This window comes from Lentibacillus salicampi (assembly GCF_004565465.1).
In the GTDB taxonomy this organism is placed as follows: domain Bacteria; phylum Bacillota; class Bacilli; order Bacillales; family Amphibacillaceae; genus Lentibacillus; species Lentibacillus salicampi.
Map to the genome: position 1 here is coordinate 1 of NZ_SRHY01000001.1, position 57671 is coordinate 57671.

At 42.9% G+C, this 57671-nt stretch carries 55 protein-coding genes, 1 pseudogene and 1 riboswitch (1 of these 57 running past the window's edge); of the genes and pseudogenes, 42 read left to right on the forward strand and 14 right to left on the reverse strand.

Features of this window, described 5'->3' with window-relative positions; genetic code table 11:
• Nucleotides 1-245 precede the first annotated feature (245 nt).
• Entirely contained in the window at nucleotides 246-947 is a 702-nt protein-coding gene (locus E4U82_RS00005) for a DUF3862 domain-containing protein (protein WP_135107987.1), read from the reverse strand.
• Nucleotides 948-1140: 193 nt separating this feature from the next.
• On the opposite strand from E4U82_RS00005, the gene E4U82_RS00010 reads away from it, so the two are divergent.
• The 4 genes from E4U82_RS00010 to E4U82_RS00025 all read left to right on the forward strand — a co-directional run bounded on the left by E4U82_RS00010 (nucleotide 1141) and on the right by E4U82_RS00025 (nucleotide 3366).
• Nucleotides 1141-1362, forward strand: a complete 222-nt coding sequence (locus E4U82_RS00010) for a DUF6361 family protein (protein WP_135107988.1) — start codon at nucleotides 1141-1143, stop codon at nucleotides 1360-1362.
• A 222-nt stretch (nucleotides 1363-1584) separates the two neighbouring features.
• A complete protein-coding gene (locus E4U82_RS00015) occupies nucleotides 1585-1764 on the forward strand; it encodes a hypothetical protein (RefSeq protein WP_135107989.1) in 180 nt (59 codons plus the stop codon).
• Nucleotides 1765-1797: 33 nt separating this feature from the next.
• A complete protein-coding gene (locus tag E4U82_RS00020) occupies nucleotides 1798-2700 on the forward strand; it encodes an RpnC/YadD family protein (RefSeq protein ID WP_135107990.1) in 903 nt (300 codons plus the stop codon).
• A 276-nt stretch (nucleotides 2701-2976) separates the two neighbouring features.
• Nucleotides 2977-3366, forward strand: coding sequence for a hypothetical protein (locus tag E4U82_RS00025; RefSeq protein WP_135107991.1), 390 nt, complete (start codon nucleotides 2977-2979; stop codon nucleotides 3364-3366).
• Between the two features lie 46 nt (nucleotides 3367-3412).
• On the opposite strand, the gene E4U82_RS00030 is transcribed toward E4U82_RS00025, so the two are convergent.
• Nucleotides 3413-3919: a GNAT family N-acetyltransferase gene (locus E4U82_RS00030; protein ID WP_135108416.1), complete on the reverse strand. Its 507-nt coding sequence runs from the start codon at nucleotides 3917-3919 to the stop codon at nucleotides 3413-3415.
• Nucleotides 3920-4351: 432 nt separating this feature from the next.
• Between E4U82_RS00030 and E4U82_RS00035 the strand changes: the two genes are divergently transcribed.
• From E4U82_RS00035 to E4U82_RS00060, 6 genes are all read left to right on the forward strand, one after another.
• On the forward strand, nucleotides 4352-5938 hold the full coding sequence (locus E4U82_RS00035; protein ID WP_135107992.1) for an L-lactate permease: 1587 nt from the start codon (nucleotides 4352-4354) through the stop codon (nucleotides 5936-5938).
• 100 nt (nucleotides 5939-6038) lie between these two features.
• The gene (locus E4U82_RS00040; RefSeq protein ID WP_135107993.1) at nucleotides 6039-6746 is read left to right on the forward strand and encodes a FadR/GntR family transcriptional regulator; all 708 of its coding nucleotides are present in this window, start codon (nucleotides 6039-6041) and stop codon (nucleotides 6744-6746) included.
• Between the two features lie 409 nt (nucleotides 6747-7155).
• A complete protein-coding gene (gene mqo, locus E4U82_RS00045; protein ID WP_135107994.1) occupies nucleotides 7156-8646 on the forward strand; it encodes a malate dehydrogenase (quinone) in 1491 nt (496 codons plus the stop codon).
• A 336-nt stretch (nucleotides 8647-8982) separates the two neighbouring features.
• The gene (locus E4U82_RS00050; RefSeq protein ID WP_135107995.1) at nucleotides 8983-10176 is read left to right on the forward strand and encodes a DUF4317 domain-containing protein; all 1194 of its coding nucleotides are present in this window, start codon (nucleotides 8983-8985) and stop codon (nucleotides 10174-10176) included.
• Nucleotides 10177-10333: 157 nt separating this feature from the next.
• On the forward strand, nucleotides 10334-10789 hold the full coding sequence (locus E4U82_RS00055; protein ID WP_135107996.1) for a PTS sugar transporter subunit IIA: 456 nt from the start codon (nucleotides 10334-10336) through the stop codon (nucleotides 10787-10789).
• An 89-nt stretch (nucleotides 10790-10878) separates the two neighbouring features.
• On the forward strand, nucleotides 10879-11478 hold the full coding sequence (locus E4U82_RS00060; RefSeq protein ID WP_209300516.1) for a DNA-3-methyladenine glycosylase: 600 nt from the start codon (nucleotides 10879-10881) through the stop codon (nucleotides 11476-11478).
• Between the two features lie 224 nt (nucleotides 11479-11702).
• Here E4U82_RS00060 and E4U82_RS00065 read toward each other — a convergent pair whose 3' ends face one another.
• Entirely contained in the window at nucleotides 11703-12500 is a 798-nt protein-coding gene (locus E4U82_RS00065; RefSeq protein WP_135107998.1) for an N-acetylmuramoyl-L-alanine amidase, read from the reverse strand.
• 396 nt (nucleotides 12501-12896) lie between these two features.
• On the opposite strand from E4U82_RS00065, the gene E4U82_RS00070 reads away from it, so the two are divergent.
• The 7 genes from E4U82_RS00070 (at nucleotide 12897) to E4U82_RS00100 (ending at nucleotide 19656) form a co-directional block, all read left to right on the forward strand.
• Nucleotides 12897-13139: a nucleoside hydrolase gene (locus E4U82_RS00070; protein WP_245183471.1), complete on the forward strand. Its 243-nt coding sequence runs from the start codon at nucleotides 12897-12899 to the stop codon at nucleotides 13137-13139.
• 65 nt (nucleotides 13140-13204) lie between these two features.
• Nucleotides 13205-15028: a MotA/TolQ/ExbB proton channel family protein gene (locus tag E4U82_RS00075; protein ID WP_135107999.1), complete on the forward strand. Its 1824-nt coding sequence runs from the start codon at nucleotides 13205-13207 to the stop codon at nucleotides 15026-15028.
• Entirely contained in the window at nucleotides 15018-15710 is a 693-nt protein-coding gene (locus E4U82_RS00080; protein WP_135108000.1) for an OmpA family protein, read from the forward strand. Before E4U82_RS00075 ends, E4U82_RS00080 begins: the two co-directional genes overlap by 11 nt.
• Before the next feature lie 250 nt (nucleotides 15711-15960).
• A complete protein-coding gene (locus E4U82_RS00085) occupies nucleotides 15961-17175 on the forward strand; it encodes an Rpn family recombination-promoting nuclease/putative transposase (protein ID WP_245183472.1) in 1215 nt (404 codons plus the stop codon).
• A gap of 84 nt (nucleotides 17176-17259) precedes the next feature.
• Complete coding sequence (locus E4U82_RS00090; protein ID WP_135108001.1) at nucleotides 17260-17538, forward strand: YciI family protein; 279 nt, start codon at nucleotides 17260-17262, stop codon at nucleotides 17536-17538.
• A gap of 142 nt (nucleotides 17539-17680) precedes the next feature.
• A complete protein-coding gene (gene garR, locus E4U82_RS00095; protein ID WP_135108002.1) occupies nucleotides 17681-18559 on the forward strand; it encodes a 2-hydroxy-3-oxopropionate reductase in 879 nt (292 codons plus the stop codon).
• Nucleotides 18560-19035: 476 nt separating this feature from the next.
• The gene (locus tag E4U82_RS00100; protein WP_167751279.1) at nucleotides 19036-19656 is read left to right on the forward strand and encodes a TVP38/TMEM64 family protein; all 621 of its coding nucleotides are present in this window, start codon (nucleotides 19036-19038) and stop codon (nucleotides 19654-19656) included.
• A gap of 188 nt (nucleotides 19657-19844) precedes the next feature.
• On the opposite strand, the gene E4U82_RS00105 is transcribed toward E4U82_RS00100, so the two are convergent.
• Complete coding sequence (locus tag E4U82_RS00105; protein WP_135108004.1) at nucleotides 19845-21080, reverse strand: dicarboxylate/amino acid:cation symporter; 1236 nt, start codon at nucleotides 21078-21080, stop codon at nucleotides 19845-19847.
• Between the two features lie 179 nt (nucleotides 21081-21259).
• Here E4U82_RS00105 and E4U82_RS00110 point away from each other — a divergent pair, with 179 nt between their 5' ends.
• Both E4U82_RS00110 and E4U82_RS00115 read left to right on the forward strand, forming a co-directional pair.
• Nucleotides 21260-22255, forward strand: a complete 996-nt coding sequence (locus E4U82_RS00110) for an LLM class flavin-dependent oxidoreductase (protein WP_135108005.1) — start codon at nucleotides 21260-21262, stop codon at nucleotides 22253-22255.
• A 212-nt stretch (nucleotides 22256-22467) separates the two neighbouring features.
• Complete coding sequence (locus E4U82_RS00115) at nucleotides 22468-22746, forward strand: hypothetical protein (RefSeq protein ID WP_135108006.1); 279 nt, start codon at nucleotides 22468-22470, stop codon at nucleotides 22744-22746.
• A gap of 241 nt (nucleotides 22747-22987) precedes the next feature.
• On the opposite strand, the gene guaC is transcribed toward E4U82_RS00115, so the two are convergent.
• Nucleotides 22988-23971, reverse strand: coding sequence for a GMP reductase (gene guaC, locus E4U82_RS00120; RefSeq protein ID WP_135108007.1), 984 nt, complete (start codon nucleotides 23969-23971; stop codon nucleotides 22988-22990).
• A 170-nt stretch (nucleotides 23972-24141) separates the two neighbouring features.
• Nucleotides 24142-24243: riboswitch (purine riboswitch) on the forward strand.
• A 169-nt stretch (nucleotides 24244-24412) separates the two neighbouring features.
• Between guaC and E4U82_RS00125 the strand changes: the two genes are divergently transcribed.
• The 6 genes from E4U82_RS00125 to E4U82_RS00150 all read left to right on the forward strand — a co-directional run bounded on the left by E4U82_RS00125 (nucleotide 24413) and on the right by E4U82_RS00150 (nucleotide 30887).
• Entirely contained in the window at nucleotides 24413-24997 is a 585-nt protein-coding gene (locus E4U82_RS00125) for a xanthine phosphoribosyltransferase (RefSeq protein WP_135108008.1), read from the forward strand.
• Nucleotide 24998: 1 nt separating this feature from the next.
• Entirely contained in the window at nucleotides 24999-26294 is a 1296-nt protein-coding gene (locus E4U82_RS00130; RefSeq protein WP_135108009.1) for a nucleobase:cation symporter-2 family protein, read from the forward strand.
• A 333-nt stretch (nucleotides 26295-26627) separates the two neighbouring features.
• On the forward strand, nucleotides 26628-27665 hold the full coding sequence (argC, locus tag E4U82_RS00135) for an N-acetyl-gamma-glutamyl-phosphate reductase (protein ID WP_135108010.1): 1038 nt from the start codon (nucleotides 26628-26630) through the stop codon (nucleotides 27663-27665).
• Between the two features lie 50 nt (nucleotides 27666-27715).
• Entirely contained in the window at nucleotides 27716-28945 is a 1230-nt protein-coding gene (argJ, locus tag E4U82_RS00140) for a bifunctional glutamate N-acetyltransferase/amino-acid acetyltransferase ArgJ (RefSeq protein ID WP_135108011.1), read from the forward strand.
• Between the two features lie 12 nt (nucleotides 28946-28957).
• Entirely contained in the window at nucleotides 28958-29755 is a 798-nt protein-coding gene (gene argB, locus E4U82_RS00145; protein WP_135108012.1) for an acetylglutamate kinase, read from the forward strand.
• Nucleotides 29730-30887, forward strand: a complete 1158-nt coding sequence (locus E4U82_RS00150; protein WP_135108013.1) for an acetylornithine transaminase — start codon at nucleotides 29730-29732, stop codon at nucleotides 30885-30887. The genes argB and E4U82_RS00150 overlap by 26 nt, the downstream gene beginning before the upstream one ends.
• A gap of 49 nt (nucleotides 30888-30936) precedes the next feature.
• Here the strand turns inward: E4U82_RS00150 and E4U82_RS00155 are convergent, their stop codons facing one another.
• Nucleotides 30937-32733 carry a cation:proton antiporter gene (locus E4U82_RS00155; protein WP_135108014.1) on the reverse strand — a complete coding sequence of 599 codons (1797 nt, stop codon included), beginning with the start codon at nucleotides 32731-32733 and terminating at the stop codon, nucleotides 30937-30939.
• Between the two features lie 259 nt (nucleotides 32734-32992).
• Nucleotides 32993-33889, reverse strand: a complete 897-nt coding sequence (locus E4U82_RS00160; RefSeq protein ID WP_135108015.1) for a patatin-like phospholipase family protein — start codon at nucleotides 33887-33889, stop codon at nucleotides 32993-32995.
• A 132-nt stretch (nucleotides 33890-34021) separates the two neighbouring features.
• On the opposite strand from E4U82_RS00160, the gene E4U82_RS00165 reads away from it, so the two are divergent.
• Together E4U82_RS00165 and E4U82_RS20565 are read left to right on the forward strand one after the other, a co-directional pair.
• Entirely contained in the window at nucleotides 34022-34759 is a 738-nt protein-coding gene (locus E4U82_RS00165) for a YqjF family protein (RefSeq protein ID WP_135108016.1), read from the forward strand.
• A gap of 256 nt (nucleotides 34760-35015) precedes the next feature.
• Complete coding sequence (locus E4U82_RS20565; protein WP_245183488.1) at nucleotides 35016-35144, forward strand: AMP-binding protein; 129 nt, start codon at nucleotides 35016-35018, stop codon at nucleotides 35142-35144.
• Nucleotides 35145-35362: 218 nt separating this feature from the next.
• Here the strand turns inward: E4U82_RS20565 and sdhB are convergent, their stop codons facing one another.
• The 5 genes from sdhB to E4U82_RS00190 all read right to left on the reverse strand — a co-directional run bounded on the left by sdhB (nucleotide 35363) and on the right by E4U82_RS00190 (nucleotide 40035).
• A complete protein-coding gene (gene sdhB, locus E4U82_RS00175; protein ID WP_135108017.1) occupies nucleotides 35363-36133 on the reverse strand; it encodes a succinate dehydrogenase iron-sulfur subunit in 771 nt (256 codons plus the stop codon).
• A gap of 335 nt (nucleotides 36134-36468) precedes the next feature.
• Complete coding sequence (locus tag E4U82_RS20215; protein ID WP_245183473.1) at nucleotides 36469-36798, reverse strand: hypothetical protein; 330 nt, start codon at nucleotides 36796-36798, stop codon at nucleotides 36469-36471.
• A 47-nt stretch (nucleotides 36799-36845) separates the two neighbouring features.
• The gene (locus tag E4U82_RS00180) at nucleotides 36846-38114 is read right to left on the reverse strand and encodes a hypothetical protein (protein ID WP_245183474.1); all 1269 of its coding nucleotides are present in this window, start codon (nucleotides 38112-38114) and stop codon (nucleotides 36846-36848) included.
• The gene (locus E4U82_RS00185) at nucleotides 38107-38898 is read right to left on the reverse strand and encodes an ABC transporter ATP-binding protein (RefSeq protein ID WP_135108018.1); all 792 of its coding nucleotides are present in this window, start codon (nucleotides 38896-38898) and stop codon (nucleotides 38107-38109) included. Before E4U82_RS00185 ends, E4U82_RS00180 begins: the two co-directional genes overlap by 8 nt.
• An 87-nt stretch (nucleotides 38899-38985) precedes the next feature.
• The gene (locus E4U82_RS00190) at nucleotides 38986-40035 is read right to left on the reverse strand and encodes a C45 family autoproteolytic acyltransferase/hydrolase (RefSeq protein ID WP_135108019.1); all 1050 of its coding nucleotides are present in this window, start codon (nucleotides 40033-40035) and stop codon (nucleotides 38986-38988) included.
• Between the two features lie 171 nt (nucleotides 40036-40206).
• Between E4U82_RS00190 and E4U82_RS00195 the strand changes: the two genes are divergently transcribed.
• A complete protein-coding gene (locus tag E4U82_RS00195; RefSeq protein ID WP_135108020.1) occupies nucleotides 40207-41688 on the forward strand; it encodes a BCCT family transporter in 1482 nt (493 codons plus the stop codon).
• Nucleotides 41689-41767: 79 nt separating this feature from the next.
• Here the strand turns inward: E4U82_RS00195 and E4U82_RS00200 are convergent, their stop codons facing one another.
• The gene (locus tag E4U82_RS00200) at nucleotides 41768-43354 is read right to left on the reverse strand and encodes a peptide chain release factor 3 (protein WP_135108021.1); all 1587 of its coding nucleotides are present in this window, start codon (nucleotides 43352-43354) and stop codon (nucleotides 41768-41770) included.
• 360 nt (nucleotides 43355-43714) lie between these two features.
• Between E4U82_RS00200 and E4U82_RS00205 the strand changes: the two genes are divergently transcribed.
• The 4 genes from E4U82_RS00205 to E4U82_RS00220 all read left to right on the forward strand — a co-directional run bounded on the left by E4U82_RS00205 (nucleotide 43715) and on the right by E4U82_RS00220 (nucleotide 49604).
• Nucleotides 43715-43876 carry an SAM-dependent methyltransferase gene (locus E4U82_RS00205; protein ID WP_245183475.1) on the forward strand — a complete coding sequence of 54 codons (162 nt, stop codon included), beginning with the start codon at nucleotides 43715-43717 and terminating at the stop codon, nucleotides 43874-43876.
• 328 nt (nucleotides 43877-44204) lie between these two features.
• Complete coding sequence (locus E4U82_RS00210; protein ID WP_135108023.1) at nucleotides 44205-44525, forward strand: ArsR/SmtB family transcription factor; 321 nt, start codon at nucleotides 44205-44207, stop codon at nucleotides 44523-44525.
• A 12-nt stretch (nucleotides 44526-44537) separates the two neighbouring features.
• The gene (locus E4U82_RS00215; RefSeq protein ID WP_135108024.1) at nucleotides 44538-47138 is read left to right on the forward strand and encodes a heavy metal translocating P-type ATPase; all 2601 of its coding nucleotides are present in this window, start codon (nucleotides 44538-44540) and stop codon (nucleotides 47136-47138) included.
• Nucleotides 47139-47450: 312 nt separating this feature from the next.
• On the forward strand, nucleotides 47451-49604 hold the full coding sequence (locus tag E4U82_RS00220) for a heavy metal translocating P-type ATPase (protein ID WP_135108025.1): 2154 nt from the start codon (nucleotides 47451-47453) through the stop codon (nucleotides 49602-49604).
• A gap of 183 nt (nucleotides 49605-49787) precedes the next feature.
• Here E4U82_RS00220 and E4U82_RS00225 read toward each other — a convergent pair whose 3' ends face one another.
• Nucleotides 49788-50339, reverse strand: a complete 552-nt coding sequence (locus tag E4U82_RS00225; RefSeq protein WP_135108026.1) for a hypothetical protein — start codon at nucleotides 50337-50339, stop codon at nucleotides 49788-49790.
• A 200-nt stretch (nucleotides 50340-50539) separates the two neighbouring features.
• Here E4U82_RS00225 and E4U82_RS00230 point away from each other — a divergent pair, with 200 nt between their 5' ends.
• The 10 genes and pseudogenes from E4U82_RS00230 to E4U82_RS00275 form a co-directional block, all read left to right on the forward strand.
• The gene (locus E4U82_RS00230; protein WP_135108027.1) at nucleotides 50540-50842 is read left to right on the forward strand and encodes a metal-sensing transcriptional repressor; all 303 of its coding nucleotides are present in this window, start codon (nucleotides 50540-50542) and stop codon (nucleotides 50840-50842) included.
• Nucleotides 50843-50969: 127 nt separating this feature from the next.
• Nucleotides 50970-51169 (forward strand): annotated as a pseudogene (locus E4U82_RS20570) (hypothetical protein); the annotation flags it as partial.
• Between the two features lie 80 nt (nucleotides 51170-51249).
• On the forward strand, nucleotides 51250-51456 hold the full coding sequence (copZ, locus tag E4U82_RS00240; protein ID WP_135108028.1) for a copper chaperone CopZ: 207 nt from the start codon (nucleotides 51250-51252) through the stop codon (nucleotides 51454-51456).
• 231 nt (nucleotides 51457-51687) lie between these two features.
• A complete protein-coding gene (locus E4U82_RS00245) occupies nucleotides 51688-52617 on the forward strand; it encodes a DUF3231 family protein (RefSeq protein ID WP_135108029.1) in 930 nt (309 codons plus the stop codon).
• A 286-nt stretch (nucleotides 52618-52903) separates the two neighbouring features.
• Complete coding sequence (locus E4U82_RS00250) at nucleotides 52904-53404, forward strand: CBO0543 family protein (protein ID WP_135108030.1); 501 nt, start codon at nucleotides 52904-52906, stop codon at nucleotides 53402-53404.
• A gap of 29 nt (nucleotides 53405-53433) precedes the next feature.
• The gene (locus E4U82_RS00255) at nucleotides 53434-53913 is read left to right on the forward strand and encodes a CBO0543 family protein (RefSeq protein ID WP_135108031.1); all 480 of its coding nucleotides are present in this window, start codon (nucleotides 53434-53436) and stop codon (nucleotides 53911-53913) included.
• Between the two features lie 290 nt (nucleotides 53914-54203).
• The gene (locus E4U82_RS00260; RefSeq protein ID WP_135108032.1) at nucleotides 54204-54662 is read left to right on the forward strand and encodes a MarR family winged helix-turn-helix transcriptional regulator; all 459 of its coding nucleotides are present in this window, start codon (nucleotides 54204-54206) and stop codon (nucleotides 54660-54662) included.
• A 4-nt stretch (nucleotides 54663-54666) separates the two neighbouring features.
• Nucleotides 54667-55617, forward strand: coding sequence for an ATP-binding cassette domain-containing protein (locus E4U82_RS00265; RefSeq protein ID WP_135108033.1), 951 nt, complete (start codon nucleotides 54667-54669; stop codon nucleotides 55615-55617).
• The gene (locus E4U82_RS00270; RefSeq protein ID WP_135108034.1) at nucleotides 55617-56447 is read left to right on the forward strand and encodes an ABC transporter permease; all 831 of its coding nucleotides are present in this window, start codon (nucleotides 55617-55619) and stop codon (nucleotides 56445-56447) included. Before E4U82_RS00265 ends, E4U82_RS00270 begins: the two co-directional genes overlap by 1 nt.
• A gap of 175 nt (nucleotides 56448-56622) precedes the next feature.
• On the forward strand, nucleotides 56623-57671 hold the 5' portion of the coding sequence (locus tag E4U82_RS00275; RefSeq protein WP_245183476.1) for a PQQ-dependent sugar dehydrogenase. It continues 118 nt past the right edge of the window; only the first 1049 of its 1167 coding nucleotides appear in the window; its start codon is at nucleotides 56623-56625; the stop codon falls past the right edge of the window.

Consider the following 57671-nt stretch of genomic DNA (forward strand, 5'->3'; position numbering starts at 1 on the left):
AATCTTCCCGGTCGGCATACTTTTTGGCAGTCCGCCAGTTAATTCCGAGGCGTTTGGCCAGGGAATTGACGGATAACCCTTCCTCATCTCGTAAAAAACTGATATAGTCAACTTGAGCCATTGCTAGCATCCTTTCATTCCTCCCCATGTTTTTGGAACTTACATGTAGGAGGTTATTAGATTTAGGGATGACTGGCAAGGCTCTTTTTTTATAAACGGCAGTTGTGTACTTTTAGGCTGCCGAATTATGTACTTTTATTTTGCCATATACAACCCTGAAACATCAACGTTGCATTCGATCCCAGACCACTTTCGCCATAATAGGTGTAAGTAACCGTATGGTATTGGGATCCTTCTTCTCCAGTTTGTGATGTTATTTCGCCTTCACCGCCAATGATTTCGAATACCTGGTCGGTTGTCATGCCGTTCTCCAATTGGTTGAACTCGTCTATAGTAATCGTGACGTCCGCTTCGGATCCATTACCCACACCAGCTTGAGCTTTGCTTTGTAATAGACCGTCCTGGAAAGTAAGCATAGCATTAGCTCCCCAGCCATCTGCACCATCCCATGAATAAATGATCGTATGAAATTGGCTGCCTTCTTCTCCGGTTTCGGACTGAACGGTTCCTTCGCTGCCGATTATTTCAACAACTTCTTCATAGGTCATACCGTTTGAAATTTGCTCAAACTCTTCTCCTGTTATTGTACTATCATCTTCTGTTTCCGATGCTTCTCCCGAGTCACCTTCCTCAGCATTTTCTTCTTCGGTGTTTCCGGAAGATGTGGTGTCTTCATCAGCGCTGTTACCGCCACTATCTTCTGTCTGTGTTGTGTTATTGGACGTTGTATCGTCCGTTTCTCCTCCTCCAAAAGCTAAGACGGCAATGATAATAATTGCAAGAATGCCAATAAATCCTAAGCATCCAAATTTCATCAGTTTCCTCACACTAATTCCCCCCTAAAATGTTTGCAGTAAATTTTTAATCTGCATAACTTATTATAAAATACAGGGTGTACAATAAAATGTATTCCCTGATTGATTTTTCAGCTATTTACTTTTAAACAGAATTTATATGAAATAAAATTAAATATAACAGTTGAAGCATAGATTTATCGAAAACTAAAAGGGGTTTTTACCATTGAACCAATTAAAACTGGGCTGGATCGATTACTCCAGTGAACATCGGGAAAAGGTTATGGCTGTTCTGGATGCGCTTTTCGCTCCGGGCGCGGTCGATGAACTCGGTATCGGCAGAATTCGTGACGGGTTTTCCGATATATATTTCCAGGGTACATCGACCATCCAGACGAGGGCGAAATATTTCTTGATTGTTCCATATTTGCTGATGGAGCTGGAGTAAGAAAGGTGTGCGAAGCCTGAATTTATTGGAGAAGCTGGGAGATGAGGAGGTTGCTCTGATTGAAATATTCAATCAGGAAGGTCAAGAGGGTGTGATTGGCGGCCGCGCGGGGAAAGCCTGAAACGGAAGCCATCGAATATTTATTGGAACGGACTGCGGATATATTGGGATTTTCCGGCATGAATCACTTTCGCTGACGAATATGCCAAAGCGGTTTTCCGGATGAAATACAATAAGGAATTAGTGAACACATACGGTCAGGGGAAACTGGAAAATTTGTTAAGTCCAAAGCAGATTCTTGAAGATTCTTTTTCGTTATTTTTAATAGGTGCCGTCCGGGAAATACTTATTGTTATTTTCAGTCACTTTGATATACTGAATGCAGAACCTCACCAAAGTTAACCTCTACATAAAACCCGTAAAGGAAGTGCACAAATGACCCCATTAGCACTGGTTAAGGAAAGGCCTCCCTCAGACTATATCCGGCATGATCAATTATTCAAGGATCTGGTTCATACCTTTTTCGAGGATTTCCTCGATGCATTCTTTCCGGACGTGCATGATATGGTTGATTTTCATACCGTTAAGCCATTGTCGGAAGAAGTTTTTACCGATTTGATGGAAGGGGAGACCCGCAGACTTGATATCGTTGTAGAAACCACCCTGAAAGAAACTGAAGCCGTCATTATTATTCATATTGAACCGCAAAGCACAAAACAGACTAATTTTCATGAGCGCATGTATCAGTATTTCAGTTTGCTGTATCATAAATATCGCAAACCGATTATTCCTATAGCGGTTTTCAGTTATGAAGAAAACTGGGAAAAGAACCAATATACAATGACATTCCCATTCATGCATGTTCTGACGTTCAACTACTTAACGCTGCATTTGCGGAAAAAGAACTGGCGGAACTATATCAAATCCAACAACCCTGCCGCGGCAGCATTATTGAGTAAAATGGGCTATACTGAAAATGAAAAAGTACAAGTGAAGAAAGAGTTTCTCAGAATGCTTGTGAAAATGGAGCTGAACCCGGCAAAACAGCGGTTGGTATACGGTTTTTTCGAAAAGTACCTGACATTAAATGAAACGGAGGAAGAGCAATTGAAGGATGAAGTTAAACGTATGGATGAAGCTGATAAAATAATGGAAATCCCGATTTCGTATGAAGAGAAAGGTAAAGAAATAGGTGAAGCAAAGGGGAAAGAAATCGGAAAAGCGGAGGAAAAGAAAGAAATTGCTTTCAACATGCTGAAAGAAGGATCATCGATTGAATTTATAGAGAAAGTGACTGGATTGGATCGTGAAGAAATTGAAGCATTGAAAGAAAGATGATTGGACGCCCAAATATGATTGGGGAAATGTGGGTTTCTTAAAGACCAGTAAAACGAATGCTCCTGGCCTCTGCAGTAATCAGTATTCAGAGGTCCGTTCCATCTCATTTCATATCATATAAGCCCCTCTTAAACATATCCGGTTCTACTGCAAACTGTATCAATACCATTCAGCAAGATGGCATGATAATATGAAATTATACTAAACTATTTCTCATAAGCAGTGAGACTTGGGTAGAAGGACCTCAAAAATAATAAATCGAGGGAGTGATGACCTTTGTATAATTTGTTAAAGGAAGATTATGTCCGTTGTGTATGGCCAGGTGTGAGTCTACCATTAGGCAAGACAGGCAAGTACCTTATAGATTTTTTTAAAGAAAACTATGATGTTAATATACAATATCTTGAGGAAACGAAAACGTTGTCGGGGTATGGACAAAAGGGGAGCAGGATAGATCAAATATTCAATGTCTATCTGGACAGTATCGATAACTTTGACAATATTAAACAGAAGATTGGAGCGCAATACGCAAAAGATATTGTGCGAACGGGAGATCATCGCCTCTACAAAGAACGTATATACTTGAGCTATTTTAAACGACTGGAAAGTGAGTTGTTGAAAGCGGGGGTGATAACAGAAAAAGATGTTTACAAGAGCATCATGTAATAGGATGGTAAAATTGAAAGGGCCAGTTCACTACTATGCTAAAGCGTTAGCATTGTGGGGAATCGGCCCTATTATCTGACAGTTCCTTTAAAAACCAAGTATCCATCGTATTATGCGTTGAACCGTCCAGTGGGCTTTCAAGTTGTTGGAAGCCGAATTGAGTGTAAAGGTTGTTGGCTGCCTTGAGTATCTCCATTGTTTCCAGATAACAATAGGTATAATATTGCCTGGAGAAGGTGAGTGCTTCGTTCATCAATTCCTTCGACAGTCCCATTTCTTGAGCAGCGGGTGCAACGTATAGTTTTTGCAGTTCGCACACCCCATCTTTTTCCCAAAATGGTGCAATACCAACACCACCAACCACTTCATCTTGTTCATTCACCGCAACCCAATACTTTGCGTTTGCTTGTTGCTTATAAAATTGTGCCAAATTGCGCAACTGAGGATCAAAATAGGCCGTTCCTGGAATGTCTAGGTCAAATGATTCCAGGGAACGTTTGATAATTTGCGCCATTGATTGATCGTCTTTTTTTTCAATTTCGCGAATCCAGATCGATACTACCTCCCATTCATAATACTGCAAAATACTTTCAGCTTGAAAGAATGGTTACCTCCTACCCTATTTACAGCACCAAAAACTCAACTATTATCATAGCTCCAGTTCATGTATTGCTTAGCCTTTTCAATATTTTTATCAGTAATAATTGTAATTTTCAAATCTAAACACAATAAAACAAATTAATAATTAAATGTACATGAAAGTCAAAAATAATTCAATAGTTATCGAAAGATTAACATGGAAAATAAAAACCTGATCTCTTGGTTTCTTCCCGAAAGCGTTTTAATTAATGATTGACACGCTTACATTTCTATTTTACTATTAAAACAGGTCATCAGATGACTAGGTAACCTGTTATTGTTTTTGCCTTATTGAAAGCGCTTAAAGTGTTTTGATAGGGAGATCAGATAAAAAAGGGGGTAAAATATGCTGTTATTTGTTGCATTAAGTGCCATTGTTGCACCATTTATATTTTTGGTGCTACTCAGAATGCCAGCTATCAAAGGAATGTTATTTAGTTCCGTTATTGTCATTGTATTATCTTTTTTAGTCTGGGGAATGAACGGCGATGTTGTATTCGCTTCCATTTTGCAAGGTACACATAAAGCGCTGACGATTATATTAATCTTATTTGGTGCAATTGTGTTATTGAATACACTTCAACATACTGGGGCAGTGGATCGAATCAATCAAGGTTTTCGATCAATCTCTACGGATATGCGCGTTCAAGTTATCATTGTTGCCTTTTTATTTGGTGCTTTAATTGAAGGGGCAGCTGGTTTTGGAACACCGGCAGCAGTGACGGGGCCGTTAATGCTAGCACTTGGGTTCAACCCGTTAGCTGCGGCAGCACTGGCTTTAATTGCTGATAGTTCAGCTGTGTCATTCGGCGCAGTAGGGACACCAATCCAGGTTGGGTTGAGTAATATTGAGGGTGCCGGCATTGAATTTTATAATCAAATTGGTTTTCATGTAACGTTAATTGATTTATTTGCAGGTACGTTTATTCCATTTATTCTTATTGTCGTTTTAACCGTGTTTTTTGGGAAGGACAAGGGACTTAAAGATGCGTTTGCTATGTTACCATGGACCCTATTAGTTGGCATCACATATACCGGTTCTGCCTTCCTGTATGCTTCGATTTTTGGTCAAGAGTTTGTGGCTATTCTGGCTGCGTTAACAGGGTTAGCAGTTGCTACAATCACAGCAAAGAAAGGAATTTTACTTCCTAAAACGGCATGGACGTATGCATTAAAACCTGGATTTAAAGTAAAAGAAGAAAAATCAAAAATGGGCATTGTTACTGCATGGTCGCCTTATTTAGTTGTTGTTGGGTTACTGCTAGTCACAAGGATTGTACCGCCGATAAAAAAAGTTGCAATGACAACGATTGATTTAACGTGGTCAAACATCTTAGGATTTGAAGACATCACATCGGCGTGGGAAGTTTTGTATTCACCAGGGACTGTTTTGGTTCTTTCTGCCATACTTGCGGTGGTTATCCAGCGTAAATCATTCTCAAACTTTGTGAAAGCATCTAAAGAATCGCTGAACTCGATTAAAACGGCTGGGTTAACGTTAGTCTTTACACTTGCTTTGGTACAAGTATTTACAAATTCAGGTATGAATATGAATGACCTGGCAAGCATGCCACAGTATATTGCAGAAGCTTTAGCAGGTTCGCTCGGTTGCGTGTGGATTTTCGTAGCTCCATTTTTAGGGGAACTTGGTGCTTTTATTACGGGAAGTGGGACTGTATCAACGCTTACCTTCTCACCAATCCAATATAATGTGGCCCAGGCTACCGGATTAAATACGGATATCGCTTTGGCATTGCAAGTTATTGGGGCGGCAGCCGGAAATATGATTTGTGTTCATAATGTTGTCGCAGCTTCAGCTGTAGTTGGTTTGTCCGGTAAAGAGGGAGATATTATCCGTAAGACAATCGGTCCAGCTCTCTTGTATGGTGTTTTAGCTGGTGTTGGCGGATTTATTGTCATAAGTTTTCTATGATAGTATTGGCTATTTACTAGCGGTTTGAGTCTGACAATCCATCTTTCAAATTGTATGCAAATCATGTAACCTTAAGGTATTACTGGATGGGGGAGTACAATTGAACTATAAACCAATTCGAACGAAAAAAATCTATGAAGAAATTTCCGATGCGTTTATACAAATGTTAAAAGATGGTGACTTGAAACCTGGTGACAAATTAGATTCAGTCGAGCAATTGGCCAAAATGTTTGATGTCAGCCGGCCAACGATCCGTGAAGCCTTAAGTGGACTTAAGGCAATTGGATTGGTTGAAACATTTCAAGGGGAAGGAACGTACATCAAAACGTTTGATGCTTCAAAATTCGCATTACCAGTGGCAACTGCTTTATTAATGCAAAGAGAAAATATTAAAGAACTGTCCGAGGTCAGAAAAATTTTGGAAGTGGGTTGTGCCGGTTCAGCAGCAGTTAATCATACGAATGAGGATCTATTAGCGATTGAAACTGCTTTAAAGGCGATGGAAGACGCAAAAGGAAAAGGTGAATTAGGTGAAAAAGCTGACTTTGACTTTCACCTGGCTATAGCGAAATCGACCCATAATGATATGCTGATTCATTTAATGTCAAGCGTATCGGATATTATCGTTGAATCAATGAGGGAAACACGCCGCTTAATGTTGTTTACCAAAGATCGGCACTTAAAGCTTTTTACCGAACATGTGAAAATATTCAATGCAATTAAACATCAACACTATGATGAAGCTCAAAAAGCGATGCTTGATCATTTAGTTGAAGTGGATCAAACGCTGGAAGAATATTTAAGGTAGCTTTACAGGTGTTCTTTTATTTGCAAGTTTACCACCTCAAAGGTTTGGGGTTTAATTTATAAAGGGAAGAGATTCTTGGTGAAGTATTTCACGTTTTGAATTTGAATCAGAATTCATCGAAAGCGTAAAAACGTAAACGAACGTTACATGACACGGCATATTGGTAGTGCTACAATTGAGACAAGAAATTTGATGATAATTCTCTCTGTGAAGAAAATCGCAAACATTTTGAAAAGACAATGAACCGTTAACACCGGTATATTGGAAAAATATTAGTAGACTTAAAAGACAACGATGTGTTCAGTGAGGTGATGTAAAGTGTAGCTGCTTCAGCGGTGGTTCATTTTTAGGCAATCGTGTTTTAAAGGAAAGTCTTGAAGCAATTACTATATAAACGGGGTGAATTGAAATGAGTCATGAATCATCAACATCAGATGTCGTTTTAATCGGCGCTGGGATTATGAGTACAACGTTGGGTGTATTGCTTAAGGAAATGGCGCCCGACATGAAAATCACAGCTTTTGAACAGCTTGGCGTTGCTGGTGGGGAAAGCTCGAATGAAAAAAACAATTCAGGAACGGGACATGCTGCATTATGTGAGTTGAACTATACGACTGAACAGCCGGACGGTTCCATTGATATCAACGCAGCGGTCAAAATAAATGAGCGCTTTCAATTATCAAGACAGTTTTGGTCTTACCTGGCCAAGCACAATTTAATCGAAAACCCACAGAATTTTATTACCGGTTTGCCGCACATGAGTTTTGTTAAAGGCGGGGAAAATGTTGCATTTTTAAAGAAACGTGTGGAAGCGCTGGAGGACCACCCATTATTTCAGGAAATCGAGTTTTCCGAAGATCCGGATGAGTTAAAAGAATGGTTTCCGCTGATTATGGATGACCGCCAAGCGAATGAACCTGTGGCGGGAACGAGAATCGATGATGGGACAGATGTCAACTACGGGGAATTGACCCGCACCATGGCTGATTACCTGGAAAGTGAAGGCGTGAACATTAATTATCATTACGATGTGCAAGACATCAAGCAGACCGCAGATGGCATGTGGGAATTGAAGATTAAGGATGAAAACGGTGCAATTGGAACGCATAAATCGAAGTTTGTTTTTATCGGAGCCGGCGGTGGCAGCTTGCCTTTACTGCAGAAGACTGGGATTCCCGAATCGAAACATATCGGCGGCTTTCCAATTAGTGGACAATATTTGGAATGCAGCAATCCTGAGGTAATCGAACAACATTATGCAAAAGTATATGGCAAAAACCCGCCTGGTGCACCGTTAATCGTCGTTCCGCATTTGGATACGAGATATATCGATGGTAAAAGAACGTTAATTTTCGGTCCGTTTGCAGGCTTTTCACCGAAGTTTCTTAAAACAGGTTCCAATAAGGACTTATTTGCCTCATTCAAGTCTGACAATGTGCTGACAATGCTGGCGGCAGGTGCAAAAAATATCCCATTGATGCAGTATTTGATTCAACAATTGCGATTAAATAAGGAAGAAAGAATGAATGAATTACGTGAGTTTTTCCCTGATGCAGAAGACGAAGATTGGGACCTGAAAATAGCAGGGCAACGCGTACAAGTCATCAAAGATACGTCTGAAGGTAAGGGGATGATTCAGTTTAGTGATACTGAGGTTGTTCATAGCAAGGACAGATCACTTGCCGCACTGCTTGGCGGTTCTCCAGGGGCATCGACTTCTGTTTCAGACATGGTCGGGTTAATCGAAACGTGCTTCCCGGAAAAGCTGGATGCATGGAAACCAAAATTAAAAGAAATGATTCCGTCTTTCGGCGAAACGTTATCCGATAAGCCTGAACTTATTGCTAAAATCAAAACGTCAACAATGAAAGCATTGGAATTGGATGAGTTGAAGAAATAATAAAAATTGATAGGGTCAGCCATAAAGTGCCAGCGTTGGGGGAGGCTGGCACTTCAATAATCACTCAACTTTTGCAGCGTACAATGAACACACAAGCCTCGAACGATTAAGCTTACGAATTGCAGGTTTATTTCATCATATGAGCGGAGGCTCTCGTTTTAATCACCTATTCCTTTTGTGTCTTCGTCTATGTAATTTTAGAATCCTATACCCCTTTTTGAATACTTCACTACTGATCGTTAAATCACCCAGGCAAACCACCCGCTCTCTATGATAGAATAGTAGAATACGCGCACGAAAACGCACACTGACTATCAACCTGGGAGTGGAACAACGTTGGACAAAACAGACATCGCACATATCCGAAAACAATTCAAAGTGGATAATGATTTATTGACCATCCATGACATTTTTAATGTGTACATCATGAAAGAATCGAGCGAGATTTATCATCACCAGAGTATGCCGTTTGATATGTTGGAGACTGAACAGCAGGAACTGTTTATGGAAAATTTTAAAAAAGTGCTCACGGGCCAATTGGATGAGAAGTTATTTGAGTTAAAATTCCAGCGTGATGCAGAGAACAACAGTCAGCTCATTCTTCATCAGGGCTTGTTAAGCAATGATACAGAGGAATGGAAAGGTCAAATGTTGCAGCTCGTTGAAAAAATGCTGAAGGACAAACAATATGAAATGGATATTGTAGTCACTTTTATCCGCGGGGAATATATGAAACCCATGAAAAACATGAGCGAAGAAGCGGAAGAAAGTGAACGGGATACGGTTTATTCCCATCCTTTTATTTTGTGCAGTGTGAATAAAACGCAGGACCCGAAAAAAGAATTGCTGTTTGATTATGTTGAGAAGGAATTCAAGTATAATATTGTCGTTGATCCCATTATTAATCTGAAAGCACCAATATCGGGATTTCTTTTCCCATCGATTACGGATAATGCTTCAGATGTCAACCATATCCTTTATGCAGCTGGGAAGAAGAATGAACCAAGCTATCATTTTATCGAAGACGTTTTAAATGCGGAAGAAATCATGACGGCTGCACAGGATAAACTGGTTTTTGAAGAAATTGTGAAAAATGTCGCTGGTGATCAGGCCATCAACACTGAAACGCTCTCGAATGTATATGAGGAGATCCATCAGATGGTGGAAGAGAATGAAGAGGAAGAACGGCCGACATTAGATGCAGGAGACGTGGAGCAAGTTTTGACGGGCAGCGGCATGGAAGATGTCAGTTCCGAAAAGATTACAACTGCGTTTAAAACTGTGCTGGACGATGAACAATATGAGTTCAAGGCAAGCAATGTCATACCGAAATACAATTCAAAGTCTATTAAGATCGAAACAAAAATAGCGGATATCAAAATCAGCCCGCAGGACTTAAGACACGTGCGACAAGTCCATTTCAGTGGTAAACGGTATTTAATGATGGAAGTGGAAGAAAACACGGTAATCGAAGGCTTTGAAATGATTCCTGAAGCTTTATTTCAAAAAGCGCCGGAAGATAATGAATGATCGGATAAAGCAGACCTTGTGGAATACTGTCAGGCATTGTAAGTGAATGAAGGAACGTTTGTTTGCGTTCAAGCATGTTTTATACTATAATATTGATTATATAAGTATGTTCACCAGATCAGTGTATGACCAAAATCGTGGCTAAGAGGTGGGAACGATGGACAAGTCTGAAATCGAGGTCATGAAACTGGATGCAACAACTGACAAAGAAGTATTGAAATATATGAGTGATTTCCTTGTTTTACAGGGAATCGCGGAGAAAAACTTTCCGGAAAAAGTCAGGGAACGGGAGATGGCTTTGCCTACCGGTCTGCCGTTACAGCCCTATGGTGTTGCTGTTCCACATGCAGACCCGGAATTTGCCATCCAGCGGCAGCTGTTGATATCCCCACTGAAGCGTCCGGTTGTTTTCGCGCAAATGGGCGATCCTGATCAACAGGTGAAGGTCTCGTTTGTTTTTATGCTGGCTATCCCGGATCCCGGCGACCATTTGACATTCATACGGGCATTGTTCACTTGTTTTCAGGACGAGCAATTCAATCAGGCCTTGGCCAATTGGGATGGGAAAAAATCCTCACTGAAACAGCTTATGCAACGGTATATGAATGGCTAAATCATCAGGTTACGCAACCCCTTTTGAGTGATTATCATCCATCAGTTGCGACCGATTAAATAGACAACATGACAAGGAGGCGAAATTTGGTGCACCCTTTACCAGAACCACTGGATCAATCATTCTACAACCAGTCAACACTACAACTGGCCCAGTCACTGCTGGGGAAACTGCTTTTGAAAGAGACCGATGAAGGTATTGTTGCCGGTTTCATTGTCGAAACAGAAGCGTATATGGGACCAGAAGATCGTGCAGCCCACAGCTTCAACAATAAACGAACGAAGCGGACGGCAATTATGTTCGGTGAACCAGGTTATGCGTACACGTATGTCATGCATACCCATTGTCTTTTTAATGTTGTGAGCGGTAGTGTCGACGATCCGAAAGCTGTCCTAATTCGGGGCGTTGAGCCATACTTGGGCCAATCCGTAATGGAAAAAAGACGTCCCAAAGCCAGAAAACTAAGCCAATTGACAAATGGCCCCGGCAAATTAACCAAAGCGCTCGGTATTACGATGGATGATTATGGAAACAAACTGGATCACCCCCCGCTTTGGATTGCGCCGGGAAGAACAGTGGAAGACGAGCAAATGAATTCAGGTCCAAGGATTGGCATTGATAATTCCGGAGAAGCAAGAGATTATCCGTGGCGTTTTTGGGTTGATGGGAATGCGTTTATTTCAAAATAAAAAGTAGTGTCCACAGGATATCTCTACCTTCCGGAAACGGGAGAATCGGCCGTGAAGAGCCTTCTCTTGCCAAACACCTATTGGCGTCGGTCAAATCTTCAGAGAAAATGCTTCTCACGGCTAAAATATATCTGAGAATGAGCGGAATATCAGATAAAACTTTTCACGCCTAAATTCTTCTGAGACAACACGCCCCTCCAGATTAATCCCGGGAACTTCGGTGTCTAACGATCTTCACGAATAATATAGGCATCATGGACGCCGGATTCCTTGACTTTCGCCAATTGCTCCTCTGCATTTTTTCGATCGGAGAATGCCCCGGCTTGAACACGATACCATTGTTTACCGGAAATGGTAATCTTTGCAACATAGGAATCAATGCCATTTGACTGCAAATGGTTCACCCGGTTTTCGGCATTTTCCTTGGACTGGAAGGAACCGGCTACCACTTTATACAGTGTGCTAGTGCCCTCTTTTTTTTTTAGGTTAAACACCTTGGCCAGCCCGTTCACATGTCCACGTGCAACCGTTTGCCGCCAGGATGGGTCTTTCATCAAATCTGCATCTTCTGCGTTATCGATAAATCCATTTTCCGTCAAAAGTGCCGGCATCGCGGTTTCCCGGAGCACGTGAAAGTTTGCCTTTTTCTTGCCGCGATTTCTGAGCTGATTCACTTTGGTGATTTCCACATGCATCGTGTGCTGGTAATCAGCTGTTTCAGACGAGTCGGGCAAACTGCTGTGGATATAGTCTTCATACCCCTGGGCAGCACCGTTAAACGAATTGCAATGAATGGAGAGAAAGTAGTCTGCTCCCCAGGAATTCGCCTCATTTGTTCGTCCCGATAAACTGATCGAACTGTCGTCTGTACGGCTCATGCGTACATAGGCATCACGATATTCCCTCTCTAAAATGTCACGGATGCGGCGTGCAATATCCAGGTTGATGTTTTTTTCATTCAAGCCATTCCCCTGGGCACCTGGATCTGTCCCACCATGTCCTGGATCCAAATAAAGTTTCATCGTATGACTCCTTTCATAAAAATTTGTTGCAATATATCGTATTTCATGGAAGTGAATCGCTATTGGACAAATCGTTCAAATTGAAGCAAATTGAGAAACGTGACGGAAGAGAACTGTTTAGTTGCTTTTCCACTGGGGATGTGAAAAGGTCAAGGGAAAATTTTTTCTCCCCCGTTGCCTCTTTTTCAATGCCCGTTACGATTATGGTAGTGACACTTCCTACCCCTATAATCGAAAGTTTTGCGGAAAAGGGGGCATGGAACGTGGAACATCTTAAAGGCGTATAAAGAAGGTTGATAATACTTAAAGGTTCATGAGACCCGAGAAGATCCAGGAGAGCAGAGCGATTATGAGTAAGTTTTCAACAACGAATCAAGTTGGCTTCACACATCATCGATGCTAATTTATAGCGGTCCTATCCATGACGCGTGCACGATTGCCGATTTAATCCAACCGTCTCTTTTTGATTGCAAACATGTCCATGTCGATACCGAAACAAGAGGCGAATTCACGTATGGTATGACCTCTGTTGATATGTCAGGAGTCACCGGTCAACAGGCAAATGTGATGTTTGCTCGGCACGTAAACCGTGACGGATTTTGGGAACTGTTTAGCGATGCATTAAAATCTTATGGGTAAACACTCATGATTGGTCCAAGCCCTGAATACCTATAAAGAAAAAGGTATCACCAGGGGGAGCTATCATGCTGCGATTCATTCTGGAACTGTTTACAAGCGAACAAAAAGCAGAGGCGCTTTTATCGAATCCAATCATTGAATTGATCTTTATGGTTTTGTTCATCGCCTTTATCCTCACACTTCTGGTTCACTTTACCTTATTTATGAAACTCAAACGAATCAGAAATTATTTGCACGAAACCAACCGTATGGATATTGAGCCACTGTTTGCTTTCAAAGAGCAATTTGACCGGGCTCAGCAAAAAGAATCGATGAAACCGGAAACCTTTGTACAAGAGAAGTTTTCCGGTTGGCGTATATTCAACGTGCCTGTTGTTAATCTCATTAAAATGGTACAGATGATGGTCTCTGTATTCATATTAATCGGGGTGCTGGGGACATTTATTGGTCTGACAATATCGTTGGGCAGTATCAATTCATCTGGCAGCGAACTGGTTGAAAATGTGGCTGCTGTGCTGTCGGGAATTGATGTGGCATTTTATACAAGTATTGCCGGTATGGGGCTGTCACTGATGATGACGGTCCTTACGAAAGTGTTTAATACCGAATATATGCTTACCGATATCATGTTAAAAGTGGAATCCAATTTGGAAGGAAACGAACAGGATCGGTTAAGCCGGCTGATTGACGTGTCGGAATCCATTAATGATTCGATTGTTCATCTGCAGGAGACAAATCAAAAGTCATTGACCGGAATTGAGCATGCTTTTTCAGGTTTTCAGGAGTATACAACCGGGCTGCAGCAATCAGCGAAAGATTTGGCTGAATTTAATGATGGACTTTCCAGCAATTTGCAGGAATTTCAGGAACTGTTCCAACATATGAAAGACGTGACGGACGGATTTGGTGAGTCCACGACAAAGCTGAATAACAACTTTGATTCACTGTTTTCCTATTTTAAAAAGATGGATGGAAAAAATGAGCGCATGGCAAAGGCGTTTGAAAGTACCTATGAACGGGTGAAGGACGTTTCGGAAGCTCAGATGGATACGCTAAATCATTTTGAGAAATCGGTTGGTGAATTAAAATCCTTTACGTCTTCCATCATGGAAGGCCAGGAATCTATCCAGGCTGCTTTTGAAAAAATAACGCAAAAAAGCGGCGATCTTGCCGATAAAATGGAGGCACATAACAAGGAGTTTAAACAGATTTTTGGAAGCGACCTTAGTTCAAAACTGAGCGGAATCATTTCAAATTTAGGTGAACTTTCCAGAGACTTTGATAGAATGGGTGATTCGGTTGCCCGGTTGCCGGAAGCTCTGGATGTGATCAATCAAACACAGACGGAGTATAAGCATTTGTTAACGGACCGTTTTGATGAGTTGAAGGAATTTAATCGGACCTTTCATCATCATCTGAAAGCTCATGAGGAAGATTCGAAAGCATTTGAAAGGCAAGTGCAAGAAGCTTCCCGGTCGTATGAAAATATGAGCAGGCAGAATAACGAGCTGGTTAATGATATCAACCGGACGATTTCACAGATGAACAATGCTTTTAATCAACGGGAAAATCAGATTGAAGCAAGCGTCGGTGTTTTAAAGGATACTTTATCCAATTACGTGGCTGGTGTGGAGAGACAGCTGGGCGACAAGCTTGATCAGCTTGCCCGGAACGTCAATGATTCAATGGTCAAAACAAATGATGGCATCAAGCGAGAATTCCAGGAGCTTCGGCGGTTATCCGAAGACATTCAGCAAACGAATTCGCGTTCCATGCAGCAAATGCTTCAGGATTTGACCCGTGAGATACAAGGGTTGAATCGACAGCTAAACGCTTTTGGCCGGCAAACTGGAAATAACGGTATAGGGCCTGATACAAATGAATACTAAATATCAGCGACTGTTTAAAAAGGAAGATGAGGAAAGTCATTTTTGGCCATCTTTCACCGACTTGCTGACGATCATTTTATTATGTTTCATCCTGATTTTCATTGCGATGATGATCATCAAGTCATTGCAAATTGAGGAGATGAAGCGAACCATCGATCAGATCATGGGAATTCGTTCTGAGCTTGTCAGTGATCTGCAGGAGGAGTTCAGTAATTCGACCATGGGTATTGAAGTCGACAAGGAAACAGGTGCGATGATTTTTAACACAGAAATTTTATTTGAATATGACGAATCCAAATTAAAACCGGAGTCATTCCAATTTTTGGATGAATTTGTGCCGAAATATCTGGATATATTATTGCAAAATGGTTATGAGGATTATATTGCCGAAATCATCATCGAAGGCCATACAGACCGTGATGGCAGTTATTTATATAACCTGGAGTTGTCGCAGGAAAGAGCACACAGTGTTGCTGCCTACATTCTCAGTGACGATTTTCCTTATAAACATATCCAGCAGCATTTGGAGAAAAAACTGACGGTAAACGGCAGGTCCTATACTGATTTTCGAACGGACGAATCTGGTAATTACAGTGCGGAAGCATCAAGGCGAGTAGAATTTAAGTTTCGGTTAAAAGATGAGGAAATCCTTGAAAAGACGCGAGAGATATTGAAGGAGTAAACGCCAGGCAAGATATCAGGCCCAATTCTAGAATTGGGCCTTTTAAATAGGATACCTTTCTCCTGTATAGAGGATTTTGCCCTTTGGTGAAGCCTTTTTTGGTCACTGTAAACTGGCATTGCAGCATTTAAATTAAAAATTTTCAATAAATAATACCAGAACGCTAGTTTGCTAAGTGCATCTATGTTACACTATATTCAGAAAAACAGCTCCGTTAAGTCTTCATTTAACCTGAAGAGGACGTGTAACCATGGTAATGACTAAACCACTGGAGAAAACTGTTGATTTTACCACATTTGACAGGGTAAGAGAAGATTCGAATGATTACACCGGACAAAGGGGAAATAAAAACGACAGAAAACTGCTCAAACGGATTCCGCTTGAAAAGCTGATGGATTTAAAAGTTGATTACGCTTTCAAACAGCTTTTTGGCAACGAAAAAAATAAAGATATAACGGTTGTATTTCTAAATGCCATTTTGCAGCGCACGGGGCGAAAGCGGATTACGGATATTTCCTTCAATAATACGGAAGTGCCCCGTGAGTACGCCGATGATAAAGAGTCACGTTTGGATTTGCTGGTGCGCACGGAAGATGACGAATGGATTAATGTGGAAATTCAATTCACTAATAAATATGATATGGTTAAACGTTCTTTGTATTATTGGTCCAAAATTTATACAGAACGGCATGAAAAAGGGATGAGTTATCATTTATTGCGGCCGGTTATTGCGATCAATATCATGAATTTTGATCTGTTTTCTGAAACAGAACGTTTTCATACATCGTATCATTTGTATGAGGATGAAGGACAATTCAAGCTGACAAACGTGATGGAATTCCACTTCATCGAGATGCCCAAGTTACTGAAGGATTGGAAGGCTGACAGACTGGACCCGTGGAATGACCTATTGGTAAGGTGGCTGATGCTGCTCGGTATGATTGATTCCAGAAATGATGAAGTCTATGATGAAATATATCGGGAATTGGAGGCGATTGCCATGAGTGATGATCAGTTGCGCGACGCATTTGAAAACTGGGAAGAGCTAAGTATGACACAGGATCAAAGGCTTGCGTATCAATCACGCCTTAAACAAATTATGGATGAGGAATCATTTAAGGCGGACATGGAAGCGTTGAAGGAAGACGCCAGGAAGAATAATTTGGAAGCGGACAGGAAAAATCGGGAGACGGAAAAGCTTAATCGGGAGACGGAAAAGCTTAACCGGGAAACGGAAAAGCTTAATCGAGAGACGGAAAAGCTTAACCGGGAGACGAAGAAGAAAGAACAGGAAGCTGCGAGGAAAAAACAAGAAACGGAGAGGATGGAACGAGAAACAGAGAAAAGGTTGGAAAGAGCAGCACGTAAGCTTTTATATAAAGGAATGGATATGCAGTTTGTAGCGGAAACCACTGGCTTTAGTCTGGACAAAATTGCGGAGATTCGGGAAAATATTCAAAATTAACATGCCACTAGTTTTAATTTGTTTATTTAGGGTTTTTGGAAATTTTATTAAATAAAAGAAACTGTACAATGAGGGGAGATTTCATTGAATTATTATGCAGTGTTTTTGCCGATGAAGGATGAGGAAAAAAGTAAAGAATTCCGCCCACAGCACTTGGCATTTCTAAAACAAATGAAGCAGAAGAAAAAGGTGTTTATGAACGGGCGGTTTACAGACGGTGCCGGAGGTCTGGTCATATATGCAGCGGATAGTTTGGATGAAGCCATGTCCTATTTGAAAGAAGACCCTTACATCATAAATGGCGCAAGGGATTTTGAAATTCATGAATGGGCAATGGAAACGGACGTTGAATTTGATTTTTAGCGGGACACGGGGCCTGATTCCGTGTCCCGTTTTGTGAACGTCATTCCATTTTAAATTTGATGGGAAGACAGGCAGGAAGTTTACCGGTTAAAGTTGAATATCAGGTAAAGCCGGGAAATTTTGATGAAGGGAGACCACATTTATGAAAATAGGTTTTGTCGGATTGGGTATTATGGGAAAACCGATGAGCAAAAACTTAATAAAAGCAGGTTATGATCTGGTCGTTTCCAGCCGTAACCCCGACTCAAATCAAGAGCTTGCTGCACTTGGTGCTGAGGTTGCTGACAGTTATATGGAGCTGGCGGCAAAATCGGACGTGATCATCACGATGCTGCCGAATTCGCCTGAAGTGAAGAAGGTTATTTTAGCGGAGGGCGGATTAATACGTGGCGCAAAACCTGGAACTGACATCATAGATATGAGCTCGATAGCTCCGATTTCAAGTCAGGAAATTGGCAGGGAACTGAAGAAAAAAGAAATCGGCTTTTTGGATGCGCCGGTCAGCGGGGGAGAACCCAAGGCCATCGACGGTACCATCTCGGTGATGGCAGGGGGTGAACAGGATGTTTTCGAGAAGTGCCTGCCGATTATGGAATCGATGGCTGGATCCGTTGTGAGAACTGGAGATGTGGGTTCGGGCAACTCAACTAAGCTTGCCAATCAAATTATCGTAGCACTGAATATCGCGGCTGTCTCTGAGGCATTGGTATTGACGGAAAAAATGGGGGTCGATAATCAGTTGGTGTATGATGCGATCCGCGGTGGGCTTGCCGGCAGCAATGTACTTGATGCCAAAGCTCCGATGATGTTGGAACGGAATTTTGACCCCGGCTTTAAAATTGATTTGCACTTGAAGGATTTGAATAATGTAATGGAAACGTCCACAGATATTGATATTCCGCTGCCGCTGACCGCTTCAATCAGGGAAACATTGAAAGCATTGACAGCTGATGGCAATGGTGAAGACGACCATGCCGCTGTCCTCAAATATTATGAAAAACTCGCAAACGTTCGTGTTTAACGGCGAAACTTTATTAGGCTGAAGTCGTTTCTATGGAAAAGGTTCGACGTCGATCAAAAAATAAAACAGATATAGGCTTTGACAAACCGCAGTGCTCGCCATTGCGGTTTTCTCAATACTTGTCGGGTGATATCGAGGAGACTGAAAGGCAAATCGTCCAAAAGGTCTTCATCGCGCTCGTGAAGACCTGAAGGGGCACGGAAAACCATTCAAAAGGTTTTGATCACACCTATGAAGTATCGACATACCCTGCCTTATCCGAAAAAAATTTTTTATCAGGTGAGTAGAGTCAAATCTTGAGTTGAACAGTCACCAGAAGGATCTACACCCGGAATGTGAGAGTTTTTATTTGTCTTATGCTGGCTGGAATCGATCGGTCGGGCAAAACAAAAATTTTTATTTCTTCAAAGCTTTATGATATTCTTATCTCATTAGTATAAGTTATCAGGCTATGAAGGATGGAAACAGGGGTTGGCATGAGTCATCTGAAGGAAACACTCATAAGGTATCAAAAACCGATCATAAGAATTACAGGCATTATTGGTATTTTATTGTTAATTGTATTCGCTGTTTTTATTATTAAAAGTGGGTTTTTCAATGATCCCGATCAGGTCCGGATCTGGATTGAAGGGTTTGGAAGTATTGCACCTTTAGCATTTTTAGGTATAACGTTTGTTCAGGTCGTGATTCCAGTGTTGCCCGGAAACGTCTCGACGGTAGCTGGTGTGATGTTATTTGGGATTGGTCTGGGATCAGTTCTGAACATCGTCGGCATTTTTATTGGGTCTCTCGCCAATTTTTTGTTAGCACGAAAGTTCGGTCGTGGGTTTGCAAGTTATTTTGTCAAACAGGAAACGTACGATAAATATATCGGTTGGGTGAATAAAGGAAAAAGGTTCGAGCGATTTTTCTGGATTTCCATGATTTTCCCGGGATTTCCGGATGACTTTATTTGCCTGATTGCCGGACTGACCAAAATGACCCTGAAAAAATTTGTCTTTTACTTTTTGCTGTGCAAGCCGATTACCTTATTTATCTACACGTTATTTCCGCTTTATGGCATGCATCTGCTTTATGATGTGTTCCAGTCATTTTAGTGTGACATTTAAAAAGCTGAAAACCATAGAGATGATGGCTTTCAGCTTTTTTGGTTAATTGCCAAAACGGTTATCACGGATTTCAACGATCGTATCTCGTGAAAGAATCCACTCTTTGCATATAGGGAGCCATCCCCTTTTCATCTGAATGCTGCGGCTTCATTGACAGACCCGATTGCAGTTTCACTTCACCTCGTTGTAGAATTTGAATCATTTGCATCGTCATCCAGATTTGGTTCGGACGCATTAATCACCACAGCACCTGAAGCATCCCCGGTAATGTTGACGGCTGTCCGGAACATATCCATAAATCGGTCTACACCGGCAATTAAAGCGAGCGCTTCAAGTGGTAAATTCAGCGTGGTCAAGACAAGCGTCAGCATTACAAGTCCGGCTCCGGGGACGCCTGCTGTTCCAATCGAACCCAACGTTCCAATGAGTATGATCATCAGGATTTGGCCAATAGATAGTTCAACGCCAAATGCCTGAGCGGTAAACAGCGCGGCAACACTCAAGTATAGTGATGTCCCATCCATATTGATGGTTGCGCCTAATGGCAGAATAAAACTTGATAACTTTTGTGATACGCTTAAATGATCCTCGGAGCATTTGATGGTGACCGGCAGCGTCCCTGAACTGCTTTGGGTACTGAATGCCACAAGGCTGGCGGGAGCAATCCCTTTGAAAAATTTGAGCGGATTCATTTTGGCAAACGTTTTGACGGCGATAGAATATGTCACCAGCGCGTGAATAATACAAGCTACTGCAACGACCGAGATTAATTTGATTAGCGGCATTAAAACGGATAACCCATACTCACCGATGATCGGTGCCAGCAAGCCAAAGACACCAATCGGGATCAATTTCATGATGACCCAGGTGATTTTGTACATAATTTCCGCAAAACCATCGAAAAAGCGATAGACTGGTTCTGCTTTTTGGCCAACCATTGTAATGCCAATACCGACGAAAATGGAAAAGAAGATGATTTGCAGAATATCGCCGCTTGACAGACTTTCAATCGGGTTTGTCGGAATGATATTCAGCAAGACGCTGATGATACCATCTGTTTCCGTTGCTTCTGGTGCATCACTGGCTGAGGAGATATCGACGCCTGTGCCCGGGGAAAACAAAAATCCGGCAATCAGTCCGATGGTGACCGCAATAAAGGTTGTGCAGATATAATAGAGAATGGTTTTTCCGCCGATTCGGCCAAGTGTCTCCATATTTCCCGTGCTGGCTACACCTGCAATGAGCGTTGAAACAATCAAAGGTATGATAATGAATTGAATAAGACGTAAAAATAAATCACCCAACGGCGCAATAACAGCAATATCCGGACCGATGATAATTCCGGCTAAAATGGCCAGGACAAAGGCAACGATTATTTGCGACAGCATGCTCATATTTTTGATTTTAGCCATAGATTTCCCTCCTTTCCTTGTTTAGTTAAAGAATATGTTTTGCCCATGAAAATGATAACCCTTGCAACTATAATTATTTTATTATTTAGAAAAATATACGAAATCAAATGTTTTTCGTTTGCTTACGGAATATGACATGATAGTTATATGTGAATAACATGGAAGGAGACGTTTCCGAAATGAAGCTTAGTGTTTTGGATCAGTCGCCAATTTCGCGCGGGGCGGGTCCTGAAGAAGCGTTGGATCATACATTGAAATTGGCGGAGATAACCGAAAAATTGGGATACACACGTTATTGGGTGGCCGAACATCATAACACAAATGGATTGGCAAGTGTGTCGCCGGAGATCTTGATCGCCCGGATTGCCTCCGTTACGAATACAATACGCGTGGGGTCTGGTGGCGTTCTGCTGCCACAATATAGCCCCTATAAGGTGGCGGAAAATTTCAAGTTGTTAGAGGCCATGTTTACGGAGCGCATTGATTTGGGAATCGGGCGTTCTCCCGGCGGGTCACAGGATACGCAGATGGCTTTACTGGACAGCATTCATAAAGATATGTCTGAATTCCCTCGTCAATTGCACGATCTGCAGGGGTTTTTACATAATACACTGCCGAAAGATCACACTTATCGCCTGGTCAAAGCAGCACCAAGAACAAATACTGTGCCGCCTATGTGGGTGCTGGGGTTGTCGGAAAGAGGCGCTGCAAACGCTGCGGAAATCGGGGCCGGGTTTATATTCGGACATTTTATCAATCCGGAAAAGGGCCAAGCTGCCATGGAAACCTACCGAAGTGAATTTCAGGCATCGCTGGATTTTGCAGAGCCGGCCAGTGCGGTTTGTATTTTTGTTGTATGTGCGGATACCGAAGCGGAGGCGGAAAAGCTCGCCACCAGTCAGGACAAATGGCTGCTGAATATCGCAAAAGGTGCCGATACAAAAGTGCCATCAATTGAAGAAGTTCAAAAAAGAACCTATCGCCAGGAAGAACTGGAAATTATTAAGAAAAATCGAAATCGGGCTGTTATCGGCACACCGGAGCAAGTGAAAGCGAAGTTGGAACGGCTTAGCGACGTATATCAGACAGATGAGTTCATGATTATCACCAATATTTATGATTTTGATGCAAGGGTGCATTCATATCGATTGTTGGCTGAGGCGTTTGACCTTTGAATATACTTTCAAAAACTTTGTAATCCTTTTTTAGATAACTTTCTGCGGTCCAAATGGTTGGTTTGCCTTCAAAGAAATGAGGATTTGAAAGGCTGGGGCATAAGGGAAATTCAATTTCCTTACATCGACACTATTGCGGGAATCTTTTATAATATTATTATCAGCGAAGACAGTTAGACAAAATGGATCAAAAGGAGAGGAGGGATGTTACCATGAGTGATGAACAGAATCAGCAGTTAATGCAAGCCATTAAAGAATTGCAGAAGCAGATGAATGATGGATTTGATCGAGTGGACAAGCGATTTGAGGGGATGGACAAGCGATTTGAGGGGATAGACAAACGATTTTCCAAATTGGAAAAGGAAATGAATGCCAGGTTTGACAACATGGATGAAAGGTTTGATAAACTGCAGGATGGTATGGATTTGCTTGCACAAAGGACATGGAACAATGAACAGGAGATTTACAGGATGAAAATGGGTAAAGTATAACGATGATGGCTTTATATGACATATGCCGGATTCTATTGTGAGTGTTCCCGGCCCCGAAACAGTGCTCTTATGGGGTGCTGCGGGGCAGTACTTTTCGGGCTTTTCTTTCCAGGAAAAACCCGCTGTGATAAAAAAACGACCAGGAATTCTTCTGATCGTTTTTTATTTCAAAACAAGGTATAGGCATGAACAAATTATGGTTAATATGTGACAACTTGGGCCAAATGGCTGTGGCCCCCTCTCAGTAAACCTGATCGCCGTTTAAAATTGAATTTTTCACAACGACATAATCAACATAGCGGATGGCTTGTAATTCGTTGCCTCCCGCATAGGAGATCGCGGATTGCAGATCCTGTTTCATTTCAGTGAATGTATCGTTCAAGGAGCCTTTGTGCTCGACGTACATTTTTTTGCCTTCCACGTTCTTTTTTTCGCCTTTTTGAAATTCAGACGCTGATCCAAAATATTCCTTATAAAGTTTGCCGTCTTGTTCAATCGTTTTGCCTGGTGATTCTTCATGACCTGCAAATAAGGAGCCAATCATGACCATGGATGCACCGAAGCGGATTGATTTGGCGATGTCACCGTGCGTGCGGATACCGCCGTCAGCAATGATGGGCTTGCTTGCAGCTTTGGCACACCATTTGAGTGCAGCCAGCTGCCAGCCACCGGTTCCAAATCCGGTTTTCAATTTGGTGATGCACACTTTTCCCGGTCCAATTCCTACTTTGGTGGCGTCTGCCCCGGCGTGTTCCAGTTCCCTGATTGCTTCGGGCGTACCAACATTCCCAGCGATGACGAAGCTTTCTGGCAGATATTTTTTAAGATAGCGAATCATGTTGATCACGGATTCCGAATGACCGTGAGCAATATCAATGGTAATGAACTCTGGGACGAGTCGTTCGTTTGCCAGCTGTTGAATAAAATTGTATTCTTCTTCTTTAACGCCGACACTGATGGAGGCGATTAGCCCATTTGTCTGCATGTCTCGGATAAAATTGATTCGTGTTTCCGGCTCGAAACGGTGCATGATATAAAAATAATGGTTTTCAGCCAGATATCGTGCGATTTTTTCATCCATAATTGTCTGCATGTTGGCTGGTACAACAGGTAGATTGAATGTATGCCCGCCCAAGGTAACGCTTGTATCGCATTCAGACCGGCTGTTCACAACACACTTGGCAGGTACTAATTGAATATCTTCGTAATCAAATACATTTTCCATCGTTACACCCCTAAAACGAATAATAATAATAATTATAGTAAAAATGTTCGTCTATTCCATAATGTACATGACTCCCGTGAATATGTCAATCGGTTCGTAAGTTTCTGGGGAATGAAATATAAAAAATTCAGTTTAAGGGTTGTTTTTTCTGAGTGACATGCTATAATAAACATGAATTCAATAGCTTATTTCATATAATAGCAGGAATACGGCCTGCAAGTTTCTACCGGTTTACCGTAAATGAACCGACTATGAAAGGGAGCAGAACCAATGGATATCATCAAAAGACATGGTGAGATCTTTTTGCTGAATGTTCGGATTTAGACGTATAACCTGTGCGAATGTGCACGTCGTTTTGATAACCCGAAAAACAGTGCTTTCCTCATAGTTTGAGTGGAGGCTTGTTTTTCGGGTTTTTTAATTCCTGGAAAGGAGATCAGGATGGAATCACTCAAAGAAAAGATTTTAACAGAAGGAAAAGTTTTATCCGATTCGGTCATCAAAGTGGATGCATTTTTAAACCATCAGGTTGATCCTGTATTTATGCAATCTCTCGGAGCGGAATTTGGCTCGAGATTTACAGACTACGGTATTACAAAAATCATGACGTTGGAGTCGTCGGGTATTTCGCCGGCTGTCATGACGGGATTGAGTCTGGGGGTTCCGGTGGTGTTTGCCCGGAAACGCAAATCACTAACGTTAAATGAGCATCTTTATTCAACGGAGGTTTATTCATACACCAAACAAGAGGCAAATGACATATCGGTCTCCAAGGATTATATAGATCGTGATGATGTTGTACTGATCATTGATGATATTTTGGCAAACGGCGAGGCTGCGCTGGGAATGGTTGATATTGTTGAACAGGCCGGTGCTGTCCTTGAAGGCATTGGGATTGTGATCGAAAAAGGATTCCAGGAAGGTGGCGAAAGATTACGGGAACGCGGAATTCGCGTAGAGTCGTTGGCAACGATCGAATCACTGACGAACGGTCACGTTAATTTCAAACAAGGGAGGCTCATTTAAAATGAAAACAGCTGCTTTAGGTTTCCAGCATTTGCTGGCGATGTATGCCGGAGCCATTTTGGTTCCATTGATTGTCGGTGAAGCATTGGGTTTAACATCCGAACAACTAACATACCTTGTAGCCATTGATATCTTGATGTCCGGGACCGCGACTATCTTGCAGGTTGTCCGGAACCGGTATTTCGGGATTGGTCTTCCGGTCGTGCTCGGGTGCACGTTTACCGCAGTGGGACCTATGATTGCGATTGGCGGCGAGTTTGGTATCTCTGCAATTTATGGCTCGATTATCGTATCCGGCTTGTTTGTTTTGCTTATCAGCCGCTACTTTGGCAAATTGGTCCGGTTTTTCCCGCCGATTGTGACAGGGACGGTCGTCACAATTATTGGAATTACATTGATTCCTGTTGCCATCAATAATATGGGCGGAGGAGAAGGCGCGGCGGATTTCGGTTCCGTTTCAAATCTTTCGCTGGCGTTTGGGACGTTGTTGTTCATTATTTTGCTGTACCGGTTTACCAAAGGATTTATCCGATCCATTTCGATTCTAATCGGTCTGACGGTTGGCACCATTGCGGCATCCTTTATGGGGAAAGTGGATTTTTCCGCTGTCGGGGAAGCATCGTTGTTTCACATGGTTCAACCCTTTTATTTCGGGATGCCAACATTTGAATGGTCCGCGATTCTCACCATGATTTTGGTGGCTATGGTTTCGCTGGTTGAATCAACTGGTGTCTATTTTGCGCTTGGTGATATGACGGATAAGACATTGAAGGAAGAGGATCTTTCAAAAGGTTACCGCGCGGAAGGTTTGGCTGTCTTACTCGGTGGGGTTTTTAATGCCTTTCCATATACAGCATTTTCACAAAATGTCGGGTTGATGCAATTGACGGGTGTCAAATCAGTCAGAGTGATTCTGGTTACTGGACTTATGCTTGTCACACTTGGGTTTGTCCCTAAGGTTGCTGCTGTGACAACGATTATTCCAACTGCCGTACTGGGCGGTGCTATGGTCGCCATGTTCGGGATGGTCATTTCCCAGGGAATAAAAATGCTTGGTAGTGTGATATCGGAATCTCCCGGCAACGCAATGATTGTCGCCTGTTCGGCAGGAATGGGAATGGGCGTGACAGCTGTTCCCGAATTGTTCGCTCAGTTTCCATCAGGTATTCAAATTTTAACCAGTAATGGCATCGTGGCCGGTAGTGTGACAGCCATCGCCCTGAATATCGTGTTCAATATGACGCCAGTGAAGACGGAACAAGAGCGTACGGCCGTCGTGCAGCAGGAAAGTGCATAATGATAGGAAAGATACTGCCTTAAATGTGTTTCTCTCGTTGAATTCAGTCCCAATCGTGGGTCGTTTTGATCGAGAGAAGCTCTCTCACGAGGAGTGTCCTAGCTGCGTCCGAGAAGATTAAAGTATTTTCCTATAGCTAGTTTTTGGATGAATAAATTTGGGTAACATCAGGGAGGTGTCTTACGGGACGCCTTTTTTAGTTTAATAGTAACCGTTAAAGGCATTGGTTAATAGAAAATACTTTTTGTATATTTTTATAAATATACACTTGACATTATATTTATACATTCTATAATAGGGAGAAATAAAATGTTTCGGGAGGTGGAGTGTTATATGAAAGTAGCGATTGTCGGCGCAACCGGATATGGTGGTGCGGAACTTATCCGCATTTTACAGCAGCACCCCGAAGTCACCCTTCAGTCCTATCATTCATCAAGCCATCAGGGAGCATCAATTGTGCATAGCTATCCGCATTTTCAGGCCCTATCCGGGATGGAGCTTAAAGCGATCGACCCTGCACAGATTGCACAGGATGCTGATCTAGTTTTTACAGCAACTCCATCAGGCGTGTCATCGGAATTGGTCCCGGCATTTGTCAAAGAAGGTGTTCGTGTCATTGATTTATCCGGTGATTTTCGTCTGAAAGATACGCAGCAATATGAAAAATGGTATAAAAAGAATGCACCTGAAGAGGCGATTCTGAAAAATTCCGTATACGGGCTGACGGAATGGCTTGACACTGATGTGACAGAGACACAGCTAATTTCCAATCCCGGTTGTTATCCGACGGCAGCATTGCTTGGGCTGGCCCCCCTCGTAAAACATCAGCTGATCGATTTAAATTCAATTATTATTGATGCTAAGACTGGCGTTAGCGGAGCAGGGAAAAATCCCTCAGCCGTTACGCATTTTACGGAGATGAACGATAATCTTAAAGTATACAAAGTCCTTGAACACCAGCACACACCGGAGATTGAGCAGGTTCTTGCCGGATGGAATCCAAATACTGGTCCGGTAACATTCGGCACCCATCTTGTCCCAATGACACGCGGGATTATGACGACGATTTATGCGAATGCACCAAAGAAATTGACGGCAGCACAACTTTCGGAGTTATATCATGATAGTTACCAGGACAACTATTTTGTCAGAATCCGTGAACAGGGTACATACCCAAGTACAAAAGAAGTATACGGCTCGAATTTTTGTGATGTGTCAGTCACATATGATGAACGGACCAACCGGATTATGATTGTTTCAGTGATTGATAACCTTGTGAAAGGGGCTTCAGGGCAGGCCGTGCAAAACATGAACCGAATGTTCGGTATTGATGAAAAAACCGGGTTGGCATTTGCACCGGTATTTCCATAAGTAGGCTGGTTAGGGGATAAAATCCATGAAAGATGAAAGGAGGAGAAACAATGGTGCTGATAAAAGAAAGCAGCATTACAAAAATGGAAAAGGGAACGATTGTGACGCCGGCAGGGTTTCAGGCTTCAGGCATGCATACAGGTGTGAAGCGGAAACGAAATGATCTGGGGATGATTTATTGTGACGTGCCGGCAAGCACTGCTGCGTTGTATACGCTGAACATCATTCAGGCAGCGCCATTACAAGTGACAAAAGAAAGCATTGCCACAGAGGGGAAGCTCCAGGCTGTCGTTGTCAATAGCGGGAATGCCAATGCTTGTACAGGTAAACGAGGTGAAGCGGATGCTTATACGATGCGCCGGGCTGCGGCAGACCGATTATTATTGCCCGAACATATGGTAGCCGTGTCCTCAACCGGTATTATCGGCCTCGATATGCCGATGGACAAAATTATTCCGAATATCCAAATCCTTCATCTTTCAACGGATGAAAAAGCTGCAGCAGCGTTTAATGAATCCATTTTGACGACCGACACCGGCCCAAAGTCCACATGTCATCAAGCTGTGATCGATGGTCAAACTGTGACAATGGCCGGTTCAGCAAAAGGTTCCGGTATGATTGAGCCGAAGATGGGGACGATGCTAGCCTATGTAACAACAGACGCAGCAATTGAACCGGAAATGCTGCAGGTGGCACTGAAAGAGGTGACGGATAAAACATTCAATTGCATTACGATTGATGGTGATACATCGACAAATGATATGGTGCTCACGATGGCAAGCGGTAAAGCAGGCAATGAAAGCTTGACACCGGCACACAGCGACTGGGAGACATTCACCGAATTGTTGCAGAAGACGTGTGAGGACTTGGCGAAGATGATTGCTCGTGATGGTGAAGGTGCTACAAAGCTAATCGAAGTCGAAGTCGATGGGGCATACGATGACGCCGAAGCGGTGAAGGCGGCTAAAACGATTGTCGGTTCATCCCTTGTCAAAACCGCGATTTACGGTGCGGACCCCAATTGGGGACGGATTATTGCCGCTGTTGGGCGAAGTGGCGTGAATGTGAACGCTGAAACAATTGATGTATCAATCGGGCCGATTCCGCTCTTAGAAAACAGTCAGCCCTTGTCATTTTCTGAAGCGGAGGCCTCTGATTATTTGATGCATGAAGAGGTCGTCATTTCGGTTAACCTGAACAACGGCAATGGCTGTGGCAAAGCGTGGGGATGCGATTTAACGTATGACTATGTGCGCATCAATGCCAGTTATCGGACATAAGGAGGGGTCATCATGAGTGAAATTGCGGTCATTAAATGCGGCGGGAGTATTATTGACAACCTGTCAGCCCGTTTTTTCGAAAACATCCAGCAACTGCAGCAGAATGGAATCAAGCCGATTGTGGTACATGGCGGCGGGCCGGCGATTAAAAATATGCTGGAAAAACTTGATGTGCCGTTTGCATTTATTGACGGGCTACGGACAACATCGGCTGCGGCCATGGATGTTGTGGAAATGGTGCTCTCCGGCCATGTCAACAATGCTATCACGCGAAAAATGAGTGCTGCTGGCATTCGGGGTGCCGGTTTTTCCGGGTCTGATGCGAATCTGCTGACCTGTGTTCCAAAGGATTTTCAAACGTACGGCTATGTTGGTGATATTGTGGATGTGAATGCCGCATTTTTAGAAAGTCTGCTTGAACAACATATTGTACCGGTTGTTGCACCAATTGCCGTTGGGAAAGATGGTGACAGGTATAATGTGAATGCTGATACGGCTGCCGGCAATATAGCGAAAGCAATGAACGCTGATAAGCTTATTTTTGTGACTGATGTGCCGGGTATCATGCAAGATGGCGGTCTGGTTCCTTCAGCCACCGAGGTACAGATTGAGGAACTTATCGACAAGGGCATTATTCATGGAGGGATGGTGCCTAAAGTAAAAGCGGCACTTGCCTGTTTAAATGACGATTTGCAAGACGTTATGATTGCTGATGCGAACCAGGCGATCAGTGCTGCAGGCTTTACCGGCACAATGATAAACCAATCAGAGGAGGCTGTATCACATGACAGCAATTTTTCCAACTTATAAGCGTTTTAACCTGTCCGTTGAGCGTGCAACAGGTACTGCCGTGGAGGATGCAGATGGCCACACGTATCTGGACTTTGGTGCCGGAATTGGTGTCTGCAGCCTCGGCCACCGGCATCCAGATGTACAGCACGCCCTGGAAAAGCAGCTCAACAGTTATTGGCATGTATCGAATCTATACCATAATCCAATCCAGGAAAAAGTGGCTGACTGGTTGACCCAGCATAGCTCGGGGGAACAAGTGTTCTTCTGCAATAGCGGAACCGAAGCCAATGAGGCAGCTATTAAATTGGCCCGCAAAGCGACAGGCAAACATAAAATCATTTCGTTTGAACAATCATTTCACGGGCGCACACTTGGTGCCATGGCAGCCACCGGTCAGGAAAAAATCCAAACCGGCTTTGGACCGATGCTTGAATCGTTCAGCTATGTGCCGTTTAATGATATCGACTCTGTTAAACAGGTTATTGACGACGAAACGGCGGCCGTTATGGTGGAAATGATTCAGGGAGAAGGCGGTATCCATATGGCAGCCCCCGGGTTCTTGCAGGAACTGGAGCATGTATGCCGGCAGTATGATGTGCTGCTAATCGTTGACGAAGTACAGACGGGGATCGGCCGGACAGGAAAGCCGTTTGCCTATCAGCATTTCGGTATTTCCCCGGATATCATAACATCGGCTAAAGGACTTGCCGACGGTGTTCCGGTTGGCGCCATGATTGCCAAAGAGAGGCTTCGTGATGCCTTTGGACCGGGAAGCCATGGGGCTACGTTCGGCGGCAACCCACTTGCCATGGCGGCGGCAGAAGCCGTTCTGAAGCGTGTTTTTCAAGAGGACTTTTTGCGGGAGGTAACAGAAAAAGGTAATTATTTGCTGGAGCAGCTGAATCAGTTCATCGCACCATTACCGGCTGTTACATCAATTCGTGGTAAAGGGCTGATGCTCGGAATCGAATGCCACCAAGATGTAACCCCAATGATTAAACGGCTCATTGAAAAAGGACTGCTCGTCTTAAGTGCCGGGTCAAATGTTATCCGTATACTGCCGCCACTGATTGTGAGTGAACAGGAAATGGATCAGGCCGTGGACTTGTTAAGTGAAGTTCTGGCTGATGAAAAGGTCTATGTTGAATAATATGACTTGGTTAAATAGGCTCATCTCTTTTTGTATGAAAGGGGTGAGCTTATTTGTTATCATTCACCAGCATCACAACCTGATCTCCCTGTTCAAGCTGCAGTTTCTTGCTGCGGGCAGTGATAAATGTGATTCCGTTATTCTTTTTACGAATAAACAGCACTATCCCCTTCTTTGCAAAATCAGCTTTCTTAACGGTTTGCTTTTTGGCTGTTTCAATTGTTTCAAACGTATACCCCTCACGTATTTTTTGGTTTAAGTTGGAAGGCGATGCATCTTCATCAAATAAAATATTCGCTTTGACAGCTGGAGAGATGTCACTATTTCTCTTATTCATTCCGTCAGAGGGCAGTGAGAACGTATTGTTGAAACCAAATTCCGGTGCAAATGATTGACCGATCAGGGCATTGTAGGCGGGGGCATCCGTCATGGCCACGATATATTCATATGGTGTCAGATTGGCCTCCAGCTGAGTATGTTCAGATAAAATTTCCCCATTAAATGTATTAATGCCTTTGTTTTTGGCTGGCATTAACCGTCCATAGGTGCTATCGATAATCATGACAGGGATATCCAAAGACTTGCAATGCTCAGCAAAATCTGTTGAAAAATGATTGGCACCAACAATCAGGATGCCGTCCTGTTCCGCATTGGCAATATGGAGCTTTTTGGCTAAAGGCTCAAGTGTGAAACCATGCGCACATACGGTGATAAATACAAGTGCAAACGTCAGTGTCATGAGGGTCGACGCGTCCGTGAAACCATCCTCCTGCAACAGACCGGCAAAATAGCCGGATACGGTCAACGCGACAATACCACGAGGTGCAATCCAGCCAATCAATGTTTTTTCGGGTGCTTTCAGTTCCGTTCCAATGGTTGAAATCCAAATCGACAGTGGGCGAACGATAAATAGCATGAACAGTACAAAGCCGATGATTGGCAGGGTGAAAACGTCCATGATCGTGTCCCTTGTCAATGACGCCGTTAATAAAACGAAAACAGTTGACGTTAATATTACTGAAATATTTTCAACAAAATGCGACACATTTCCGATTGAAGCAATGTATTTTTTAGTTCTTGCCATTGTCAGCCCCATGACTGTGACTGCAAGCATACCCGTCTCGTGCATAACGACTTCGCTGATGCTGAAACACAGCAACACAAATGACAGCACAATGGGTGATTTGAGGAACTCCGGAAAAAGCCCCTTCCTGACCATGCGGCTGACCAGAAGCCCGATTAACAAACCAATAGCAACTGCCATTAGCGAGCCGGCAAAGAAGTTGAGCAGATAATTGGTTTGCAGGTTATCGTCAGTGATCACTTTTGTTATCTGATAGGCAAAAAGCGCAAGCAGCGGACCGGCCGGGTCCAGAATAATCCCTTCCCATTTTAAAACAGTTGCTGACCTGGGTTTTAATTTTGCCTGCCTCAGAAGGGGATTGATGACTGTCGGTCCGGTTACAATGAACAGTCCGCCAATAATGAACGATACAGGCAGACTGAGTCCGGCAATGAAATGGGCTGCCAGCGCCCCGCCAATCCAGGCAATAAATGCGCCGAGTGTCACCACACGGAAGACGGATTTGGATATATCTTTCACTTCACGGAAGTTGAGACTGGAACTGCCCTCGAATAATATCACGGCAACTGCCAGAGATATGATGGGGCTGTACAATTCATCCAATGCGTTTTCCGGATTAATGAACTCAAAAACCGGTCCTATCAGAAGACCGGCAACCGACATAATCACAATGGACGGCCATTGAATCCTCCATGCCAGCCATTGCGAAAAAATTCCGAGCACAACAATGATAACAATGCTGAGTAAAACGGTTTCTTCCAATTTTCTCACCTTCTTATGCAGCAGCTTAGTGACATCGTGTCATATTTATATGCCTACTTTAGCAGAAAATGTTAAACCTGAACAGGTTAAACCACTCTATGAGGGAAAAACATGCCTTATTTTTGTTATTAGTCTGTACGTCCCTGACGTTCTTATCCCACTTGAGCGCATTGTCTGTAAGCATAAAAAGAATCCCTCGCCATTGTACGCAAAAAAGCAACCTGTTGTTCAGGCTGCTTTTCATGCAATCATATGCCAGTCATGATGACACATTTTCTTCTATATATGATGCCGGTTTTTCTGCAGGCTGCAGGAAGTTCAGTAATGCTTGGTACTGGTTTTCAGCTTCCTGATAGCCCTGGTGATATAATGCTTCTAGTTTGCGGCTGCTTTTTTCAATTCGGCTCGCTTCCAGGGGTTCTTCCGGCTGAATGATAAAAACGTCGTCGCGTCCTTCCATTTCACTAATTTTATCCATCGTTTCATTATAGCGTAAATGACGATCACGTAATAATTTTATCAGTTCGGGTTTATCTTTAAAGAATCGCTTAAAAAACCAGTTTAATTTTGTAGGCTTTTTGCGATAGCCTTTATTCCGGGTAAGAACGACAACGTGTTTTTTTAACCCCTTTTCAATCAAGGGCGAAATGGGTATTGGGTCAGAGACACCGCCGTCGATTAATTGTTTTCCGTTATAGTCAACACTGGGGGCTAAAACCGGCAACGAACAGGAAGCCCTGATAATGGCTGACAGATCTTTCTCGTCGTGGAATGTATCATAAAAAACAGGACTGCCTGTATTGATATCGGTAGTGCCGATGATAAATCGAGAACGGGCCTGAGAAAATGATGGAAATTCGAGCGGATATAAATGAGTCGCTAACTTTTCAAAAATAAAATCCATACTAAATAGTTCTTTTTCCCGCAGCAGTCGTTTGATTGATATGGCTTCCTGATTTTTCCCTATGGCACCGAGTAGCTTAGTGTTTCGGTCCCGTTGTTTAGCGATGTAAGAACTTCCAATAAGTGCTCCTGCCGATGCTGTTGCGACATAGGGAAATTCAAGCTGCTGATCAAGAAAATAGTCCAGTACGCCGACTGTAAACGCACATCGCATACCTCCGCCTTCTAACATGAGGCCTGCTTCGTATTCCAAATGCTACACTTCCTTTTTCCTCTATAAGAGAAATTATATCAGTCATCTGTCTAACGAACAATTTATCAGTCTTCATTCCGGTAAAATAATGCCGAACCCTTTGACCATACTAGAGGTGAGAGGTGAATACTTATGTATGAGGATCTATTAAACAGCACTGCACATCGTGACCGCCCGCTGCCCCCCGGTCCTTGGGTGATGATGCAGCAGTGGGAGTATTTATTGTTTATGCATTGTCGTCTTTCGCAGCAGGTGGTTGAACAGTACCTTCCACCCGGTCTTGAACTGGATACATATGATGGCGATGCTTGGGTGAGTGTTATTCCTTTCAAGGTGAGAAAACTACATCTTCGTGGTTTGCCGCAAATGCCATTTTTGAACAACTTTTTAGAGGTGAACGTCCGAACGTATGTGAAGCGTCATGGTATGAAAGGTGTTTATTTTTTTGGTCTGGGTACGAATCAGCTTGGAACAGTGCTTGGTGCCAGACTGGCAACACTGCCTTATTACTATGCGGATACATTAATGAATATACAGGATGGGGTGATTCATTTTCGCAGTGAGCGTCGTGGAAAGTACCAGGGCATTCTGAACGTAGATTATCAACCAGACGGTGAACACTATCATCCGGAAAAGGATAGTCTTGAAAGCTGGCTGCTTGATCGATTTTTTCTTTGGACTTACAAGCATGGTGCGCTTTATAGAGGAGTGATTCATCATAAACAATGGGAGATTCAAAAGGCGCAAGCGGCTATGGAACAGCGGCTGCTGACACCATTTTTACCGAACGGTGTGTCGAATGGCAATGCGCCAGCCCATTACGCGGCATCTCAGACAGCCCTTATATGGCGTATTCAGAAAGAGAAATAAGTGCCTGTAAAACATTTACCCCTTATCTATTGAAAACGTATACGTAATTTTCGTACAATTGAGATATATACAAAATAAAAAGGAAAGGAGCAGCATTAATCCGGAAACTTTTTGAATGCGGACGTGTGCATCGGATGGTTGAAACGCTGTATATAACAAAATGGAGAAGGGAGTTTTGTGATCATGTTTACGGCACTAACTCCACTGGACTGGAAACGGAGAGCAGTAAAGTATTACCCGGAAAAAAACAGCTGTCATCGATGAGGATAAGACGTTTACGTACCAGGAATTTGGTGAACGGACGGACAGGCTGTCATTGCCATTACACGAGGCAGGTATTGAAAAAGGTGACCATGTTGCCGTCATGCTGTCTGCGGAAGGTTGATCCGCCGCATATTCTTGATTTATTTGAAAGTCAGCGAATTTCACTGTTATGCGGGGCACCTACTGTCATTAACATGCTGGTGAATGAACCAAAGGCAAAAGAAACCACAATTATGAGGAGTCCGCGAATGGCAAGAGCTGGAACTCCGCAAAAAGCTAATGTATAGTGGCGTATCCAGAAGCGAATAACGTAAAAAAGCAGCCCTCACATAAGGCTGCTTAATATTCATCACTTCCAAAAAAGCTTCGGAAAGATTGGAGAGTGGCTTTTCGGTTAACGGCTGCAATTGAAGTAGTTATTGGAATCCCTTTTGGGCAAACCTGCACACAATTTTGTGAATTACTGCATCCTTGCAGACCCCCATCTTCCATAAATCCGCCAATCCGTTCATCTTTGTTCATTTCACCGGTGGGATGGACGTTTTTTAGGCGTACCTGGGGAAACACAAATGGGCCTAAGAAATCACTTTTTTCATTGACATTCGGGCATGCTTCCAGACAGACGCCGCACGTGAAACATTTGGAAAGTTCGTAGGCCATGAGACGCTTATTTTCGTTCATCCTGGGGCCGGGGCCGATATCATATGTACCGTCGATTGGTATCCATGCTTTTACTTGCTTTAAAGAGTCAAACATACTGTCCCGGTCAATGATCAAGTCTCGCAAAACCGGGAACGTGCGCATCGGCTGTAAGCGAATCGGTTGTTCAAGGTCATCGATAAGCGTGGAACAAGCCTGACGCGGAACATCGTTAATCACCATGGAGCATATACCGCACACTTCCTCAAGACAGCTCATTTCCCATTGAATGGGAATTGTTTTTTCCCCGGTCTTATTGACTGGATTTTCCCGAATAGACATGAGAGCTGAAATAATGTTCATATTCGGTTTATAGGGTATGGAAAATTCCTCATTATACGGTGCTGATTCAGGGTCTTGTTGTCGCTCAATAATGAGATCAATGGTTTTATTATCGGTTGATGTGGCCATGATTGCGCTCCTTTCTGTCCAGCTTCTGTCGTATAAACTGGTCATTTAAAGCCAAATTCAGATATAGTCTTAGTATTGGAAGAAAACTTTCATTCTATACAAATTGTATTTAAAAAAGACTGGGCACGCATCAACTCGAGCGAGACCTGCGGAAACTCGAGCAGGACCCACGCCAACTCGAGCGAGACCTGCGCCAACTCGAGCGAGACCTGCGCCAACTCGAGCGAGACCCACGCCAACTCGAGCAGGACCCCCAACACTCATGCAACGCCTAATGCATTCAGCACAATGCAACAACAGAGCAGAGCCCGTCACGAACAGGCTCTGCTCTGTTGTTAACCTTGATTCAACTGTACCGCGTTATTTTTATGAAATATAATAAACCAGCTGCCTGCCGTCACAATCAATAAAACGGTAATATAAACATAAATGCCATAACTGAACGATAGCACGATATAATGGACGAGTGCGAACAATCCTGCCATAAGGCTGAGTAGGATGTTAAAAGCTGTATTCGTGTCCTGCGCCAGCTCAAATGACTGGCTGAAAGGATAAGTCCGGTCATTAAGCAGCTTATACGAGATAATGGTATGCAGCCATCCACCCAGCAGGACGACAATCAGATCTGGTATAATCCGTGCAGAAAAAATAAATAGAAATACCACACTCAGTAACGTGAAAACCGGCAAATACAGTTTAATGAAAAAAGCTTTTACCGCCCCGCGGTGCAGTGCCCAGCATCTGTCAGCGGCAATGTTTGCAATACCCAGCTGCCATTGTAGTTTTCCGAGTATTTCAACATATGGACGGCGGCAGGAATCATAATACTTCCGATATAGATGGTTAAATAAAGTTTGCTGTCACCCACATTCCCGGTCAACTCATTATTGAACGAATTAAACAAAAAGACGAACGGAAAAAACAACGCAAACCCCAATGATGGATACACTTTTAATTTGAAATCCCGCTCTTTTTTCATCATGGCAGAGGCAAATTGGAAAAATACGCGTTCTTCTTGACTGAAGCAGACAAGGCGCGACCAGATATGCTCCATTTTGAATAATTTTTTCCTGCTTTTTCCGGATTCATTCAAAAGCTTCTCCAAATTTCGCTCAAATGAAGGCATCAAGCGTGCGTATACGATAATCGAAATGATCGGGACAACTAACGCGAGCAAGGACAGAAAGATAACACCGCTGGACATGTTTTGCCTCAACAGTAACTCAAACGGCGCCCCAGACCAAATCGGCGGAATAAATACATGCCACCAGCTGAATGTATACGATACGGTTAAATCAATCACTTCAAATGAACGGGCAAGCAGTTGATATCCCACAACAATGCCCACTGATAATAATATTTGGACATAATTGATGATATCTTTTAACAGTTCTCCATTGAAAATTTGCAGCGTGAATATGTAGATAAGGGCCGTCAGTGCAATGATAAAAATAAGATTCAGGATAAGAAAAGCTAGAAACAACAGTGAAAAGAGAATGCCTTTTGCAAACATCATCACGATAAATGGTACCGCAACAAATGCCCCTGCCAACAAAGCGATGTACATACCGACATGCACCATTTTGGCTGCACTGATCGTCTTTTTGCTAACGGGTTTTGTACCAATGATATTTTTGTCGCGAACATCCAGCAGTACAGAGGTGAAGTCGGAAATCATCGATGTCATCAGAAAAAACATGGTGATCCCAAATAAAAGACTCATTTGCAGCATGTAATGGTCGCCGAAAAACAAAATCGGAACACTAATAAGTCCATAAAACGCGTACAGCCATAATGATTTCAGGAATTGATTGCCTTGTTTCTTTTTTGATGAATCCATGTTGAAAATGGTAGGTACCCGCCGCTGGTCCATCGTTAATTTCAGCTGGAGGATTTTGCGCATGTCACCATAGTTAATCCCGAGCCGCTTGAATAAAAATTGAAAACGATCGAGAAAATTTAATGAACGGAAATTATTCATGATGCGATTCCCCGCTTACAATGCTGACAAAATTTTTGGCGACATCATGATGTTCATCAAATCCGGTCAGCTGATTGAAAATTTGCTCCAGTGATCCTTCCTTGCTCTGTTCTTTTAATTCTGTAAAACTTCCATCAGCTGCGACTGCTCCGTCAATCAGTAAAACAATCCGGTTGCTGATTTTTTCAACAACATCCATGATATGTGACGAGTAAAAGATTGTTTTCCCCTGGGCGGCCAGCTGAGTGAGCATTTCTTTTATAATCATCACGCTATTGGCATCCAGTCCGTTTAATGGCTCATCGAGAAATAGCAAGTCTGGATCATGTAGAAGGCTCGATATAATTAAAACCTTTTGCCGCATCCCTTTGGAGAATGAAGAAAGACGTGTGTTAAAAACATGATCCAGTTCAAATTCGTGCATTAATTGTCTTGCTTTGGTTTCTACTACTTCTTTATCAAGGCCATAAAGCTCGCCAATAAAGGTAAGGTATTCGCTTGCTGTAAGATTGTCGTAGATTTTTGCATTTTCCGGAACATAACCGATTCGCCGTTTGTATGTATGATCACCGGCTGCAATGTCTCCGCCGAAAATTTCAACAGTGCCCTGATAATCTTCCAATAAACCGAGCATGATTTTGACTGTAGTGCTTTTGCCGGCACCGTTTGGACCGATGTAACCGATAATTTCTCCCTGGTAAACATCCAGATTAATGCCATTTAAGACACGTTTTCCGCCCAGGTTAATTGCCAGATTATTGAGCGACAATACTTTCTCAGTCATTTCAATCTCCCCAATTGCATAAAACTGTACAACAATTCTAACATATCAAGGGCTTGTTAGGGGGGAGGATTTAAGGGGAAATGCGATCTATTGAATCTCCATATTCACAAATGGCTTCGGATAATCAAGCTCGCCTTTGATTCTTTTAACATGGACGTTTTCACCCTGCAGCCATTTGCTGAAATCAAAAATGACCGGCTTGCGATCGGGACCAATCGCGAACCAGGCTTTCATTTGTTTCGGAAAATAGGCTGCCGTGTGGAGCGTTCCGGCAGCCGCGTCATATTTGAAAGAGTAGATGTCTTTATCCGAATCATTCATCACTCGGAAAGACTGATATGGATTGGTCGTGTATTGCTGCTGCATCTGAATGGCATTTTCCCGCTGGCGCGATTCATCCTGCCGATAGCGATTTTCTTTATCCAGTACATGAAAATGATTCGTGCAAACATTTGACTGGCGTGCCACGACTTCTCTTGGAGATGCTTCAACCACAAAGGATTCACCGCTTTTATCCAGCAGCACATAACTGAATGAGTGCCGATGCGGAATTTCTTTCAACAAGGAAATGGCCTCATCTACGTCAGCGCACGTTTCAAGGATGATCCGTCCAATCATGTTACAGATAAAACCATCACTTGACTGTTTGCGATGGGTGAAATTGTATCCCATGACGAGTCCTTTTTCATTAAGACCATCAACCCGTCCAGTTATCTGCATCGAGGGACCGATGACTGCATAACCTTGATCAGTTGGCTGATAAATTATGTATCGCCCTTCATAGCCAATCGGATGACTATCATAATTGCGGATCATAAGGTCAGAATCAGTAAAAATTGAACAACCGCTACGGTTATATTCCAGATAATAGCCGCCGAACATACGAATAGCCTCTTCCATATTCATTTGCAATGCATCAGCGAGTCCACGGATTTCGGCCCAGATACCGGGTGCAAATCTGAGAAGGAGTCGCTTGACCTCATCGGGATCTATCAGGAAATGCCGATCTTTTTTCGGTTCCCATTGTTTTCTGCGGTTCATCAGGGTAGGGGAATCCCTGAGTTGTTCTCCTTGTGTGTAGCCAAAATCATAATGCGTCCCCCGATACTGAATAACGTCGCTCCAGAATTGTTTCATGACACTCAGCCCACTTTCTTTTTGCTAATGCCAGTTTAAGGGATATCGCTGTGAAAGCAAACGAAACTGTTTAAGCTTTCCTTCTTATCCGATGGTGCGTCATATGTTGAATAGAAAAGCCTGACATACAAAAAACTAAGACAACCATTTGGATAGAAAGGTATTGTGAATATGAAAAAAATAACGGTAGTATTTTGGATTACCTTAACACTTACCCTTGCATTATCATTATTAGGCGTCATTACCCCGGACAGTTTTGAAAGTATTTCGGGGTCAATTATGGGTTATATTTCCGCTCATTTCGGCTGGTTCTATTTATTAATCGTAACGCTGTTTGTATTATTTTGTTTATATTTGGTTTTTAGCCCCTATGGGAAAATTAAACTCGGGAGGCACGGTGAAAAGCCGGAATTTACTTATACATCCTGGCTGTCCATGCTGTTTAGTGCAGGCATGGGGATTGGCCTTGTGTTTTATGGTGTCGCATCACCGGTTTCCCACTATATTAAAACACCTCCCACAGCTGAACCTGGGACAAGGGAAGCCTTAGAAGATGCTCTGCGCCTGACATTTTTTCACTATGGCATTCATGCATGGGCAATCTATGCGGTTATTGCGCTTGTTCTGGCGTATTTTATGTTCCGTCATGAAAAGCCAGGACTGGTCAGTGCGTCACTGGAAACGCTGTTTGGCGACAGGATGAAAGGAGCATGGGGGAAGGCGGTCGATGTCATTGCTGTGTTCGCAACCATTGTTGGTGTGGCAACGACACTTGGATTTGGTGCTACACAAATTAATGGCGGTGTCGCTTTCCTCTTTGATATTCCCATTTCGTTCTGGGTCCAGCTCATCATTATTCTGATTGTGACCGTATTATTTATGATTTCGACATACACCGGGCTCAGCAAAGGTATTAAATATTTGAGCAATGCTAATATGGGGCTGGGGGTGATATTGTTTCTGGCTACGTTGGTTCTGGGTCCAACTTTATATATTATTAACTCATTCACGGACACAATTGGTTCCTATTTTCAGCAGCTGCCTTCCGAGAGTTTTCGCCTGGCACCAAATGACGATGGTGAACGGCAATGGGTATTGGATTGGACGGTTTTCTTTTGGGCGTGGTGGATTGCCTGGTCCCCGTTTGTCGGGATATTCATTGCGCGCGTATCAAAAGGACGGACGATCAGAGAATTTGTGGCTGGGGTTTTGATTGTGCCATCAGTCGTTAGTTTCCTGTGGTTCTCAGCATTTGGCATTTCAGGTATTGAAGCACAGAATAACGGGACGGACATCGCCGGACTTCCGGAAGAACAGGCATTGTTCGGGATGTTTGAACAACTGCCGTTCGGGATGATTTTATCGATTATCGGAATTCTCTTGATCAGTACATTTTTCATCACGTCAGCCGATTCGGCAACATTTGTCCTGGGTATGCAGACCACCAATGGCTCCATGTCACCCCCGACAACAGTAAAGTTCACGTGGGGACTGGCGCAATCGGCCATTGCAGCTGTTCTGTTATACACGGGCGGACTGCAGGCTCTGCAAAATGCTCTGGTTTCAGCAGCTCTTCCATTTTCGATCATTATGCTGTTGATGGTTGTATCGTTTTATAAGGCGCTTAAAGAGGATAAAGATAAACCAAAGTAACAGTGATGGGGGAGGCTTGTTGAAATAAAACTAAAACCCACACAGAATGTTATACTGTATGGGTTCGTTTCACTTCTTATTAGGTCGTCTGGTCATATTGATTTACATCAAACAGATCAATCAACTCGATATCCGGATGATTGTCTTTGAACCAGTTCAGGGAAAAATCATTTTTGAACAGGACGACGTAATTGTCGGAAAGGTCCCGGACAAGCATATTCCGCTCGTCATAGAGTGACGGATCGACCTGATCAGACTTCAGCCATCTTGGGACACGCTCGCCAATTGGCTCGAGCATGACCTCCACATTGTACTCATTCCGCATGCGGTATTGGAAGACTTCATATTGCAGTTCACCGACCGCGCCCAGAATATACGATTCGGAGCGGTAGTGTTTATACAATTGAATCGCACCTTCCTGGACGAGCTGTTCGATTCCTTTTTTAAATTGCTTGGCTTTCATGACATTTTTGGCCGTGACGCGCTGAAATTGCTCTGGTGGAAATTGTGGAAGCTCCCGATATTCAAATAAATCTTTCCCTTCCAGCAGCGTGTCACCGATTTGATAAGCATTCGGATCATAGACGCCGATGATATCGCCGGCAAACGCTTCCTGAACGGTGTCACGGGAGGAGGCCACAAACTGTTGGGACTGCGCCAGTTTGATTGGTTTACCGGTACGTGCCAGCTTCACGCCCATTCCGCGTTCGAATTTGCCGGAACAAACTCTCAAAAAGGCGACTCTGTCACGGTGGTTCGGGTCCATGTTTGCCTGGATCTTGAAAATGAATCCCGAAAAATCCGGATTATCCGGTGAGATGACCCCCTCTGTTGATTTGCGTGGTGCCGGTTCAGGTGCCATTGAAATAAATGTGTCAAAAAAGTTCTGCACGCCGAACGGGGCCAGTGCACTTCCGAAAAAGACCGGCGTCTGCTCACCGGCCAAAACAGCATCAAGTGAAAATTCATCACCGGCTTCCTCGACGAGTGCAAACTCATCACGGGCAGCTTGATAAGTCGCGTCAGAAACCAAATCTTCGTGCTCCGGTTTTTCCAGGTCAGCATAGGGAATGTAATCTTCTTCTTCATTGCCGTTATATTGGATAAACTGTTTCCCATTCCGGTCAAATGTCCCAAGAAATCGCTTGCCCATACCGGCAGGCCAATTCATCGGATACGTTTCAATATCGAGTACTTCCTCAATCTCTTCCAGCAATTCCAACGGCTCGCGACCTTCACGATCCAGTTTATTGATGAACGTAAAAATAGGGATACCGCGCATTTTACACACTTTGAACAATTTGATCGTCTGTGCTTCGATCCCTTTTGTCGCATCAATAATCATGACGACACTGTCCACCGCTGTCAGTGTTCGGTACGTATCCTCACTGAAATCTTCATGGCCAGGGGTATCCAGAATATTGACCTGATGCCCATTGTATGGAAAATTCATCACACTGGATGTCACCGAAATGCCGCGTTGTTTTTCAATTTCCATCCAGTCCGATGTGGCAAATTTACCCGATTTTTTACCTTTGACAGTCCCGGCTGAGCGGATCAGATTTCCGAATAGCAGGAGTTTCTCCGTTAAGGTTGTTTTCCCGGCATCCGGGTGTGAAATAATTGCAAATGTACGTCGTTTTTTCACTTCATCATGCATAGCCATAAAAAAATCCCTTCCATTCTATTGTGATTTGTATGTTTTGAGCTGATGGGGGATTTTAACTTACATCGGAATAATTCTCCTTCTTAAAAAAGTCGTCGTTTCATACGTAAAAACGATAGCATGTCGGATGCGTTTCGTCAATCAGTACAGGATATGCATGGCGGGGTAAAGTGAAACTTCAATAGTCACTTATTGCGGATAAAAGATAAGAATAGCAGACAAGTGTCTGTAATGGTAAGCTGAAACAGAAGATTAATTTAGAGGTGCTAGTGTTGGAAAATAAACGTTTTGATTCCAGGAATGCGGATAAATTAATGAGCGAGGAACGAAAAGCGCAATTACAGACTGAAAAAATAATTGATGGATTGGGAAGCAGTTGAATCAGAATCCGGTCCGCCGCTGGAAATAGGAATTCCTTCTGAAAAAATGGCTGACTTGCTGAAGGATAATGGATTTCATACAGAATTGTTTTACCCTGTTCCGGGACACTATACCATTATGGCGCGTAAGGAAAAGAATTAAACAAGGCAAATAATTAATAAAAGGGATCACTGAACACCGGTAAAATGTTTGCCGGTGTTTTATATGCGACCGTCGTTGTACAGCCAAAGTGGACCGTAACGTAAGGATTATCGGTTGGATTGTGATGTTTTTTACCTAACGCTAAGCTACGATAGGCTGGAAGATGATTCAAAACGATGAACAGAATGGCTTGACAAAATACATAGGGGTACCCTCTAATCAGGTATTGCTCAAATAATGTCAAAAACAGTTGACACACATATTAGGTATTGCTAATATGATAGCAACAAACACATTAGTATAATCTAATATGATTGGGGGGAACTGGATGTTAAAAGTGGATCACGATATGAAGGTCAAGTTTTTGCATGGGTTTTCACATAAAACAAGAATACAAATACTTGAATGTATTAAAGAAGAAGAAAAAACGGTATCGCAAATAGTGGAAGACATACAGGGCAATCAATCGAATATTTCACAGCATCTGGCGTGTCTGAAAGGCTGTGGCATTATAGTGGGACGACAAGAAGGGAAATACGTGTATTATGGTTTGCGCAATCAGCAGGTGCGTGAGTTATTGACGATGTTTGATGTCGTGCTTGAAGACGTGGAAAGTGATGTTGCCACTTGTGAAAATCATATAGAGTAGGGGGTGAAGTCAATGTCAGAGAAATGCTGTGGATCGAATGAAAAGGAACTTATAACGATAGAAGACAATGAGCCATGCTGCGATCATAAGACTGTTAATGCGCCTTCTGCCGATACTGGTCATACCGACGGCTGCTGCAGCTATCACCCCGAAAAAACGGGATCTGAGAACGAAACGGACAGTTGCTGTGCCAGTCACCAATCAGATGAAGCTATGGAGACAGAGGAAACATCTTGCCGCACTAGCAGCAGCAGTGTTGTGGAATTTCCAACTGGAAATACAACACCTGCACCATCTGATAAAGGTGAAAAGACCGAATATCGCATACACGGAATGGATTGCCCATCCTGTGCTGTGACGATCGAAAAAGGTTTAAATCGATTGGATGATATTCAAGAGGTAAACGTAAATTACAATACGGCAAAACTGCAAGTATCAGGGAGCAGTGCGCTGTCTCTTGACACTATCGAAAACGAGGTTCAAAAACTGGGCTACACGGCTGAACCGCTAAAACAAAATAAACATTACAGAACGTATGATGTTGTTGGAATGGATTGCGGCAGCTGTGCCAAAAGCATTGAAAACCATTTAAGTACGATTTCATCCGTTAATGATGTCCGTGTTAATTTTTCAACCGGAAAAATGAAAGTGGCACATGAAAACAGTGTTGATGACATCGTTTCCGAAGTATCAAAAATCGGTTATAAAGCGTCGCTGCTTACGGACAGCAATAAACCTGCGGAAAAAACAAAAAACAAGGAAAAATATGGATTAATTACCGTATCAGGTATATTAATCGCTCTGGGCCTCATTGGCTCCTTCACGGCATTACCCATCATCCTATCGACGCTTTTATATGCGGCTGCCATCGTCATCAGCGGCTATAAACCAGTAAAAAGTGCTTATTATGCTATAAAAAGCCGTTCATTGGATATGAATGTTCTCATGTCAGCTGCGGCAATTGGAGCCGCTTTAATAGGAGAATGGTTTGAAGGAGCAACCGTCGTCTGGCTATTTGCACTTGGAAACGCTCTTCAAAACAGGTCTATCGAACAAACGAGGAAGTCAATCAGTAATTTAATGGATCTTGCCCCATCTGAAGCATGGATTAAAGTTGGAACAGAATTAGTTAAAAAACCGGTGGAAGACGTTTCGGTCGGTGAGACAGTTGTGATAAAACCCGGTGATCGTATCCCATTAGATGGCGAAATCATCCAGGGTGAAACCAGTGTTAATCAGGCACCCATAACGGGAGAGTCCATTCCGGTAGACAAAATGATTGGGGATATAGTATATGCAGGCACGATTAATGAAAGTGGTTCTCTCGAAGTAAAAGTCACTAAGCTGGTTGAAGATACGACCATATCAAACATTATTCATCTTGTTGAGGAAGCGCAGGAACAAAAGGCCCCTACTGAGGCATTTATCGACAAGTTTGCAAGTATCTATACACCCATCGTGTTTGCTATAGCATTAGCTGTCATTGTTCTGCCTCCACTCTTTGGCTTTGGTGCCTGGGGCGAATGGGTTTATAAAGGGCTTGCATTATTAGTTGTGGCCTGTCCTTGCGCATTGGTTATCTCGACGCCTGTTGCCATTGTTTCTGCTATCGGGAATGCTGCGAAAAATGGCGTTTTAATAAAAGGTGGTACTTTCCTGGAAAAAGCAGGTACTATAAAGTCAATAGCATTTGATAAGACAGGTACATTAACAGAAGGCAAGCCAAAAGTTTCCGATATTGATTCGCTGACTGTCCCGGAAGATGAATTAATATCCCTGGCATTCACATTGGAGGATTACTCTACACATCCAATTGCAAAAACGGTTGTTGACTATGCAAAAGATACAGGAATTCAACCAAAAAATGGTGAGTTGTTTAAAAGTATAGCCGGTAAAGGTGTTCAAGCGACAATCAATGGAAAGACTTATTATGCCGGGAATTTAAAACTGTTTAAAGAAATGGATATTTCGTTGGATAGCGTTAAAACGAATGTAGAAAAAATCCAAAGTCAAGGAAAAACAGTGGTAATCATTGGAACAGAACAAGAAATAATGGGTATCATCTCAGTTTCTGATACCATCCGCAATACGACTATTGAAGCGTTAAAGGGTCTGAAGCAAGCTGGTGTAAATGAGTTGGCAATGCTTACAGGTGACAATGAAGGAACAGCAAAAATGATTTCAAAGGAAACGAATGTCAATCGTTATTTTGCCGAACTGATGCCGGAAGATAAAGTGGGTGCCATTAAACAATTGCAAAAAGAAGGTCATAAAGTAGCAATGGTTGGTGACGGTATCAACGACGCTCCTGCGCTTGCAACATCTGATCTGGGGATTGCAATGGGCGGCGCGGGCACCGACACTGCTATGGAAACGGCTGATATTGTCTTAATGGCCGATAACCTGGAAAAATTGCCACACACAGTTAAATTAAGCAGAAAAGCTCTAACGATTATCAAACAAAATATATGGTTTGCGTTGATTGTAAAATTTGTCGCATTGGCGCTTATATTTCCGGGATGGCTGACGCTTTGGATGGCAGTACTGAGTGATACAGGTGCTGCTGTGATTGTCATCTTAAATGCATTACGACTTTTAAAAGTAAATGAGTAGTTAAAAAAACTGTTCAATATCCAATTGGACAGTTTTCTATTTCATCAAAAAAATTGAATTCCATTTCTCAAAAACTAAAATGTTTACTCAATTACATACCATGGAAACAAATACTTAAAAAATTTCTATTGCTATGAAAGACTTATAGGTGTAAGTGAATACCCGTTCTATGTATATTTGCATTAAATAACGCAAAAGTAGTATTAGGCAGGATGGATGAAAATCATTAATTGTTATGTTTATATTATACCTAACAGGGGTATTGTATAATGATTAAGTATTAGCTGCATTTTGAAGAAAGGAGAGTCTGATATGACCGACAATAATGGGAAAAATCATGACACGGAGGGCAGTAAAGATACTCATAACGATCATGGGGGTCATCATGATCATAATCACGCCAGCCATGAAGATCATCAAGAGCATCACCTCCATCATGATCATGATCGTCACGGCAGTGAACATGACCATCATCACGAGGACGACGGGCACCATGATCAGCACGAGGGGCACGGTCACCATGGCCATCACGATCATGGCGATATGGTCAGTGATTTCAAAAAGAGGTTTTATATTTCTTTAATTGTTACGATACCCATTTTAATTCTATCACCGATGATCCAGGATTTTATCGGTGTCGATTGGCGCTTCCCTTCTGATCAGTATATCCTGTTTGCGCTTGCAACGTTCACCTTCTTCTACGGCGGCTGGCCGTTCATTACGGGCGGAATTAGTGAGCTGAAAGGTAAGAATCCGGGTATGATGACACTGATTGGCCTCGCCATCCTGGTTGCATACGGGTATAGTTCACTCACTGTTTTCGGCTGGGAAGGCAATGATTTTTTCTGGGAACTGGCCACATTAATTGACATTATGCTGCTTGGTCACTGGATTGAGATGCGGTCAGTTATGGGTGCCTCCAATGCATTGGAAGAATTGGTTAAACTGATGCCGGCTGAAGCCCATAAACTGGATGAGAATGATGATGTAACAGACGTACCAACATCAGAATTACAACATGACGATAAAGTGCTGATAAAACCGGGTGAAAAAATTCCGGTCGACGGGACCATTTTTGAAGGAAATTCAGCCATTGACGAGTCCATGCTGACGGGTGAATCGGTTCCGATCGAGAAAAATAATGGCGATGAAGTGATAGGCGGATCGGTTAACAAAGAAGGGTCCATTAAGGTCACTGTTGAGAAAACCGGAAAAGATTCATATCTTTCCCAGGTGATTACGTTAGTCCGGGAAGCACAGGAATCCAAGTCAAAAACACAGGACCTGACAAACCGTGCTGCCAAATGGCTCTTCTACATTGCGCTCGCATCAGGATTCATCACATTATTTATCTGGCTGATGCTCGGGTATTCCTTTGACGTTGCCCTTGAGCGGATGGTTACCGTGATGGTCATTACGTGTCCACATGCCCTTGGGTTAGCAGCACCATTGGTTATTGCAGTATCGACTTCTATATCGGCCAAAAAAGGATTGTTGATCCGCAATCGAGCCAATTTTGAAGGGGCTCGCAATGTAAATGCTGTTGTTTTTGATAAAACGGGTACTCTCACCAAGGGAGAATTTGGCGTTACGAATATCGTATCTCAAGAAGGATACAACGAAAATGATATTCTGACATGGGCAGCAAGTCTCGAGCAAAATTCGGAACATCCGATTGCGTCAGGCATTGTCAGTTCTGCCAACGAAAAAGATTTTGACCTGAAAAAAATCGAGGAGTTTTCTTCCATCACCGGTAAAGGAATTGAAGGCAAAATTGACGGCAGGAAAGTCAATGTTGTCAGCCCCGGGTATGTTGAAGATATGGATTATGATCGAGAGCAGTTCGAAAAATTATCTGAAGAAGGCAAAACTGTTGTCTTTGTGCTGGTGGATGACGAACTGACCGGCATGGTTGCACTGGCGGATATGGTTCGGGAAACCGCTAAAGAAGCAGTTGCATCACTAAAAGACGAAGAAATCCATTCCATCATGCTGACCGGTGATAACCAAAAAGTTGCTGATTGGGTTGCTAAGCAGCTGGGAATTGATGAGGTATATGCCGAAGTGTTGCCTGATGACAAAGCGAATCAGGTAAAGACGATTAAGGAAAAAGGCTGGAAAGTTGCCATGACAGGTGATGGAGTTAATGATGCACCCGCACTGGCAACAGCCGATTTGGGTATCGCCATTGGTGCCGGTACGGATGTCGCGATGGAATCTGCTGACGTTGTACTTGTTAAAAGCAACCCGAAAGATGTTGTATCGTTAATGGAACTGTCTCATAAAACCTATCGTAAAATGATTCAGAACCTTTGGTGGGCAGCGGGTTATAATATTGTTGCCATCCCGCTGGCAGCAGGCGTTCTGGCACCAATCGGTATCGTGCTGAGCCCGGCAGTAGGGGCGGTATTGATGAGTTTGAGTACGATTATTGTGGCGATCAATGCCAAACTGTTAAAGGCATAAACATGCATTAATGGACCTGTGAAGAGGCTGGGACAAAAGTGACTTTATCAAGCCAAAATACGAACAACATAGTTGCAATAACCTTTTGGTTTTGTCTCAACCTCTTTCATATCATCCCTGTTTTGTCGCATACTCTTATAAGGATGAAAAAACCACCCGTTGAACGGATGGTTCGCGTGCTTATTAGCTGATTTCTTTTTTCAGATTTGTACCATGTAACCCTGCTTCTTCAAATAACTGACTTAACTTTTCATTGGCTGCAGTCAAGTGATCTTCTGCGGCTGTTACGTCCATTTCCTCAGCAGCAAGTGCAGTCGTATATTCCTCATATGCGGATTTCAATTCAGTCAAGGCTTCGTTAAATTGTTCAGTTTTCGCTTCATCCAAATCTTCCACTGTGATGCCATCCAAGGCGGTAATGGCTTCTTCTGCAGCTGTGATGGCATCCTTATTTGAAGTTTCTGATGCAGCCGCTGCTTCTGGATCATTTAACACTTCTATATACGTATTTATTGTTGTTTGATATGGACGAAGTGTTCTACTAAGATCCAGATAGTTGTTTAGAAGAGCTTTTTCTACCGCTTTCCCGTCATTTTCCCCAGCTTCCTCTGTATCTGCTTTGTCTGCTTCGTTTGCGCTTGTGTCTCCATTATTGTCTGCATCATGGTTCGTTTGTTCACAGGCAGCCATCACAAGAATCAGCATAATTGCCATTAATGTTAAACGTTTTTTCATTTTTGTTATCCCCCTTTAACAAAACATAGTCTAAACGGAAGATCCGAAATTGTAAATATGTCAAAAGGATGTTCCAAAACTCCCAAAAAGTAGATTTTTGTCCGTTTTCCATTAATAAGCCCCGATTCTACTCTTATACCATTGACAAAAATACACATGGGGGGCACTCTGTAATTAGAAGATGAAGGGGAGTGATGCAGATGGGCGAATATTTGCACGATCATCCGGTCACACCAAGAACTGATGCCGAGAAGCAATCTGTTGTTAACCGTCTGAAGCGGATTGAAGGCCAGGTGAGAGGAATTCAGAAAATGGTTGAAGACGATCGTTATTGTGTTGATATATTAGTGCAAATCAGTGCCATTAATGCCGCCTTAAAAAAAGTAGGGTTCTCCGTCGCTGAACGGCATACCAAGCATTGTGTCAGTGATGCTGTGAAATCCGGCGAAGGAAACGAAGCGATTGAAGAGTTAATGGAGGTCATGAAACAGTTTTCCAAATAGGAATAAAAGATGAATGAATCAGAAATACAAGCCTTGGAGTTTGAAGTTCACGGGGTGATGAGTGATGTCGAATTTAACCCCACCTTAATGGAATTATCGCTCGGGTTCAGAAGCTCGGCTGGAACATCAGGTTATCGCACAAGTTTTACATGAAGAAAAAGCGGTTAAAGTAAAAGAGGTTCAGTTACAAGATAAAAAGTTGCCATGGTTGATGATGCGTTAATGATGCACCTGCATTTGCTGGTTGCCAGTGAAGCAGCTGACGTGACCATCCTCGGTGGTGAACTACTGCTGATACCAAAAGCGATTGGCATTCGTAAAGGAACCTGAACGTTCAGTTGTGGAGCGGGAGCCTTCCACCGAAGATTAGAAAGCCTTAAAATAATTTTATCGAAGGAGAGATACCTATGCAAACAACATTAGATGTACGCGGGATGACATGTGATCACTGTGAAAGTGCTGTAAAAGGCGCGCTTGAACGACTGGAAGGTGTCCAAGGTGTTGAAGTGAACCTTGGCACAGGCAAAGTCGATGTCACGTATGACGATTCACTCGTGAATATTGAATCAATGCGCGAGGCAGTGGAAGAGCAAGGCTACGATGTTGTCGTATAAGCAGGAAGTATATACAGAAAACCGGTTTCCATGATGGGAGCCGGTTTTTTTGCGTTAAGTACTAACGCTCTAAGTGAAACGAGTAAAAATGCATGTCTTGCTGTATGTATATTTCACAAGAGGGTTGGGAAACTATAAAAGTACATTTCTGTCTAATCGGCAATGGTAGACGACCTGAAATCGAATAAGTGGAACGCACCATGAACAGCTGTTTCGGAAGGAGCCCTCATAATGGATATTGAGTATTTACTGGAGACTGTCCAGGATGAAGAAATAAAAGATTTGATGTTATTTAATCAGGGTATTTCAAAGCGTCATCTCAATACAATTAGTGAATTGTTCGTCAAAGAAGAGATTCCTGTTCCGGCCGCGTTTAGCACATCCGATGTCTATAAAGGGGCACCTCGTCTATTTGACGATGCTTTCATGTTGTTTAATGTCCAGCAAATGGCTATCGGGGCATTTGGCCAATACACGAGGGGTTTATCGAGCGCCATTCGGCAGGACGTCATCGATTATTATCAGCAGGGAATCCGGGAGTTAAATGAAATTTATGAACGATCGACACATCTCCTTTTGGAAAAAGGTGCGATCATAAAGACACCTAACATCCCTTATCCAAAGCAAGTGTCATTCATAGGCAGCAAACAATTTAACAATTTTCTTACCGGTAAAACCCGCCCTTTGGCAGGAATGGAAATAAAATATTTAAACATAAATATTGCCACCAATATTTTGGGCAAAACTTTAATGATGGGGTTTGCGCAAACGGCTTCATCCAAGAAACTGCGGAATTATTTTAAAAATGGCTGGCAGCTTGCAGATAAGCAAATTAAACAATATGGGAACTTGTTAGCGGGTGATAACATACCGTCTCCAATGCTTATGGATCCGCATGTAACTGATTCAAAAGTTCCCGCGTTCAGTGACAAACTGATGCTATATCACGTCACACTCGCCATTCAGCTTGGACTGGAGAATATTGGAATAGCTATGTCCAGAACCTTAAGACATGATATTCATGCAAAATATGCGAAGTTTATCGGTGAAATCGGATTATATTCCAATCAAGGGCAGAAATTGATGATCGGAAATGGCTGGTTTGAAGAGCCACCCCTCGCTTCAGACCGCAAGAAAGCTGTCCGAAATCCGCTTGAGTAATCGTTTAAATACCATTAAGGAAACCGGCAGCTCCTGGTTCCTCGAAGTTTTGCCATCCTTAAATGATGGAAGACTGAATTTTTCAGAACACATTTACACAGCAGCTGTGTGCTCACATCGCTCGTCATCGCTATCGGGCCAGAAAAAATAAAGATAGAAAGCTGGGCGGCTCGTAAAAAATCATCGTTTGCTGTAGTCGTTTTGATATGAAGATTGAAGGAGCCTTCCGTAAACGGTCTGACCAATCTGTTTGCAGGGGATTAAGTCTTATTTCAGGTGAATTCGAATGCACATTGTAATTGTCCTATTGGTGATTTTTGCTGTATGGCGCGGAGGTGGCTGGTCCCGTTTTCGTCAATTCCATGCCACGATGCTCTATATTGCAACCATGAATTTATTATACTTCTATTTTACATCTGATAAACCGTTGTGGGTATTTCAATCCACTATTGGTATACCTGAACACGTTCTGGATGTGTTGCATGCGTTTATTGTCCTGCCATGCACGGTCATGATTTTTCTGTCAAACTTTCCCAAAGCATTGACAGGTAAAATTTTATTGATCTTAAAATGGGTTTTAATATATGTCGTTCTTGAGTATATCGGCTATCACATCGGAGCAATCGATTATCACAACGGCTGGTCAATAGGCTGGTCAATTCTGTTTGTCACTGTCATGTTTCCAATGTTGAGGCTGCATTATACCCGTCCGGTTACGGCTTATGCTTTCTCTGTTATCATCATCGCTATTCTACTTATCCTGTTCGAGGTACCCTGGATTCACTAAAACGATCGGTTGTCATGGGAGCTGATAGCATGGACATTATTTTACTGTGGCTCTTTCTTATTTTAGGGTTAATTTTATTAACTATTTCGATAAAAAAAGGATCACTCATCAATTGGTTGTTATGTTTTTGGCTTGCTGCTTATTTGATCACATTTGTGGGCGATTTAGTCGTGGAATATCAAATGCTGACATATCCTGTTCAGTTGATCCCACACTTTCGTTCAAGTGCACTTTATGAATATTTGCTGCTTCCACTGATATGTGTTTACTATTACCAGGCGACCGTTCATAAAAGTCTGTCGCACAGCATTTGGCGTGCATTCATTTATAGTGGTTTACTGACAGCTTTTGAAGTGATCCTCGAAGTGAATACCGACCTGATTCATTATATAACATGGAATTGGTTTTACTCCCTGGCAGGTCAATTTGTGCTGTTATTGCTAATACGCTGGCTGATGAGGCTGATAGCTGGTGTCGTGCGAAGAAGACGGGGGCGCCGTGATGGTTAAGTAGCAAGACTTCTGGTATTAAATACGTTACCCCTTCGATGCAAAAGACAGGCAGGATCCATTATACATATCTTCTCACTCGCAGTGATGATCACATGCCTAACCCCTGTTTTGGTTTAACTTTTATTATCAGAAGAGTCATAAAACAGAATGCATTTTAACCATGTAAAGAATTGCATTTTAATTGACTTCATGCGTGCAGGGCTCTCCTTTATATTTACGTTTTAACGTTAATATGATAGTTTATTTAGTGTACGAAACATTAGGATACGAATTGATGAGGGATATGTATGAAAAAAAATGACTCACAGCCGGGTACACAAATTGCTGGCCTGTTCCGTGAAATCAATGCCGTGTTCAATCAGCAACTGCGGAAAGGATTCAAGGATATCGATATCACGCCGCCGCAAATGATGATTTTACATTATTTATACAAGCGTGAGGAATGTAAGGTCAGTGATATCAGCGGTGAATTTAATTTGGCGCCAAGCACGGTCTCCAGCATTTTGGATCGCCTGGAAAAACAGGGTCTTGTTGTGCGCGAACGACTGAAAACGGATAAACGCGTCGTGCAAATCTTATTGTCTGAAAAAGCGGTCGAACTCAAGGATTCACTGAAGGGTGTTGTAAACGGCACCATGGAAAAGATGACACAGTGCGCCAGTCGTGAGGAGACCGACCAAATCATAGACGGACTGAAATTGATGAAAGACGTGTTAAGCCGGAATGGATTTGATAAGGGGGAATAACAGCATGGCCAATATTGTTGAAGTCAATAACTTGAAAAAACGCTATAAGGATCTTGAAGCCGTAAAGGGGGTTCATTTTGCCGTGGGTGAAAGCGAGATCTTTGGCTTTCTAGGCCCGAACGGCGCTGGGAAAAGTACGACTATTAATATGTTGTCGACGATTAATAAACCGACAAGCGGGGAAGCAACGATTAATGGTTTTCATGTTGTGTCGGAAAAAAACAAGGTGCGTGAAAGCATTGGACTCATTTTTCAGGAATCGACACTTGATGAGAAGCTGACTGCTAACGAAAATTTATTGCTGCATTGCCGTTTTTATAAAGTACCGAAAGAAAAAAGGGAAGAACGGATCCAGGAAGTGCTGGAAATTGTTGATTTGTCTGATAAACGCAAACAGATTGTTGAGACGTTCTCCGGCGGGATGAAACGCCGGCTCGAGATTGCTCGGGGCTTACTGCACTACCCGCGCGTGCTGTTTCTTGACGAACCGACTGTTGGGCTTGATCCACAGACACGGAATCATATATGGGAGTATATTTTGCGGCTTAAGAAAAAAACCGGCATTACGATATTTCTGACAACACATTATATGGATGAAGCGGAAATTTGCGATCGTGTTGCCGTGATGGACCATGGTGAGGTTATTGCACTTGATACACCTGACGCCTTAAAGACAGATGTCGGCGGCGATATTATTGAAATCCGAACAGCTGACAATTATCAGGCAAAAACAGAAATCGAATCAAATTATCATGTGGACGTCAAAGAAGCGGATGATGTGCTGACGTTTCAGGTAAACAGGGGCAGTGAATTTCTTGTTCAATTTGTGCGAGAGTTTTCCGTGGAGATATTAACTGTCAATTTACGGCGTCCGACATTAAATGATGTTTTCCTGCATTTAACTGGGCGGGAAATTCGTGAAGAGACGGCTTCGAAAAAGGGGAGGGGTCACTGATGGAAGCAGTCTTTGCTGTGTGGCAGCGGGATGTTATCAAATTTTTTCGCGATAAAGCACGCCTGCTCGGATCGTTCGCCATGCCGTTTATGTTTCTGATTCTTTTCGGAAGCGGGATAAGCGGCGCGATGCAGGCCATGCTAGGCGGTGACTCCGGCGGTGGTGCGCTCGCTGACTTTGATTTTGTTGAATTCATGTTCCCGGGAATTATAGGGATGACCGTTTTTAATACCGCGATTTTTTCCGCGTTATCCGTTGTACAAGACAAAGAGTTCGGCTACATGCGCGAAATATTGGTGTCGCCTATGTCCCGTGTTTCGATCGCTATTGGTAAAGTGCTTGGCGGCACAACAGTAGCGGTCATTCAAGGGTTAATGATGCTTGTTTTTGTGCCGTTTATTGGTGTGTCAATCAGTTTTATCATGATCCTGCAGCTGATCCCGACGATGTTTCTCGTTGCCTTCACGATATCGGCGATTGGACTGTTAATCGCAAGTTTATTAAAAACGGCGCAGGGATTTCAGATGGTCATTCAAATTTTATTATTCCCCATGCTGTTTTTGTCCGGTGCACTGTTTCCATTGAATGGTTTACCAGTATGGATGGATATTATTGTGAAAATCAATCCATTAACCTATTCGGTCGATATGTTTAAAGATATTATTCTGGATCCGGAAACGATGAGTGCCCCCCTAAGGCAGGCGATGGGGCTGGATATAGAAGTGTTCGGGCATGTGATTACATTTTTGGAAGAAGCTGTCGTTGTCGGTGCGATTGGAGCTGTCTTTGTTGTACTTGCAACAATACGGTTTTCCAAAACGGAAGCATAGAACTGCTTTAGTGAAAATGATTACACATATTGCTGTGGTTCGCTGATCAATAAAGGGAGACAGATAGTTTTTATCATCTGTCTTCCTTCTCTGTTGCCAAACGAATTTTCTAAGGTTTAAATAATCAAAAAATTGTCAACGCTAGTGCCTAGAAAATAAGAAGAGGTGATATTTTTTGAAGAAGTCAATGTATATCAGTCTTTTCGGCACTATATTTGCAGCAGGAATTATAATTGGTTTGGTGTTGTTTATCAATACGGATGACAATAAAAAAGCTGAAGAAAATCATGCGGCGCAGAATCAGGAACTTTATCAGAAGGAATCCGTACAAGTGCTGGAAGACACAGTCAAAGTCGTTTCAACAGATGATGGGGAAATTAATGCCAACAATCTGCGTATCCCATGGACTGTTAACAAGAGTGAAAATACGTTTTTCCTGAGCCAGCGGGATGGCAATATTGTTGAAATTGACGGAGATTTTGGATTGGTGGAAGTGCAGACGGTTGATGTCAGTGAAACGATTTACCATGAAGGTCAGGCTGGTTTTCTCGGGTTTGAATTGGCACCGGACTTTGAGGATTCGAATCAGGCGTTTGCTTACCATACCTATGAAAAAGATGGTGAGATCCTGAATCGTATTGTTTCGCTGACACTTGAGGATAACACATGGAAAGAAGAGAACGTACTCCTTGACGGGATCCCCGGTGGTGACATGAATACCGGCGGCCGGATCGCGATTGGACCGGACAATATGCTGTATGCAACTACAGGTGATACAGGTCAGCCGGATACAGCTCAGGATCTTGACAATCTGGCTGGTAAAATTTTGCGGATGGAACTAGATGGTGCTATTCCAGAGGATAATCCGTTTGAGAGTTCCTATGTTTATACCTATGGTCACCGCAACTCACAGGGGTTAGCCTGGGATGAGCAAGGAAAGATGTATAGTTCAGAACACGGGGAAGACGGTCATGATGAAATCAATCTCATTGAAGCAGGCAATAATTATGGATGGCCTGTTATACAGGGTGATGAAGAAGCAGAAGATATGGTGGCGCCGATTCATCATTCAGGTGAGGAGACTTGGGCACCATCCGGAATGGCTTACAATGATGGCGAGCTATTTGTTGCTTCTTTAGCAGGATCACAAATCTTCACTTATAACATTGCGGATCAAGAAGTGAATGAATTCTTTGATGATGCGGGCAGACTGCGGGATGTCAT

Coding starts and splice junctions, on each gene's coding strand:
- argJ (WP_135108011.1), top strand. CDS start 27,716: ATGGTGCTGATAAAAGAAAGCAGCATTACAAAAATGGAAAAGGGAACG.
- E4U82_RS00200 (WP_135108021.1), bottom strand. CDS start 43,354: ATGGCTATGCATGATGAAGTGAAAAAACGACGTACATTTGCAATTATT.
- E4U82_RS00210 (WP_135108023.1), top strand. CDS start 44,205: ATGTTAAAAGTGGATCACGATATGAAGGTCAAGTTTTTGCATGGGTTT.
- E4U82_RS00195 (WP_135108020.1), top strand. CDS start 40,207: ATGAAAAAAATAACGGTAGTATTTTGGATTACCTTAACACTTACCCTT.
- E4U82_RS00130 (WP_135108009.1), top strand. CDS start 24,999: ATGAAAACAGCTGCTTTAGGTTTCCAGCATTTGCTGGCGATGTATGCC.
- E4U82_RS00015 (WP_135107989.1), top strand. CDS start 1,585: ATGAAATACAATAAGGAATTAGTGAACACATACGGTCAGGGGAAACTG.
- E4U82_RS00180 (WP_245183474.1), bottom strand. CDS start 38,114: ATGAATAATTTCCGTTCATTAAATTTTCTCGATCGTTTTCAATTTTTA.
- argC (WP_135108010.1), top strand. CDS start 26,628: ATGAAAGTAGCGATTGTCGGCGCAACCGGATATGGTGGTGCGGAACTT.
- E4U82_RS00230 (WP_135108027.1), top strand. CDS start 50,540: ATGGGCGAATATTTGCACGATCATCCGGTCACACCAAGAACTGATGCC.
- sdhB (WP_135108017.1), bottom strand. CDS start 36,133: ATGGCCACATCAACCGATAATAAAACCATTGATCTCATTATTGAGCGA.
- E4U82_RS00265 (WP_135108033.1), top strand. CDS start 54,667: ATGGCCAATATTGTTGAAGTCAATAACTTGAAAAAACGCTATAAGGAT.
- E4U82_RS00150 (WP_135108013.1), top strand. CDS start 29,730: ATGACAGCAATTTTTCCAACTTATAAGCGTTTTAACCTGTCCGTTGAG.
- E4U82_RS00255 (WP_135108031.1), top strand. CDS start 53,434: ATGGACATTATTTTACTGTGGCTCTTTCTTATTTTAGGGTTAATTTTA.
- E4U82_RS00270 (WP_135108034.1), top strand. CDS start 55,617: ATGGAAGCAGTCTTTGCTGTGTGGCAGCGGGATGTTATCAAATTTTTT.
- E4U82_RS00205 (WP_245183475.1), top strand. CDS start 43,715: ATGGATTGGGAAGCAGTTGAATCAGAATCCGGTCCGCCGCTGGAAATA.
- garR (WP_135108002.1), top strand. CDS start 17,681: ATGAAAATAGGTTTTGTCGGATTGGGTATTATGGGAAAACCGATGAGC.
- E4U82_RS00260 (WP_135108032.1), top strand. CDS start 54,204: ATGAAAAAAAATGACTCACAGCCGGGTACACAAATTGCTGGCCTGTTC.
- E4U82_RS00215 (WP_135108024.1), top strand. CDS start 44,538: ATGTCAGAGAAATGCTGTGGATCGAATGAAAAGGAACTTATAACGATA.
- E4U82_RS00105 (WP_135108004.1), bottom strand. CDS start 21,080: ATGGCTAAAATCAAAAATATGAGCATGCTGTCGCAAATAATCGTTGCC.
- E4U82_RS00070 (WP_245183471.1), top strand. CDS start 12,897: ATGCTAATTTATAGCGGTCCTATCCATGACGCGTGCACGATTGCCGAT.
- E4U82_RS00035 (WP_135107992.1), top strand. CDS start 4,352: ATGCTGTTATTTGTTGCATTAAGTGCCATTGTTGCACCATTTATATTT.
- E4U82_RS00125 (WP_135108008.1), top strand. CDS start 24,413: ATGGAATCACTCAAAGAAAAGATTTTAACAGAAGGAAAAGTTTTATCC.
- E4U82_RS00220 (WP_135108025.1), top strand. CDS start 47,451: ATGACCGACAATAATGGGAAAAATCATGACACGGAGGGCAGTAAAGAT.
- E4U82_RS00250 (WP_135108030.1), top strand. CDS start 52,904: ATGCACATTGTAATTGTCCTATTGGTGATTTTTGCTGTATGGCGCGGA.
- E4U82_RS00110 (WP_135108005.1), top strand. CDS start 21,260: ATGAAGCTTAGTGTTTTGGATCAGTCGCCAATTTCGCGCGGGGCGGGT.
- E4U82_RS00020 (WP_135107990.1), top strand. CDS start 1,798: ATGACCCCATTAGCACTGGTTAAGGAAAGGCCTCCCTCAGACTATATC.
- E4U82_RS00190 (WP_135108019.1), bottom strand. CDS start 40,035: ATGAAACAATTCTGGAGCGACGTTATTCAGTATCGGGGGACGCATTAT.
- E4U82_RS00165 (WP_135108016.1), top strand. CDS start 34,022: ATGTATGAGGATCTATTAAACAGCACTGCACATCGTGACCGCCCGCTG.
- E4U82_RS00085 (WP_245183472.1), top strand. CDS start 15,961: ATGGTAATGACTAAACCACTGGAGAAAACTGTTGATTTTACCACATTT.
- copZ (WP_135108028.1), top strand. CDS start 51,250: ATGCAAACAACATTAGATGTACGCGGGATGACATGTGATCACTGTGAA.
- E4U82_RS00055 (WP_135107996.1), top strand. CDS start 10,334: ATGGACAAGTCTGAAATCGAGGTCATGAAACTGGATGCAACAACTGAC.
- E4U82_RS00080 (WP_135108000.1), top strand. CDS start 15,018: ATGAATACTAAATATCAGCGACTGTTTAAAAAGGAAGATGAGGAAAGT.
- argB (WP_135108012.1), top strand. CDS start 28,958: ATGAGTGAAATTGCGGTCATTAAATGCGGCGGGAGTATTATTGACAAC.
- E4U82_RS00100 (WP_167751279.1), top strand. CDS start 19,036: ATGAGTCATCTGAAGGAAACACTCATAAGGTATCAAAAACCGATCATA.
- mqo (WP_135107994.1), top strand. CDS start 7,156: ATGAGTCATGAATCATCAACATCAGATGTCGTTTTAATCGGCGCTGGG.
- guaC (WP_135108007.1), bottom strand. CDS start 23,971: ATGGAAAATGTATTTGATTACGAAGATATTCAATTAGTACCTGCCAAG.
- E4U82_RS00075 (WP_135107999.1), top strand. CDS start 13,205: ATGCTGCGATTCATTCTGGAACTGTTTACAAGCGAACAAAAAGCAGAG.
- E4U82_RS00225 (WP_135108026.1), bottom strand. CDS start 50,339: ATGAAAAAACGTTTAACATTAATGGCAATTATGCTGATTCTTGTGATG.
- E4U82_RS00185 (WP_135108018.1), bottom strand. CDS start 38,898: ATGACTGAGAAAGTATTGTCGCTCAATAATCTGGCAATTAACCTGGGC.
- E4U82_RS00065 (WP_135107998.1), bottom strand. CDS start 12,500: ATGAAACTTTATTTGGATCCAGGACATGGTGGGACAGATCCAGGTGCC.
- E4U82_RS00115 (WP_135108006.1), top strand. CDS start 22,468: ATGAGTGATGAACAGAATCAGCAGTTAATGCAAGCCATTAAAGAATTG.
- E4U82_RS00245 (WP_135108029.1), top strand. CDS start 51,688: ATGGATATTGAGTATTTACTGGAGACTGTCCAGGATGAAGAAATAAAA.